The sequence below is a fragment of the Mesorhizobium sp. SARCC-RB16n genome (assembly GCF_008520305.1).
Lineage (GTDB): Bacteria > Pseudomonadota > Alphaproteobacteria > Rhizobiales > Rhizobiaceae > Mesorhizobium.
On the sequence record NZ_ML703255.1, the window covers coordinates 1 to 40,407 of the forward strand.

41 protein-coding genes and 5 pseudogenes are annotated in these 40,407 nt (G+C 61.3%); 22 read left to right on the plus strand and 24 right to left on the minus strand.

The window, feature by feature from the left end; all coding sequences use genetic code 11:
• Nucleotides 1-168: 168 nt before the first annotated feature.
• The 4 genes and pseudogenes from C7I87_RS02925 to C7I87_RS36700 form a co-directional block, all read right to left on the minus strand.
• Nucleotides 169-401: pseudogene (locus C7I87_RS02925) on the minus strand (Tn3 family transposase); the annotation flags it as partial.
• Between the two features lie 58 nt (nt 402-459).
• A complete protein-coding gene (locus tag C7I87_RS36695) occupies nt 460-609 on the minus strand; it encodes a hypothetical protein (RefSeq protein ID WP_373424610.1) in 150 nt (49 codons plus the stop codon).
• 102 nt (nt 610-711) lie between these two features.
• Nucleotides 712-1,224 (minus strand): YciE/YciF ferroxidase family protein, encoded by a 513-nt coding sequence (locus C7I87_RS02930; protein WP_149902796.1) that lies wholly within the window; start codon nt 1,222-1,224, stop codon nt 712-714.
• 99 nt (nt 1,225-1,323) lie between these two features.
• Nucleotides 1,324-1,680, minus strand: a complete 357-nt coding sequence (locus C7I87_RS36700; protein ID WP_149902879.1) for an isochorismatase family protein — start codon at nt 1,678-1,680, stop codon at nt 1,324-1,326.
• A 200-nt stretch (nt 1,681-1,880) separates the two neighbouring features.
• Here C7I87_RS36700 and C7I87_RS02940 point away from each other — a divergent pair, with 200 nt between their 5' ends.
• Nucleotides 1,881-2,096, plus strand: a complete 216-nt coding sequence (locus C7I87_RS02940) for a DUF3072 domain-containing protein (protein ID WP_149902797.1) — start codon at nt 1,881-1,883, stop codon at nt 2,094-2,096.
• A 79-nt stretch (nt 2,097-2,175) separates the two neighbouring features.
• Here C7I87_RS02940 and C7I87_RS02945 read toward each other — a convergent pair whose 3' ends face one another.
• Nucleotides 2,176-2,862, minus strand: coding sequence for a GntR family transcriptional regulator (locus tag C7I87_RS02945; RefSeq protein ID WP_149902798.1), 687 nt, complete (start codon nt 2,860-2,862; stop codon nt 2,176-2,178).
• Between the two features lie 41 nt (nt 2,863-2,903).
• Here C7I87_RS02945 and C7I87_RS02950 point away from each other — a divergent pair, with 41 nt between their 5' ends.
• Nucleotides 2,904-3,260, plus strand: a complete 357-nt coding sequence (locus C7I87_RS02950; protein WP_246696165.1) for a TOBE domain-containing protein — start codon at nt 2,904-2,906, stop codon at nt 3,258-3,260.
• 713 nt (nt 3,261-3,973) lie between these two features.
• Here C7I87_RS02950 and C7I87_RS02955 read toward each other — a convergent pair.
• Together C7I87_RS02955 and C7I87_RS02960 are read right to left on the minus strand one after the other, a co-directional pair.
• Nucleotides 3,974-5,602: pseudogene (locus tag C7I87_RS02955) on the minus strand (HWE histidine kinase domain-containing protein); the annotation flags it as partial.
• Between the two features lie 301 nt (nt 5,603-5,903).
• Nucleotides 5,904-6,937 (minus strand): annotated as a pseudogene (locus tag C7I87_RS02960) (PAS domain-containing protein).
• 234 nt (nt 6,938-7,171) lie between these two features.
• On the opposite strand from C7I87_RS02960, the gene C7I87_RS02965 reads away from it, so the two are divergent.
• Both C7I87_RS02965 and C7I87_RS02970 read left to right on the plus strand, forming a co-directional pair.
• Entirely contained in the window at nt 7,172-7,756 is a 585-nt protein-coding gene (locus C7I87_RS02965; RefSeq protein WP_246696166.1) for an EF-hand domain-containing protein, read from the plus strand.
• A gap of 260 nt (nt 7,757-8,016) precedes the next feature.
• A complete protein-coding gene (locus tag C7I87_RS02970) occupies nt 8,017-8,310 on the plus strand; it encodes a hypothetical protein (protein WP_149902801.1) in 294 nt (97 codons plus the stop codon).
• A 171-nt stretch (nt 8,311-8,481) separates the two neighbouring features.
• Here C7I87_RS02970 and C7I87_RS02975 read toward each other — a convergent pair whose 3' ends face one another.
• A complete protein-coding gene (locus tag C7I87_RS02975) occupies nt 8,482-8,700 on the minus strand; it encodes a hypothetical protein (RefSeq protein ID WP_188393710.1) in 219 nt (72 codons plus the stop codon).
• 39 nt (nt 8,701-8,739) lie between these two features.
• Between C7I87_RS02975 and C7I87_RS35085 the strand changes: the two genes are divergently transcribed.
• Both C7I87_RS35085 and C7I87_RS02980 read left to right on the plus strand, forming a co-directional pair.
• Nucleotides 8,740-8,964, plus strand: coding sequence for a hypothetical protein (locus tag C7I87_RS35085; protein WP_188393711.1), 225 nt, complete (start codon nt 8,740-8,742; stop codon nt 8,962-8,964).
• Nucleotides 8,965-8,973: 9 nt separating this feature from the next.
• Entirely contained in the window at nt 8,974-9,393 is a 420-nt protein-coding gene (locus tag C7I87_RS02980) for a hypothetical protein (RefSeq protein WP_149902802.1), read from the plus strand.
• 22 nt (nt 9,394-9,415) lie between these two features.
• Here C7I87_RS02980 and C7I87_RS02985 read toward each other — a convergent pair whose 3' ends face one another.
• The 3 genes from C7I87_RS02985 to C7I87_RS02995 form a co-directional block, all read right to left on the minus strand.
• A complete protein-coding gene (locus tag C7I87_RS02985) occupies nt 9,416-9,724 on the minus strand; it encodes a hypothetical protein (RefSeq protein WP_149902803.1) in 309 nt (102 codons plus the stop codon).
• Between the two features lie 114 nt (nt 9,725-9,838).
• Nucleotides 9,839-10,102 (minus strand): hypothetical protein, encoded by a 264-nt coding sequence (locus C7I87_RS02990; protein ID WP_149902804.1) that lies wholly within the window; start codon nt 10,100-10,102, stop codon nt 9,839-9,841.
• Complete coding sequence (locus C7I87_RS02995) at nt 10,077-10,325, minus strand: hypothetical protein (protein WP_149902805.1); 249 nt, start codon at nt 10,323-10,325, stop codon at nt 10,077-10,079. The genes C7I87_RS02990 and C7I87_RS02995 overlap by 26 nt, the downstream gene beginning before the upstream one ends.
• A 321-nt stretch (nt 10,326-10,646) precedes the next feature.
• Here C7I87_RS02995 and C7I87_RS03000 point away from each other — a divergent pair.
• Nucleotides 10,647-10,892, plus strand: a pseudogene (locus tag C7I87_RS03000) (alpha/beta fold hydrolase); the annotation flags it as partial.
• Nucleotides 10,893-11,107: 215 nt separating this feature from the next.
• Here C7I87_RS03000 and C7I87_RS03005 read toward each other — a convergent pair.
• A complete protein-coding gene (locus C7I87_RS03005) occupies nt 11,108-11,626 on the minus strand; it encodes a Ros/MucR family transcriptional regulator (protein ID WP_149902806.1) in 519 nt (172 codons plus the stop codon).
• 363 nt (nt 11,627-11,989) lie between these two features.
• Between C7I87_RS03005 and C7I87_RS35090 the strand changes: the two genes are divergently transcribed.
• The 9 genes from C7I87_RS35090 to C7I87_RS03045 all read left to right on the plus strand — a co-directional run bounded on the left by C7I87_RS35090 (nt 11,990) and on the right by C7I87_RS03045 (nt 21,450).
• Nucleotides 11,990-12,154 (plus strand): hypothetical protein, encoded by a 165-nt coding sequence (locus C7I87_RS35090; protein ID WP_188393712.1) that lies wholly within the window; start codon nt 11,990-11,992, stop codon nt 12,152-12,154.
• A 413-nt stretch (nt 12,155-12,567) separates the two neighbouring features.
• Nucleotides 12,568-12,933, plus strand: a complete 366-nt coding sequence (locus tag C7I87_RS03010) for a hypothetical protein (RefSeq protein ID WP_149902807.1) — start codon at nt 12,568-12,570, stop codon at nt 12,931-12,933.
• Nucleotides 12,930-15,017, plus strand: a complete 2,088-nt coding sequence (locus tag C7I87_RS03015) for a pyrroloquinoline quinone-dependent dehydrogenase (protein ID WP_149902808.1) — start codon at nt 12,930-12,932, stop codon at nt 15,015-15,017. Before C7I87_RS03010 ends, C7I87_RS03015 begins: the two co-directional genes overlap by 4 nt.
• 152 nt (nt 15,018-15,169) lie before the next feature.
• Nucleotides 15,170-16,183: a ubiquinol oxidase subunit II gene (gene cyoA, locus C7I87_RS03020; protein ID WP_149902809.1), complete on the plus strand. Its 1,014-nt coding sequence runs from the start codon at nt 15,170-15,172 to the stop codon at nt 16,181-16,183.
• Entirely contained in the window at nt 16,173-18,176 is a 2,004-nt protein-coding gene (gene cyoB / locus C7I87_RS03025) for a cytochrome o ubiquinol oxidase subunit I (RefSeq protein ID WP_149902810.1), read from the plus strand. The genes cyoA and cyoB overlap by 11 nt, the downstream gene beginning before the upstream one ends.
• The gene (locus C7I87_RS03030; protein WP_149902811.1) at nt 18,173-18,880 is read left to right on the plus strand and encodes a cytochrome (ubi)quinol oxidase subunit III; all 708 of its coding nucleotides are present in this window, start codon (nt 18,173-18,175) and stop codon (nt 18,878-18,880) included. Before cyoB ends, C7I87_RS03030 begins: the two co-directional genes overlap by 4 nt.
• Nucleotides 18,877-19,341, plus strand: coding sequence for a cytochrome o ubiquinol oxidase subunit IV (cyoD, locus tag C7I87_RS03035; protein WP_149902812.1), 465 nt, complete (start codon nt 18,877-18,879; stop codon nt 19,339-19,341). The genes C7I87_RS03030 and cyoD overlap by 4 nt, the downstream gene beginning before the upstream one ends.
• Before the next feature lie 97 nt (nt 19,342-19,438).
• On the plus strand, nt 19,439-20,188 hold the full coding sequence (locus C7I87_RS03040) for a DUF4396 domain-containing protein (RefSeq protein ID WP_246696167.1): 750 nt from the start codon (nt 19,439-19,441) through the stop codon (nt 20,186-20,188).
• A 41-nt stretch (nt 20,189-20,229) separates the two neighbouring features.
• The gene (locus C7I87_RS03045; protein ID WP_149902813.1) at nt 20,230-21,450 is read left to right on the plus strand and encodes a cation:proton antiporter; all 1,221 of its coding nucleotides are present in this window, start codon (nt 20,230-20,232) and stop codon (nt 21,448-21,450) included.
• Between the two features lie 498 nt (nt 21,451-21,948).
• Here the strand turns inward: C7I87_RS03045 and C7I87_RS36705 are convergent.
• Nucleotides 21,949-22,194: pseudogene (locus C7I87_RS36705) on the minus strand (integrase core domain-containing protein); the annotation flags it as partial.
• 700 nt (nt 22,195-22,894) lie between these two features.
• Here C7I87_RS36705 and C7I87_RS03055 point away from each other — a divergent pair.
• From C7I87_RS03055 to C7I87_RS03075, 5 genes are read left to right on the plus strand one after another with little or no spacing between them, the layout of a single operon-like run.
• Nucleotides 22,895-23,317, plus strand: a complete 423-nt coding sequence (locus C7I87_RS03055; RefSeq protein WP_149902814.1) for a hypothetical protein — start codon at nt 22,895-22,897, stop codon at nt 23,315-23,317.
• Entirely contained in the window at nt 23,314-24,489 is a 1,176-nt protein-coding gene (locus C7I87_RS03060) for an ABC transporter substrate-binding protein (protein WP_149902815.1), read from the plus strand. The genes C7I87_RS03055 and C7I87_RS03060 overlap by 4 nt, the downstream gene beginning before the upstream one ends.
• Nucleotides 24,477-25,439, plus strand: coding sequence for a PQQ-dependent catabolism-associated beta-propeller protein (locus C7I87_RS03065; RefSeq protein ID WP_149902816.1), 963 nt, complete (start codon nt 24,477-24,479; stop codon nt 25,437-25,439). The genes C7I87_RS03060 and C7I87_RS03065 overlap by 13 nt, the downstream gene beginning before the upstream one ends.
• Nucleotides 25,436-26,161 carry an ABC transporter ATP-binding protein gene (locus C7I87_RS03070; RefSeq protein ID WP_149902817.1) on the plus strand — a complete coding sequence of 242 codons (726 nt, stop codon included), beginning with the start codon at nt 25,436-25,438 and terminating at the stop codon, nt 26,159-26,161. The genes C7I87_RS03065 and C7I87_RS03070 overlap by 4 nt, the downstream gene beginning before the upstream one ends.
• A complete protein-coding gene (locus C7I87_RS03075; protein WP_149902818.1) occupies nt 26,158-26,964 on the plus strand; it encodes an ABC transporter permease in 807 nt (268 codons plus the stop codon). Before C7I87_RS03070 ends, C7I87_RS03075 begins: the two co-directional genes overlap by 4 nt.
• Nucleotide 26,965: 1 nt before the next feature.
• Here C7I87_RS03075 and C7I87_RS03080 read toward each other — a convergent pair whose 3' ends face one another.
• From C7I87_RS03080 to C7I87_RS03135, 11 genes are all read right to left on the minus strand, one after another.
• Complete coding sequence (locus C7I87_RS03080) at nt 26,966-27,547, minus strand: c-type cytochrome (protein ID WP_246696168.1); 582 nt, start codon at nt 27,545-27,547, stop codon at nt 26,966-26,968.
• Nucleotides 27,528-28,406 (minus strand): cytochrome c oxidase assembly protein, encoded by an 879-nt coding sequence (locus tag C7I87_RS03085; RefSeq protein WP_149902819.1) that lies wholly within the window; start codon nt 28,404-28,406, stop codon nt 27,528-27,530. Before C7I87_RS03085 ends, C7I87_RS03080 begins: the two co-directional genes overlap by 20 nt.
• Nucleotides 28,403-28,621, minus strand: a complete 219-nt coding sequence (locus C7I87_RS35795) for a hypothetical protein (protein WP_246696169.1) — start codon at nt 28,619-28,621, stop codon at nt 28,403-28,405. Before C7I87_RS35795 ends, C7I87_RS03085 begins: the two co-directional genes overlap by 4 nt.
• A 122-nt stretch (nt 28,622-28,743) precedes the next feature.
• Nucleotides 28,744-29,349: a cytochrome c oxidase subunit 3 gene (locus C7I87_RS03095; RefSeq protein WP_149902821.1), complete on the minus strand. Its 606-nt coding sequence runs from the start codon at nt 29,347-29,349 to the stop codon at nt 28,744-28,746.
• The gene (ctaD, locus tag C7I87_RS03100; protein ID WP_149902822.1) at nt 29,346-31,322 is read right to left on the minus strand and encodes a cytochrome c oxidase subunit I; all 1,977 of its coding nucleotides are present in this window, start codon (nt 31,320-31,322) and stop codon (nt 29,346-29,348) included. The genes C7I87_RS03095 and ctaD overlap by 4 nt, the downstream gene beginning before the upstream one ends.
• Nucleotides 31,319-32,329 (minus strand): cytochrome c oxidase subunit II, encoded by a 1,011-nt coding sequence (gene coxB, locus C7I87_RS03105; RefSeq protein ID WP_149902823.1) that lies wholly within the window; start codon nt 32,327-32,329, stop codon nt 31,319-31,321. The genes ctaD and coxB overlap by 4 nt, the downstream gene beginning before the upstream one ends.
• Entirely contained in the window at nt 32,326-32,859 is a 534-nt protein-coding gene (locus C7I87_RS03110; protein WP_149902824.1) for a c-type cytochrome, read from the minus strand. Before C7I87_RS03110 ends, coxB begins: the two co-directional genes overlap by 4 nt.
• On the minus strand, nt 32,856-33,695 hold the full coding sequence (locus C7I87_RS03115) for a substrate-binding domain-containing protein (protein WP_149902825.1): 840 nt from the start codon (nt 33,693-33,695) through the stop codon (nt 32,856-32,858). The genes C7I87_RS03110 and C7I87_RS03115 overlap by 4 nt, the downstream gene beginning before the upstream one ends.
• Nucleotides 33,676-35,553 (minus strand): methanol/ethanol family PQQ-dependent dehydrogenase, encoded by a 1,878-nt coding sequence (locus C7I87_RS03120; RefSeq protein WP_149902826.1) that lies wholly within the window; start codon nt 35,551-35,553, stop codon nt 33,676-33,678. The genes C7I87_RS03115 and C7I87_RS03120 overlap by 20 nt, the downstream gene beginning before the upstream one ends.
• On the minus strand, nt 35,550-36,332 hold the full coding sequence (locus C7I87_RS03125; RefSeq protein WP_188393713.1) for a heme-binding protein: 783 nt from the start codon (nt 36,330-36,332) through the stop codon (nt 35,550-35,552). Before C7I87_RS03125 ends, C7I87_RS03120 begins: the two co-directional genes overlap by 4 nt.
• Nucleotides 36,333-38,464: 2,132 nt before the next feature.
• Nucleotides 38,465-39,301 carry a YihY/virulence factor BrkB family protein gene (locus C7I87_RS03135; RefSeq protein WP_149902827.1) on the minus strand — a complete coding sequence of 279 codons (837 nt, stop codon included), beginning with the start codon at nt 39,299-39,301 and terminating at the stop codon, nt 38,465-38,467.
• Nucleotides 39,302-39,703: 402 nt separating this feature from the next.
• Between C7I87_RS03135 and C7I87_RS35800 the strand changes: the two genes are divergently transcribed.
• The coding region (locus C7I87_RS35800) for a TIM barrel protein (protein WP_246696171.1) at nt 39,704-40,407 on the plus strand (704 nt) is incomplete at its 3' end.

A 40,407-nucleotide genomic window follows, 5' to 3' on the forward strand; every position in this document is an offset into this window, starting at 1 on the left:
CCTGTTTAGTGAACGAGTATCTTGTCCAGGACCCGCGTGTCCGCTCATTCTTTGGACGATCAAAGAACTCGTCAGGGACGTTTTGTTCGACGATCTGACCGCACTCCCAGAAATTCACCCTCTCGGCCACCTTTCGGCAAATTCCATTTCATGCGTGTGCCGCCTCGCTTTTGTTAGACCTGCTTGGCAGCGCGGGCGCAATGCCGGACTTGAGCACCATTCGATCATGAAGAGGGACCGCTCGATGCGACCGAGTTCTCGCAGCGCCCTGGCGAGTTGGCTCTCCTTTGGCGATGCCGAGAGCTTCTTCAGGATGGTCGACGGCACGACTGATCGCGTCGTGATCGATACTGCCAGGTGAAGCAGATCGTCCCAGTGGTCGAGAACGAGCGTGCTGCGTTTGAGAAGGGCGACGCATACCCGGCACTGTCGAACCACAGTGGAGCACCGATGAACCGGTTACGCAATCTCAAAGATCGGAAGTTCCACACGCTTGCTGATCAAGGCGAACAATCCGAAGACGTGATCGCTGACGCCGTCGGTGTAGGTGAAGTGCTTGCCGGTGGCATGAGCGACGGCCGCCGCCATGCGATTGAACGCTTGTTCCATGAGATGGGACTCAAGGGGGCGTGACTGCAACGAGCCCCGGCAACCTGCCAGGGCTCGGCGGATCGTGGACCGAGGGAAGATCCAGCCGTCCGCTGACCGCCGCTATGCGGCCTCGGCCGCTATATTGACAGCGGATTCGGCAAGCTCGGTGAGCGCAACGTCCGTTTCCTTTTCCTCGCCCAATGTCTGGTCGAGCAGGTTGACTGCCTCGGTCAAGCCGAGTTCGGAAGCCCACGTCCGGAGCGTGCCATAGCGTGAGATTTCATAATGCTCGACGGCTTGGGCGGCGGCCAGCAGGCCGGCGTCAAGCGAGGGGGAGCCCTTGTACTCCTCCATGATCTCGGCGCCTTCTTCGGTGATGCCCATGATGGCGGCGCAGGTCTTGCCGACGGGCTTCTTGTCGATCACCTCGAACACTTCCTCGAGCCGCGCGACGTGCTCCTCGGTCTGGACGCGATGCTTCTCGAAGGCCGCTTTCAGGTCACCGCTCTGCGCGGCCTTTGCCATCTTGGGCAACGTGACGAGAATCTTCTTCTCGGCGAAATAGATGTCTTTCAGCGTTTCGTAGAAAAGTTCGTTGAGGCCTTTCTTCGAGGCCGCCCTCGTCGTCGCCATGTGCGCATCTCCTGTTGGGGTCGTATCATTCTCAACACGGTCGCCCGCAAGTTGTTCCGAGCAGATTTTTGGCCGGCGAGGGCCGTGAACGATCATTTGTTATTGACGAGGTCCGCTGGCGCTTCGACTAGGCCCAGAATTGCAGAATTTCGTCCACCGGAGCGACTCGACATGGTGGAATATCTTTTGGTGAAGAGCCACGATGCTGTCATAGGCTTGGTCGGAGGTGCTGCAGATCGCATCCTCGGCCAGCACCGTCCGAAAGCCGAAATCGATGGCTCCAAGCAGGGTCTCCAGAACGCACGTGTCGGCCTCGCCTCCACTGACGACAATGGTGTCGACATCCCCCGCGGTGAGCGCGCGTTTTAACCTGCCTCCGAACCAGGGCGAATAGACCGGTTTGTCGAACTTTCGGGCCGGCGGAATGGAATCCTTCAGCTCCGGCGCCAGCTCGATGACGTCCGTCCCCGCTTTATTCGAGTATTATCTCTGCCCAGTGTTCATAATACCCGCGCCACTGGCCATGCCCGTCTCCTGCCCGTAGCGCCGGAATGAAGCGGGTGAAGATGGTTCGCCCCGGCCGCCTCAAAAGCCAAGTTCGATGAGGAACAAAACGGGATCAAAGGGGTTTCCCCCTGCGACGACAGGAGATTGCCATGGAAGACCCACGCGCGAAAACCGATGCCTCGGCCAACGTAGACAAAGACCCTGACGAATGGGTGAGCGGTGACGACCCGATGACTCCGTCCCAAGCATCCTATCTGAAAACGCTGTGTGAGCAGGCGGACGATCAGGAAAACTTTGCAGAGAACCTCAGTAAGGCAGAGGCTTCCAAGCGCATCGACGCGTTAAGGGCAAAGCTGAAACTTTAGGGCACCTGCGCAATGCACTGTCTACCCCGCACTGACCTGCCGTATCGTCGGTCCCGTGTTTCTGACGGGAAGGCCTGACTTACGGTCGGGCGAGCGGAGAAGACGCAATCTGTCCCCGAGCGATGTTCCAGGCGGATTCGACGTGCTGCCTTGCCGCGACTTCCGCTTCGTCAGGCTTGCGCGATCGGATGGCATCCATGATTTTATTCATTTCGGCGATCGCCGGCTCGCGCCTATTTGCGGAGGCGATCGTCATTGACCGCAGTTGATTGATTCGCACATTCAGTCCGCTCACGATCTCCCAGGCGACGCGCTTGTCCGCCGCCTCGAATAGCGCTTCGTAGAATTTCGTTGTCGCCCGCATCACCGCCGGGGGCTTGCCTGACGCCCACGCCTCGAACAGATCGGCCAGGGCATGCTCTAACGTGGCCAGTTGCTCGTCGGTAGCCGACAGAGCGCAGGCGCGCGCGGCGATACCTTCGAGCAGCGCCCGGAGTTCATAGATCTCGTCGGTGCGGCCGAGATCGGGCTTTGCCACTGCCGGCCCATGGCCCGGTATCATCTGCACCAGGCCCTCGGCCTCCAACTGGCGCAAAACTTCGCGCACGACAGAGCGGCTGACGCCGAGCTGATCGCAAAGCGGCCGCTCGACTAGCCTTTCGCCCGGCTGGAAATGGAAATCCATGATCGCCTCTCGCATGCGCTCCAGTGCCAGTGTTCTCAAGGTCTTGGCGCTGCGGTCGATGCGAAGCGTGTCGTCCGACATGTGAGGTCTCCTGCCTCGCCTTCATTGGCAACTCGAATTTCTTGGTCGCCGAGCATCTGGAGACCGTCAATGGCGCTTCCACCGTGCGCCTGGCCGACGGTTCGGTCGTGACCGGCGTGAAGACGACACAGGCCTTCGATCGCGGCCAGAAGACCCGCCTGATGGTGCGCCCCGAAGCCTTCCGGCTTACGCCCGGACCGGCATGCGCCGCGCTCGCCGTCGAGATCATCGATACCGCCTTCTTCGGTGACCGCAAGCGCGTCGTGGCGCGAACCGCCGGCGGCGACGAAATCGATGTCAGGCCAACGTCGGATGCGGCCGAACCGGAAGGCATCAATGCAGCCTCGCGAAGGCAGGTCTTCTTCGATCCCGCCTCTGCTTTCCTGTTTCCGGCCTGAAGGCTCCGACCGGCGATCATGTCCGGCCCGGGCCAAGTCTAAGCAAGTACGGCGGCAAGTCGCTAAGCTCGTGAAAACAATGGTCCCGATCTTTTCCGTTCGTCAGACCATACGGGATCGTACAAAAGTGCCCTCTGCCCAAAACATGTGGGCTCATTATGGCTTGGCGAAGTGGATGTACAAATTCGCTGAAGCTTTTCACCCAAATCGGCTTCAGGGCGGGATTCACTTCGGCGGTTAGCCGAGCTTTCGATCAGCCGGAGCGTCGCCGGCAAGATTTCTACACTCCGCCTCGGAGGCTTTCGTCGTTGTCCAACTCAGGATTGACTCTGGGACGCGGAATTCACTCGCATGGTGCAGACCAGTCCCGATTTCTGGAACTTCAGAGTGACGCGTCCTGACGTGCCGGACGCAAACACGCGCTCGAGGAGCTGCGTGCCGAAGCCTTTTCGCTCGATCGGTTCAACAGGTGGACCTCCGCGTTCGCGCCATTCCAGATTGAGCCAGCGATGCTGTTTTTGACCGAGAAGCTTCCACTGAATCGACACCGTGCCTGTTTCGTTCGACAGTGCTCCGTACTTTAGCGCATTCGTCGTAAGCTCATGAAAGGCCAGAGCGGCTGAAAGAGCGACGTTCGGTGGAAGCCACACAGACTCGCCGCTAATCTTGAAGCGGTCGATCGGTGCGTGTGAGCTAACTGATGTGGCAATCAGATCCTTGACGTCGGCGCCACTCCAGTTCTGCTGGATAAGCAGGTCGTTGGCCTTGGCCAGCGAGACGAGACGGCTGGAGAGGGTGCGTCCAGCTTCGGGCAAACTTGTGGCGTTGCGCAGTGTCTGGGACGCAATGGACTGAACCACGGCAAGGATATTCTTCACGCGATGGTTCAGCTCATTGGTCAACAATGTGAGCTGCTCCTCGCCGCGTTTGCGGTCCGTGATGTCGAGACTGATTTGTACGGCGCCGATAATGCTGCCGGCCGGGTTGCGAATTGGACGTGCGCTGGAAAGTAGAAAGCGCTCGACACCTGACGGCAGCGTGTAGGCGAACTCTTCATGATCCGTCAGCTGCCCGCGCATGGCGCGGCTCAGGGGGCGGTCCTCGCGGCTCACTATGTGGCCGTCCTTGACGGCCACGGTGTCGATGACGAGCTCGGGCCTGCCGAAGGACTTGTGGGCATCCGTCGGCAGGCCCATGAGTTCGGCCGCGAAGCGGTTGCGGATCACCTGAAGAGCTTTCGGATCGTATGTAAACCAGACCGCCGCCGGCGCTGTCTCCAACACCGCCTCCAGCTCGTAGCGCCGTTCGGCGATCGCACGCTCTGCGTCCACCATCGCCTGGGCAATGGCGGAAAACTCCATAACCGAAGTCGACAGGGGTTCGACGCCGCGGCCATGACCGAGCGCCTCGGCCCGTGTCGCCAGATCAGCGGTGGCCTGGGTAAATCTCTTGCCGACGAAATATCCGAGAGCAACGGAAACTAGAAGCGACAGGAGACCTATCCCGCAAATCGCGGCAAGCGAGCGCCAAAGCGGCGCCTGCGCAGCTGAAAGAGGGACGTTTGCGGTGTAGAACCAGTCAGAGTACGGGGATCTGTAGTAGCCTGCCAGCAGCGTCAGCCCTTCGAAGTTGCGGGACGTAAACGAGCCGGAGCGCCCAACTATCTTTTCCACGTACTCCGCCAATCCGCGCTTTCCGGTCCATTCGTCGTGCAACTTGGAACGTGCCACGTAGTTTCCGTCGCGATCCCCGACGCCCACGATCCATCCTTCCGGTACGGCCGGCATCAAAACATCGCGGATCCGGGCAGTCGGTACAGAAAGCGAAAGAAGCAGGTCCTCCCCCTTCGGGGCGGGCACCCGAATGGCGACAGCAACCCGGTATTCGCTTGACCCTTTGCCGGTGAAGACATCGCTGACGAAAACACCGGAACGGTTGAGTTTCTCGCGGTCAACAACAGCCATCGGTTCGACGGACGGCAAAGCGGCGCCGTAGCCGATTTCGGTGTTCACCAGCTGATTGCGGCCAAGATCGCGCAGGACAATGATCCGATCCGTCCCTTGGACAAGATTAAGAGCCTCGCGGTGGAAGGCTTGCAGATCGCCATTGGCGAGCGCGGCAGACTTGGAAAGGCCGTCGAGGATGGTTTGGAGATTTGCAAGCTCGCCTTCTACAACGAGCGACACCTGTCGAGCCGTTTGCACGGCATCCTGTTCAAAACGATATCGTTCATGCAGGGCATATTGGCCCAGCAAATAGCCGGCAAACAGCCAGACCGGGACTACGGCGGCGGCGATCAAACCAAGCAGGTGCGATCGAACTGATCGACGAGGCAAGTCCATATCCCGTGCCGCCTCAGGAATGCTCAACCATAGTCAGCGGGCCAGGAACAGCAAGCGTTAGTTCGAGCGAATATAGTGCCGTTGCACCTTGTTGACCTCGTTGGCGAAGCGGGCGCTGCCGGCTCGTTTGCCCTTTTGCACGGGACCATCGCGGTCCAGCCCGGAACCGGTCCGCCTTTGCTCTTCGTTTCGGAAAGCCCGGATTGCGGTAGTCGAGTTGTCGCTGCCGAACCAGGCCGGAAGGAAGGGCGGTGCCGTTGATCAGGCGCTGACACATTGCCCGGTGTAGGACCCGGGTTCTTCATCGCGAGAGCGCGACGTTGGGCACTTCAGCTACGATCCTTACCCCTTGATCGGACCACTCGCGGCGTAGTGAACCCTGAAGCTGTCGCCGGATCGTAGCTTCGGTCATAGCGTCCCAAATCCTTTGCGCCGAGCCGTCAGTGGGGGTGGTCCCCCGGTCTCCTCCCAAACGAGGACGAAGCCACCGTTTTGCGGGCTGAGCTGCCAACTGATTTGTACCTGACCCGTCTCTTTTGAGAGCGAGCCGTGGGAAGCCGCATTGACTGCCAGTTCGTGAATGAACAGCGCCAATGGCTGAACAGAATGTGCTGCCAGCAGGACTTCGGGACCGGCCAGCAGAGCGCGAGCCGCTCCATATGGCTCAATCTGAGATGAGATTGTTTCCCGCAATGGAATCTCGTGCCAGGCCCGCTTTGACAATAAGCCATGCGCCCGAGCCAGGACCTGTATGCGCCTCTGGACAGAGGCGGCATATAGCGCGGCATCGTCAGAGATCGTCAATCGTACGATGCTGTCGACAAGCGCAAGTACATTGTTGGCCCGATGGTCCACCTCCAGAAGCAGCCTATGCTCTGACGCTTCCAGGCTCTCGATCCTGCGATAATCCGTGCGATCAATCTGCGAGGCGAAATGGTAAACCAGACGGCCATCGTCGTCGTGGATTGGACTGAGGTGCAGCTGATTCCAGAACGCCGATCCGTCCTTTCGGTAGTTTAGCAACTCGACATTGACCGCACGGTCCTCCCGCAATCCTGCTCGGATTTCGGCGATCGCCGCAGGGGCGGTCGCGGCGCCTTGAAGAAACCGGCAGTTCCGTCCGAGAACTTCATTTGCCTCGTAGCCCGTGAGGTTCAGAAAAGCTTGGTTCGCTAGCACGATCGGAAAATCTTTCTGCGTGGCGTCAGTCACCACCATTGGCATTCGGGTTCGTTGGAAGGCTATGGCAGCTAATTCCTTGAGATCAGGCATAGCACGATCGGTGACGGCGGCCGGGGTATCACCGTGGAGACCGGATGTGCCTTCGTTGTCCATCGATGGTTTCCTGAGCTGAGATAAGCCGAGGAACAACGTCGATGAGACTAAAACGTTTCCCTTCGAGATATTCAGTATACGTCCGCCTCCAATCATAGCCAAATACCTCGATGTGGTCCCGTCCGGGAGACACCCCAACCAGCAATAGCAATTCGAATGCACCAATCAAACGGTTGTGAGCAGGCATGGCGACTTCTCCGAAGCCGGCCTTCTGCGCGCAGCGAGGAACTATAAATGGAGCTGCAGGTTTGGCTGAGATGCGGACATCGGTCCGACCATCCGTTAAAGGAGAGCAAGATGAAGAGAGCGATAAAAGCAACGGCAATCGCCGGGCTCCTGGTCATATGCGCATTGCCAGCAGTGGCCCAGTCAAGCGGTACGCCGGTGCCCGCAATCAAGGCACAGGATCATAGCCCCGAACGGCCGTCCGACAGCACAGGACAGTCCCAGGATTCGATGAGGGCAATGATGCGCCAGATGATGAACGAGATGATGCAGGAAAGGTCGCACGCAGATGGGTCCCAAGCCGAACGTGACGGTGGCGACCGCGGGGGCCGGGACTACAGAATGGGCCCGCGTGACCGAGACCGGATGGTCGAAGATCGCAGCCGCATTGGACCCAGAATGATGCATGGCGCAGCGATGCGAATGATGTTTGCTATCGTGGATGCCAATGGCGATGGATCGGTCTCACAGAGCGAAATCGAGGACTTTGTAGATCGCATTTTCAATGCAATAGACGAAAACGGTGACGGCCGCGTCGACATGGAGGAAATCCAAACCTTCTTCCATGGACCCGGCAATCGGGAGGCGGATTAATCTTGGGCGCTGGCCGGTTGCCAGCGGTCAGCCAAGCCTCACGCCGGAACAGGGAGGTGAACAGGGAGGTTGGCCATGCAGGCCGGGCTTGCGGTGCGTAAGTGTAAACAAAAGATAGCCCGCCCTAGTTAGCGCCCTTTTCGATCCGCCCGCAAGGAATCCGCAGGTGAGTGCGGCTCCAATCTCGGCGGTTGCGCGCTAGCACCGGCCGAACGAACATCGCGCCCGCTCCAGCCGTTGAGAGATTTTGGGGAACGAGCATGCAACTGGTCCAGATACTCCTTCCTCGCACCGACAACGCGGGAAAGCCCTTCGCCAGGGAAGATTTCGACCGTGTAAAGGACGAGCTCGCGCTTCGCTTCGACGGAGTCACGGCGTATTTGCGGACGCCCGCGGAAGGAGTCTGGAGGCAGGGCGAGGACGAGATCGTCATCTTTGAGGTTATGACGGAAGAAGTTGATCTGCCCGAGTGGCGAAGACGACGTTCGGAGTTGGAGCGGCGATTCCGTCAGGACCAGGTTGTCATCCGCTATCTACCCATGGCTTTGGTCTAGCTTCGATTCCTCGGTCTGCGGAAAGGGTGCGGATGCCCCGCGATAGACGAGCCGACGACGCTAGGGGCGATTCCTCGGTCAGGTCTGGGGTACATTGCAAGGCAGCTGCACCAGATGACCAGGCCGACGACCGGCTGTTTCAGCGCGCCGCCGGCCCGAAAAGGCAGAGCGTTATCCACGAGCGCGGATCGTAGTCGGTGTCGGCAATGCGCCTTGGTCCGGCCGCCGTCTCTCCGGGAGTTTCCACCCTATAGACCGGCCAAGCCCGTCATAGAAGGAGCGGGTAAAATCCTCGCCCGCCCCATTGGGCAGCGGTGTGTACTTGACCAGCGCCTGTGTCGCCGGATTGCCTTCATTCTCGAAGCGCATCTTGGCATAGGCGCCCGTCACGCTCAGCGAGGCCTGGTAGGGCCGGCAGAAGGGATCTAGGTGAACGTCTTCACGATGCCGTTGACGTCGGTCTTCGGCGCGGGAAGGCCACACTGGATGCCAGAAGCGTTTACAGCCACCGTCTTGCTTTCGATCCGGATTGCAACACACTCGATGATGAAGACCAGCATTGATCATCTGCCGGAGAAGAAGCAGCGAGAGACCATCGGGAATTTGGCGAACCAAGAAGCGTTGGGACAAGAACCGAACCGACGGCAAACATGAATGCCACGCGTGGCTGATATCCTTGGGGAGAAACGTGGCGCGGCAGCGATGAGCTACTGGAAGCAGACCATTGCGACCATTGCCGGGCAGATGCAGCGCGCCGGCATCGACCGAGCATCAGCCAGGAACTGCGATCGTTCCAGGATGCGCCGTGCAGCAGGAACTTTGGCGCCGAGCCGGTCAGGCCCAGCGGCCGCGAGGCAACGCGGCATTACACCGGCCTATCGCTGCGCCGCGACATGCATCGGTCAGGCCTTTGGCTGCCTGTCCGAGGCCGTCGAGCGGATGCCCGACGATCGCTTCTTGGCCGAGCACCAGGCCGCGCATGATGCGCCGCGTCCGGCGATATTGAGCGTGAGTGGTGGAAGCGCTGGCCGGAAGGTCGCGAGGATAATACAGCGTGACCCGGTTCTCGATGGTTGCCCTTGAGAACCGGGCCGCGTGGTTGCGATCAATAGTCGTTATCGCTGTCGCCATTGTCGATGACGACCGCACGGTGGTGGTGGCGGTGGATAGAACTCGTCACCACCACGGCGTCAGAACGGTGGCGGTGGCGCCAGTCACGATGGCCGTTATCGTAAAAAGCGACCTGGCCGTGATGCCGGTGGTGAAGACGCCCACCTTCGTCGTCATACATGACAACGGGACGATGGTGATAATGCCTGTGATGTGCGGAGATCACCACGTTAGCCTCGGCGGCCGAAGCGACGCTCGGAGCCCCCAGCGAAAGCGCCAAGGCGCCCAAGATCAAAGCCTTCATTTTGATGCTCCTATTATTTGCCTGAAACTCGTCCCTTCCCAAAAGAAACGACCAGCGGTTGTCTTTGTTCCTGTCTTGAGGCGGCGATCCATGGCAGCTCGCCTAGAGCCGAAGTCACATTCCGAGCGTTTGACCTGCATCCAGGTGAAGGAAAGCCGCCGAGGAATTGCTGCGAACTGCGTCCTGGAAGGCGTCGACGGCCGAGCCGTGCGTCACATCGACCAAGAGGGCCGCGGCGCGCTCAACCTCGTCGGCGGCGCGTTCAATGCGCTCAAGACGCTTCGCCAGGCTCTCATGCAGCGTCGCAAGCCGGGCGGCTCGGTGGAGATCGGCGCGCTCTTCGTAGTTCGAGTCAAGTGGTTCGAACAGCATCGTCATGGTAGCGGCTCCTCAACGCACGATTGTGGGTGGAGCGATTTTCAGCAGACGCCGATGGGCGGCTTTCGCGCGCCTGCCCGGCTCGTATGCGGCTGCAAAGGGCAAGGCTGATCGCAATCCCGTGATTGTCGTCGAGCATCGTCTTTGCCTGCTTGACGGAGAGCTCGGCTCGCTTGACGCGCTGCCTGGCCGCCGCCATTTCCAGAACTATAAGGTCAACCATTTTTCGGCACCCTTTCGGTTTGCCGTCCCTTCGCAGGATCAACAAGTGCCGGCAGCATTGGTTCCTGCGGCGCTGCCACGGCGGAGCGGTCGAGAGCCACCAGGAGCACTTGCATCCTTGCGGGGTTCCCGCAGAATTAGTTTGGGTAAGGTGCCTATGATCATCGGCCAATCTGGAACTGCGCACTGCGCGATAGACTGGTCGAAGCTGCCAAGGGCGACGACGCTGCGCTCGAGGCAGGTGGTGGCGTTGAGCAACCGGGCAACCTCGTCGGCTCAGCACCAAGGGCAGGATACGCCGTGTCCGGTGAACGCCCAAGGAATGTCGAAGACCATCGTTCTACTGCATGGTTTCGGCGGTTGCCAGCATGTCTGGCGCGAGGTGATTTCCTCCCTTTCGACTTCCGCTCGCACGCTGGCCTATGATCTTCCGGGGCACGGGCTGTCGCTCGATTTCACCGGTGCCGGCCCGGCCAAGGTGGCGGCAAGGGCCGTCCTGGCCGATCTCACCGCGCGATCGGTGAAACGCGTTCATCTGGTCGGCCATTCGATGGGCGGCGCGGTGGCGGCCAAAGAGCACCTTGGCCCGGCTTCCCTCTAAGAATGAAGCAGCCGAAGGAGCCACAAGGGCAACCCTCAACGTCAAGACCCAAGGAGAGTTCTCGCTCATCTGGTCACGCCGCACCGCCGAGTGAAATCAGCACTAAGAAGCCCCGGCGCGCCGCGCCGGGGCTTCACCATGCTCAGTCCGCCGTCCGATCGTAATCAGTCCGATGAGGCATTCTAGGCCTTAACAGCAGCTTTGCGCGTTTTCTTGACCGGCGACTTTGCAGCCGCCGAGGTTACGGTCGCGGCAGCAGCGCGAGGTGCCCCGTTGGCTGCTTCTGGCGCCGCAGCCTTGCGTCCGAGCCCGGATGCTTTTGCCAGAACTGAGCGTGCGGCCGCGTAGTTCGGCGCCACCATCGGATAGTCTGCCGGCAGGCTCCACTTCTGCCGATATTCCTCGGGGCTCAGATTGTAGTGGACTCCGATATGGCGTTTCAGAGATTTGAACTTTTTTCCGTCTTCCAGGCAGATGATGTAATCCGGCGTCACCGACTTCCTGATCGACACCGCCGGCTCCTGCTTGACCACGGATACCGCCACTGGCCTGCCTATCCCTTGCAGAGCGGCATGAATATCGCTGATCAGCTTCGGCAACTCGCCGACCGGCAGTGGATTGTTCGACACATAGGCGGAGACGATATCGGCAGCGATCGATACCATATCCGTTTGGCCGCCTTGTTCGGCTGAAATGGTCATGCAGTTTTCCTTTTTGTCTTTTCGGACGCCTAAAGACGTGTGATTTACCCGTTCCGCCAATTTGGCAAATAGTCCGTTTCCTTTCTACAATCCACTCCTCTCGCCAATATTATACGTCTAGCTTCGCTTTCATCGCTCTGATCGACTGCGGATAACCTTGCCGATCCATTGGGAAGCGAGGAACTTCCCCTCGCTTCCCCGCCATTGCCGCCTGTGCAGAGCAAGGCCGCCGGCTCGCAAAGCGGCCGACCAATCGGCAAACATCGCAATCAATCCCATCCGCTCCGCTCGACCGTGCAGCCTGGCTCCGCGCGCCGGCAATGGCCCCCATCACTCCCGCGCGCTCACGCGCCCCCGGAAGGCATGCCGCAGGAATGCATTCGCGAAGCTGTAATGGTCGAAGGGCGAAATAGCGCGAAAGAAGAACTGCTGGTCGACATCGCACATGAGCTTGCCAAGGCGCGCCCTGACCTGCTCGATCCCAAGCGGCTCGAGGTTCACCGGAGTCGAGGCGCGAACCGCGCTTGAGGAGGATGTGGGCGAAGCCAGATTTCGAAGCGTCGGCCGATTTCCTGCCTCGGCCTTGGTCGCCGGGAGCCGATCGCGCCTGGATAGTCGGCTGGCTACCTTGGGATGAACTGATCGCCGGATTGCTCGCCTATGTGCCCGCCCTGGGTGCGGCGCGAGAACCGCCCAGTGCCGAAGGCTATGCGAAGTATTGGGGTGAAATCACGTGCTTGGAAGTTGAGGCCAGGACAGGCAATCCAGACGGCACGATGGCCAGCAAAACTGCGTTTCCCTAGCCGAGCGCTGCGCGCTTCCGCCGCTCACGGGTTGTTGAAGCCGCGATTGGAACAGAGCGGCTGGGTCAAGGTTAGCGCAGTGCTCCGTCCCGCAGACGCCGCTTGGCGCTCGCTTGAAGAAAAGTTGCAGGAATGATCATGAGGACTCCGAACGTCACCCATCGTGGCCCGCTCGTCGTCATCACGGCAGCGGTGCTGGCGTGCGCAATCGCCTTCTACTACTTCGCGGCCCCGCTGACTGGGGTAACCGGAACCTCCGGAGCCATGCTTGTGCTCATCGCCAGCTTGGCGCTTGCGCTGGATGGACTCCTGTTGCGCTTCAAAGGCAATGGTGCCGTCTTCATCCTGGCCTGGGTCTTGGGCCTTCTGGGAGCACTCGGCACCTTCACCGCCGCCGCCTTTCTCCACGCTTGGTGGCTGGTGGCGGCCGTTGCCGTTGTGCTGGCCGGGCTGCTGATCACGCTGGGTTTCCGACAGACCAAGACTCAGGATACGTCACAATGAGAACTGCTATCTTGCGCCCGGCCCTGGGCTTGATCGTGTTTCTGTCGCTGGCGTTTGGCCTTCATTCCGTATCTGCCCAAAATTACAAGAATTCACCCGAGTCACAGCCGGGCGGCATAGTTAAACAGCCGAACGAGGCGAGCGGGGGCACCAGCCCTTCGACCGGGGACGCAGGCTCGCCGAAGGAAGCGACAACAGCCCCGCTACCTGCACCCAAGCCAATCCCACTGATCCCGCCACAGCCGACCTGGAACAGCTTTCACGGCCAGCTCAATGGCCAGAAGTACTCGCCGCTCACTCAGATAACCGCGGCAAACGTCGGTTCGCTGCGTAAAGCATGGGAGTTGCACACCGGCGATATGTCGGATGGTTCAGGCGAATTGCCCGCATCCGTCTGGTCCGCAACCCCCATTTTCGCCAATGATACGCTTTATATCGGGACCCCCTTCTACGGGGTGCTGGCGCTCGATCCCGGCACAGGGGCGATCAAGTGGAAGTTCGAGTCCAAAACCACCCTGAAAGCCTTGACACAGCCAGCCCTGAAGAACCGTGGCGTCGCTTACTGGGAGAGCAAGAAGCCCGTTGCGGGCGAGGGCTGTCAGAAGATCGTCTATCTCGGCACCATGGACGCGCACCTCTTCGCGCTGGACGCCGACACCGGACAGCTCTGCAAAAAATTCGGCTCGGGTGGGGTGCTCGATGTAAACCAATGGAACGACATCAACGCCAAGTACCCGCTATCGCTTTTGCAGCCTCCCACCGTGGCGGGAAACCATGTCATCATCGGCTGGGCCGGTAAGGATTGGGCCTATGCCGAGGCTCCTCCCGGCACGGTCTTCTCGCTGGATCCGCAGACGGGCGCGCGACAGTGGACGTTTTCGTCGCTGCCGGCGCAGATCGCAAAACGTACCGGCACCGCCAATGTCTGGACGGCAATGTCCGTGGACGAAGGGCTCGGCCTTGTGTACCTGCCCGTCTCCAGCCCATCGCCGAATTACTGGGGCGGCAACCGTGCCAGCCCGATACCGCTGGCGACGTCCACCACCGCACTGGATCTCGAAACTGGCAAGGTCGTCTGGTCGCGACAGTGGGTCCATCACGACATCTGGGATTACGACATCAACTCGGCGCCCACGCTTATGGACATCACGGTGGCAGGCAAACAAGTTCCTGCCCTGATGCAGGCGACGAAGATGGGCTTTCTGTTCGTGGTTGACCGGCGCACCGGAAAAGACGTCTGGCCGATCGATGAACGCCCTGTACCTGGCGGCGACGGCACCGTCCAGGGGGAGGTCTACGCTCCCACGCAACCGTTCCCGACCAAACCCGCACCGCTGCTGGACCAGTCCAAAAAGCCAGCAATCTGGCGAATAGCTGATGTCGTCGGGCTGGGCGAGTGCTCTCGGTTATGGGACAACCTCTCCTACCGTGGCATGTACAGTCCGCCAACGCACAAAGGCGACGGCGTGCTGGCTTACCCGGACTCGGCTGGCGGAGTGCAATGGGGTGGTGTCGGTTTCGATCCAAGCACCCAAACGGCGGTGGTCAACTTCTCGCATGTTGTCCAATCCATCAAGCTCTTTCCGCGCGACGAATACCAGCGGCTCGCCGGCAATTCCGGCAATGAACAGGGCTACTATCCGCAAGAGGGCGCGCCGTACGGCATGTCGCTGCGCAACGCTCTCAACTGGCTCGGCATGCCCTGCTGGGCCCCGCCCTTCGGAGAAATCGCCGCCATCGATATGACCACCGGCGGCATCAAATGGCGCCGGCCGATGGGTGCATCGCAGAAGTGGGGCTTCTATATGCCAGAATCCCTTGGGTCCGTGACGATTGGTGGCCCCGCCGTGACGGCAGGTGGTTTGATATTCATCGGGGGTTCGATGGACGCCAAGGTGCGAGCCTATTCGCTCGCCAACGGACAGGAATTGTGGTCCGACATCGTCCAGGCGCCTGCGGTGGCCAATCCTGCGGTGTACGAGTATCGCGGCCGCGAGTACGTGGTGTTCGTCGCTGGCGGAAACACCATTCTGAAAGACCAGGTCGGCGATCAGGTTGCCGCTTATGCCCTTCCCGGGCCCTAACGACGAAACCCCACGACCGGTGAAGGACTGGTCGTGCGTCCGGTTGCTGCCGCTGTCTTGCTCCGGATTCACCATCGCCACATCCAGGACGCTACGAAGGGCTACTTCGAATGAGAATTGGGGACCGCCAAGGCGCAAACACGGCGTCGTGCATGCTGGGCAAGGGCAAAGTCGAAAGAGGTGCCTTGCAAAGATCCAATTACGCTGCGCCGGTCGTCGCCCGAGCCGCAGCCACCCTGTTCGCCGTTGCCGCCGTTCTGACCGGGTGTTCGGGAGGCGTGTTCGACCCGCAGGGACCAATCGCGGCCGGCAATACAAAGATCCTGCTCAATTCGCTGGCCGTGATGCTGGTCATCGTGATCCCCACATTGGTCGCGTTGCTCCTCATCGCCTGGAAATATCGAGCCACAAACAGTCAAGCCCGCTACGATCCCGAGTTTGTCTATTCCGGTCGCATAGAGCTGATCGTCTGGGGAATCCCGACGCTGACGATCCTCTTCCTCGGCGGGCTCATCTACTACGGATCACAACGCCTAGATCCGCGGATGCCGATAATCTCGGATAAGCCGCAGCTGAATGTGCAAGTCGTGGCGCTCGACTGGAAGTGGCTCTTCATTTATCCCGACCAGCAAGTCGCCACCGTCAACAAGCTCGTCATCCCGGCTGGCGTGCCTGTACATTTCACATTGACTTCGGCCAGCGTCATGAACGCGTTCTTCGTACCGCAGCTCGGCAGCATGATCTACGTCATGAATGGCATGCAGACGGACCTGCACCTGCAGGCTGATCATGCGGGTACCTACTATGGGCAATCGGCCCATTTCAGCGGCGACGGCTTTTCGGACATGCACTTCCAGGTGCACGCCATCCCGGCCCAGGAATTTGGCGCCTTCCTGTCCGGCTTGAAAGCAGGAACCGGCGTCTTGAACGCTGACGCCTACCTCAAGCTGGCGCAACAGGGCAGCGATGTTTCGGCGGCCACGTTTGGTCATGCACAATCAGGCCTGTTTGATGCCATAGTGCATCAGGCGCTGCCTCCCGGCCTCGGTCCAACCAGGAACAAATCCGTCAGTGAGCCGGGCATCAGGCCCAAGGCGAACCCGTCCCCCACCGGCTCGGCGAACCCAGCGCCGCAGCATCGAGAGGAGGCGCACGATGCTCGGTAAGCTCGACTGGTCCGCCATCCCGTTTGACCAGCCGATCCCGCTTGGAGCTGCATTGATCGTGTTTATTGCCGGGCTCGGTGTGCTGGGCTGGATCACGGTAAAGGGGTATTGGCCTTATCTATGGCATGACTGGATAACTTCCGTCGATCACAAGCGCATCGGCGTCATGTACATCGTGCTTGCGATGCTGATGTTACTGCGCGGCTTCGTTGACGCAATCATGATGCGTACCCAGCAGCTGCTTGCGATCCACGGACCGGGTTACCTGCCGCCCGAGCACTTCGATCAGATATTCTCGGCTCACGGGACCATCATGATCTTCTTCGCCTCGATGCCGTTCATGATCGGCCTGATGAACTTCGTTGTGCCGCTGCAGTTGGGGATCCGTGATGTCGCGTTCCCCACGCTCAACTCGGTCAGTTTCTGGCTGACGGCGACCGGCGCCCTGCTGGTCAACATTTCCTTGGTGGTCGGGGAATTCGCGCGCACCGGCTGGCTACCCTATGCACCGCTTTCGGAACTTGCATATTCGCCCGGTGTCGGTGTGGACTACTATTTATGGGCGATCCAGATATCCGGCGTCGGAACGCTTCTGACCGGCGTGAACTTGGTAACCACCATTTTGAAAATGCGTGCCCCTGGAATGGGCTATCTGCGCATGCCCATGTTCTGCTGGACATCGCTGGCCTCGAATCTCCTTATCGTGGCTGCCTTCCCGATCCTTACCGCAACGCTGGCAATGCTGACGCTCGACCGCTACCTTGGCTTTCACTTCTTCACCAATGAAGCCGGTGGGAACCAGATGATGTTCGTCAACCTCATCTGGGCCTGGGGCCATCCAGAAGTCTACATCCTGGTACTTCCGGCCTTTGGAGTATTCTCCGAAATATTCTCCACGTTCTCGTCCAAGCCGCTGTTCGGCTACCGCTCCATGGTAGCAGCGACGATGTTCATCTGTCTCGTGTCTTTCATGGTGTGGCTGCACCATTTCTTCACGATGGGCGCAGGTGCAAATGTAAATACGGCCTTCGGCATAGCCACCTCGGTTATCGCTGTCGGAACAGGGGTGAAGATCTACAACTGGCTCTTCACCATGTATGGCGGCAGAGTTCGCTTCGAAACGCCAATGCTGTGGGCGCTCGGCTTCGTCACCACTTTCACCATTGGGGGAATGACCGGCGTCCTGCTTGCCGTCCCGCCGGCCGACTACGTTCTTCACAATTCGCTGTTCCTGGTAGCGCATTTCCACAACGTGATCATCTCAGGTGTTCTCTTCGGCGCTTTCGCCGGCTTTACGTTCTGGTTCCCAAAGGCATTCGGCTTTCGCCTGTACGAGGGCTGGGGCAAGGCGGCGTTCTGGTTAACGCTCCTCGGCTTCATCCTCGTCTTCGCACCGCTTTACGCGGTTGGTCTGGAGGGCATGACGCGCCGGCTGCAGCACATTGAAGTGGATGCCTGGGTGCCCTGGATCGTCATCGCGGCGAGCGGTATTGCGGTGATGCTGGTGGGTGCGGCGTGCCAGATTGCGCAGCTCTTCCTCTCAATCAGGGACCGTGACCAGCTTCGCGACGACACTGGTGACCCCTGGGACGGGCGCTCGCTGGAGTGGTCGACACCGTCGCCACCGCCTCCGTTCAATTTTGCGCACCAGCCCCATGTCGAAAACGAAGAGCCCTATTGGAGCATGAAACAACGCGTCATCGACGGCCAAGACCCAAGGACGGACAGGCATTACGAGCCGATCGACATGCCCAAGAACACCCCAACGGGATTCGTGACGGCCTTCTTCGCGACGGTCATCGGGTTTGCACTCATCTGGCACATCTGGTGGCTGTCAATTCTCGGGTTCCTCGGCGCCTACGCCACCTTCGTGGTGTTCGCTTGGCGCGACCAGGCCGAAATCGTGATCCCCGCCGAGGAGGTAGAGCGGATCGATTGCGACCGCACGGCCGCGCAAATGGCCTGGCTGCGGCGCGGGGAGCAAGTAAGATGAATGACCACTTCGACACGATGCCCAGCGACATCACCGCTGGAAGTGCCAGACGCGATCCCTACATGCTGGGCCGTTCGAGCGGGCTGCGAGACGGTCGCTCACGACAAGAGGGGGCCACCGGACGCGGCGAGGGCGGTCCCGCGCCGAAATTTGTAACCGTCACCTACGGATTTTGGATCTTTCTCCTGTCCGACATCATTATGTTCTCGGCATTTTTCGCCTCATACGCAGTGCTCGTCAATGCAACCGATAGCGGGCCGACAGGCAAGCAACTGTTCGACCTCACGCGCGTTGCCGTTCAGACCGGGCTTTTGTTGACCTCGACTTTCACCGCAGGCATGGCCTCACTTGCGATCGAAAGACGTTCGATGCCCGGCGCACAGGCGTGGCTGGTCGTCACGGGCGTGCTTGGAGCATTGTTCCTGCTCCTCGAGGGGCAGGAATTTATTACGATGATCGGGGAGAATGCCGGTCCCACACGAAGCGCGTTCCTGTCGGCCTTCTTCGGATTGGTCGGCTGCCATGGCGTCCATGTGGGGCTTGGCGTCCTGTGGCTTGGAACCATGATGGCCCAGCTGTGGGTGAAGGGCTTTCGCGCCGACATCTTGCGCAGACTTCACTGCTTCGGCCTCTTCTGGCATGCCCTAGACATCATTTGGGTCGCGATTTTCAGCCTGGTTTACTTGCTGGGAGCATCGCAGTGACAGATAAGACCGCACCATCCGACGCGTCCACCGACACCCGCGATGCCGCCCCCGGCGAGGAGACGATCGCGCGCAACGAGCCCGCGGCTGGAGTGCCGGGATATCTGCTCGGCTACGGCCTCGCGATCCTGTTGACGGCGGGATCCTTCGTCGCCGCCAGGACGGGGCTGATCTATCAGCCCGCCGTGATTTCCGCGCTGGTCGTGCTGGCCCTCGCACAGATTGGCGTGCACCTGGTTTTCTTTTTGCATCTGACGACCGGACCAGACAACACAAACAACATTCTGGCCCTCGCCTTCGGAGTGCTGATCGTCGCCCTGATCGTGCTCGGTTCCGTTTGGATAATGGATCATCTCGACCAGAACATGCCGCCGATGAAGCCGCAACAGCTTGCCCTGCTGGCCCGTTGTCCCGCCGAACGCCTTCCGGGTGGCGTCGGCGACGGACCGTGCGGGGCCTGATGAGCGCAAGGCAGCGCCGCTGAGGCTGAAACGCTATGGGCATGCGGCGGACCCAAGGACGACAGGACGCCTCGACAGTTCGACCCGAAGAATTGCGATGAAGGAGGAACTGATGATCCCCGAATGGTTGCGTTGGGTGGCCCTGCTGTCGTTGCTAGCCGGCATCCTGTCTTCGATCTGGATTGCATTCGACGAATTCCGAAGTCCGCAGAAGATGTGGATCATGAACCTCGTTTGGCCCGTGTGTGCTCTCTTCGGATACAGCTTCGTTCTTTTCCTTTATCTGCACTCCGGCCGGCCAAGTTCGAAGGGCACGGTCGAGCGGCCAAGCGGAGGCGCAAGGAATTCAGGCTCTCACAAGCCAGTTCTTTCGCCGACCGCGATCGCAAAGGCGGCGTTACATTGCGGAGCCGGCTGCACCGTGGGCGATGTCATTGCCGAGACGCTGGCACTTGCGTTCCCAACTGTTCTTTTGTGGCTGGGCTGGAAAACCCTGTTCGGCGAGAGAACGATTTCGGTCTGGATGCTGGACTACATCTTTGCCTTCGTGCTGGGCATTGCTTTCCAATATTTCACCATCAAGCCGATGCGACAGCTGTCCGCGAAACAAGGGTTGATACAAGCGCTCAAGGCCGATGCTCTGTCGCTGACGGCATGGCAGGTCGGTATGTATGGCCTGATGGGAGTCGGGCAGTTCTTGATTTTCAAACCGGTCTTCGGGACGAAACTGGAAGCCAACACGCCTGAGTTCTGGTTCTTGATGCAACTGGCCATGCTAGCCGGCTTTGCAACCGGTTATCCCGTAAACTGGTGGCTCCTCAGAAAAGGCATAAAGGAACTGATGTAGGCGAGCGCAAGCTGCGCCCCGCACACCAAACTGAGGTGGCCATGAACGATCTCTCGATCGTCACACTGGGGATGATCCTGCTCACCGCTTCTTTGGTGGCGATGATCTCTAGACGGCTGCAACTTCCTTACAGCGTCGGGCTTGTCGCGGCAGGTGTCGCCCTTGGCTTCATGCCTGGCGTTGCCGAACTTCCCCTTAGTCGGGATCTGATTTTCACGGTATTTTTGCCACCGCTGATTTTCCAGGCGGCACTTGCGATCGAATGGCGTCATTTTCGCCTGAACCTGCCGGTCACGATCTTGCTCGCATTTCCCGGGGTCGCGATTGCGGCCGTAGTGGTTGCGGCTGGCATGCATGTGCTGCTCGGATGGACTTGGATGGGAGCCGGGTTGTTCGGCGTGTTGATAGCGGCGACCGATCCGGTGTCGGTTATCGCGGCCTTCAGGGAAATGAAGGTTCAGCCCCGCCTCGCTCTGCTTGTCGAATCGGAAAGTCTGCTCAATGACGGCGCAGCCGCGGTTGGTTTCGGCATCCTGGCCGCAATCGCGGCAGGCGCCGAAGCGACGCCCCTGAGCATTGCGGGGTCACTGTTCTGGACGGTCGCGGGTGGGACTGCTTCCGGTGCGGCCGTGGCAGCTGTGCTCCTTCTGATCGCCGGCCGGACCGAAGACCATCTTGTTGAAATAACCCTCACGACCATCGCGGCCTATGGTTCGTTTCTGCTTGCGGAGGATCTTGGCATGTCGGGCGTGCTGGCTACTCTCACCGCAGGCTTGATTGTCGGCAACGTCGGCTGGAAAGGCGCTATTTCCGCCAATGCCAGAAGTCACGTTCTGGCGTTCTGGGAGTATGCGGCTTTCCTGGCAAATTCGATCGTGTTCATCTTGATCGGCGGCCATGAAGCCCATCAGCCACTTGGGATATTCGCGGGCACCTCGGCGGTCGCTGTCATACTCGTGCTGGTTGGCCGGATATTGGCCATTTATCCTTTCTGTGCCGTGCTTGCGGCGACATCCCTGAAGGTGGATGCCAGCTACCAGCATATCTTGGTCTGGGGCGGGCTGCGCGGCGCGCTTGCTCTGGCCCTGGCGCTCGCCCTTCCTCAAACGGTCGCCGAGCGCAGCCAAATAATCGTCGTCGCATTCGCAGTCGTTGCCTTTTCCATCTTTGTCCAGGGCTTGACCATGCCGTGGCTCATCAGACGGATGGGTCTGACCGCCGAAAGCTCGGGTTCCGCAACACGCGATTCCAGCAGCCTGTAAAGGACGGGGTCTCGGGTTGTCGACTGCTAAGCGCTATCATTTCACCAGGTCTGCAAGACGGCAGCGTGCGGGGGCGCATGCCTGTCCACCATGCCGGCCTGACCAGCTCTCCTGCCGAGCAGCGGCTCGGAGGGAGGTTTTCCAGCCGCACACCCGCGGTCGCGGGACGGCCGGCTTCTAAACACCGATTTAGCGTTGCAGGAGTTCAGGCTGCGCCTTGAACGCGGCCATGTCCGGCAGGTACGAACGAGCTTTTGAACGATGACAGGTGCAAGGCCCAGGTGCCCGCAGAGCGAATGTGGTGTCACCCCTCTTGCCCTGGCGCCTAGACACTCCAGCTTTCAAGCGTTGGCCGTTGGTTAACAATACCCATACGATCACCAGCCTGCGGCTCATTGCCGACGGCCTACCAGAGACGCCCAGGGAGGGGACACCATGTCAAACAGAATGCTTCATCTGGCCGGCGCTTTGCTGGTCGGCGCGGCCTTCGCATTTTCATCAGGCGCGGCATGCTTGCGCTGCAGACGTTTCTCGACCTTGTGGCCGCTGACGCTCCCCGTCTTTGGACCGCCCCGGGCCAGAACTTCCGGGGTGTCTGGCTCCGGTGGCGGAAGCCGCCGATGAGCCTTTCATGAGCGATATCGGCGGCTTGTTGCCGATGGCGCTAGGGGGGCGGACGGTATTGTAGTCCTTACCCCATTCCTCCATTTTCAGGCGGGCGTCGTCAAGCGTCAGGAACCAGTAGGCGTAGAAGCATTAGCCGATCTCGTCCCTCGACGCGCGTGTGGTCGCAGCGCCTAGAATGCCCGAAAACTGCTTAGCGTCAGGTCGCCTGTTCTTGAACAGGGTCCGTACGTGGGGCCATCTTGTGGCGTTTCTGTCGATTGCCACCGTCGTGGTGGTGAATACGTGATGGCCCGCTATAACCAGGTGGAGGAAAAACTTGGCCATTCGTCCTCCGCCGGGGACCGGCCAACAGAGGGCGTGCCGAAACTGGCCGAACAGATGTGTCTCGGGCTTACGAAGGGCCCCACGAGGACCGAGGTCGTCAGCAGTCATATGCATGATTGACTGGTTTTGGCCAAAAGAGGCATTCCTTGCCCGGATGGAAAGCTGCCCGTTGATCTCGCCTGAGAGGACTGAGCTCGCCCCATTTGTGGAGGGACGAAAGTCGTCAAGCGACTGGCGGCCTAGGCGTAACCGATAGGCCCACGATTGAGGAACATTCCTGGCGGCATAACGTTAGGAGAACTCTGCCACCCGGTGCACTCGTGCTAATGTCGAACTTGCAACGTGAATGGCTCTACCGGGCCGATTGGCGCCATGTATCGCGGCGCGCGGTTCTTGCAGCTATTTCCTCCTTGGTCGCGGGTAGTGCGGCCGCAGCCGCCCCCTGGCAATCGCCCACTGTACGGTCTGGCGTGCTGGGATTTGGCGCAGCCGCGTGGAACTCGACATGATCCAGCGACATGGGCTGAACATTTCACACGGCGTGTTTCGCGAGAAGCGGCATCTTGCCGGCAAGCAGGCGGGCAAGACCGCACTGCTGGCGGGCAGCGTCGAAGGCATTATATCGGAATGGCTCTGCGGGACGCGCCCGCCCGGGGAAGGCGCCGGCCTCGTTTTTGTTGGGTATTCGAGGGCGGTTGGTGCACTTGAGGCTCCCGCCGCTCTCCCCGTCCGACGGCTGGCGGATTTCAATGGCAAACGGCTCGCCAATTTGGGCCAGGTCTCACTGCTGGTGGACCGCATCGTCGATCTGGAGGGCTCGTCAGCAGATCTTGTGCGCGATGCCCGCATTGCCCGGGATGACGGATCGGCTTCACTGGGTGGACCGGCTGGAGCGCAGGCAGGCGGAGCGGGATGAAGCTGGCGCTGTCGATCGTGCTGCTCCTGTTGGTCGCTGCCCCCGGCTCCGCGGCACCCCAGACGATAGTGGTCGGCTATATCGGCCAGACGCGCACGCCACCCTTGCCTTTGGGACCGCTCGATCAGCCCGTCAGCGATGACGGACTGCAGGGCGCGCGGCTGGGCATCGCCGACGACGGCGGGACGGGGCGCTTCCTGGGCCAGCATTTCGAGCTCGATCAACGCGTGCTGAAGCCAGGCGAAGCGCCCACGGTCGCAATCGCCAGCCTTGCTGCCAGAGGCGTCGCTTTCGTCGTGGCGGATCTCGATGCGGCCACGCTGAGCCAGGCAGTTGCAGCCCCCGCAGCGGACAAGATGCTGTTCTTCAACAGCCGCGCGCGCGACGATGCGCTCCGCCAGCAGGACTGTCGCAAGAACCTCCTGCATACCGTTCCAAGCCGTTCCATGCTCGCGGACGGCCTGGCGCAATATCTCGTCTGGAAGCGCTGGCAGCGCTGGTTCCTGCTCGTCGGCCCGCATCCTGCGGACCAGGCGATGGCGGCAGCCTTACGCCGTGCGGCGACACGCTTCGGCGCCGAGATCATCGTTGACAAACCGTGGACGTTCCGCCCGGCCAGTGGCCGTGCCGACACCGGACATGTCACACTGCAGACCGAGATACCGGCCGCCACGCAGGTCGGTGATTATGACGTGCTGGTCGTCGCCGACGAGGCGGACGAGTTTGGCGCCTATCTCGAAGGCCGAACCGCATTGCCGCGGCCGGTTGCCGGGACGCAGGGGCTCGTGGCGGACGGCTGGAGCGCGGTCAACGAGGAATGGGGCGCAACCCAACTTCAAGACCGGTTTCGCAAGCAAGCCGGGCGCTGGATGACAGCTTACGACTACGCAGCCTGGCTTGCCGTGCGCAGCATCGGTGAAGCGGCAACACGCCTGCGCAGCCTCGATCCTGCTGCGATCACGGCCTATTTGCGCAGCGACGACTTCCTTCTCGCCGGCTTCAAGGGACAGGGGCTGAGCTTCCGGCCGTGGGACGGCCAGATGCGACAGCCGATCCTGATAGCGGGACCGCGGCTGCTTGTCTCCAGCTCGCCGCAGCCAGGCTTCCTGCACCAGCGCACGCCCCTCGACACGCTGGGCATCGACCTGGAGGAAAGCGCATGCAGGTTGTGATCGCTTTCCTGCTGTCTCTATTCATCCTGTCCCGCCCTGCCACCGCGGAGACGATCTACGTATCGAACGAGCAGGACAACACGGTTGCGGTGGTGGATGGCGCCAGCATGAGCCTGTCCACGACCATCGATGTCGGAAGGCGCCCGCGCGGAATGGCGCTTTCGGTAGACAAGAAACGGCTCTTCGTCGCTGTTGGCGACGACAACCGGATCGACGTTGTCGATCTCGGCAACCGGCAGGTGACCGGGCAGCTCCCCTCGGGAACCGACCCCGAGTTTTTTGTCGTGCATCCCGACGGCAAACGGTTGTTCGTCGCCAATGAGAACGACAATCTGGTCTCTGTGGTCGATATCGAGTCCGCCAAAGTTATCGGAACGATCGACGTCGGCGTCGAACCCGAGGGCATGGCGGTCAGTGCCGACGGCCGCTACGTTGCCTGCACCTCGGAGACCACCAGCATGGTGCATCTCATAGATGCCGGAACGTTTGAACTTGTCGACAACCTCCTGGTCGACACCCGTCCGCGCGCCGCGGCGTTCTCCCCCGATGGAAAGCAGCTTTGGGTGTCTTCCGAAATACGCGGAACGGTGACCGTCTTCGACACTACGTCTCGTGCCGAGACTGGTAAGATCCAGTTCGAGGTTCCCGGCATCCGCCGCGAGGGCGTCCAGGCGGTCGGCATGGAAATGGCACGCGACGGCGCCACTGCCTATGTGGCGCTGGGTCCGGCCAACCGGGTGGCCGAAGTGGATACCAAGACGCTGGCGGTGCGTCGCCTCTATCTCGTCGGCCAGCGGCCGTGGCACGTGGTGCTGTCCGATGACCAGAAGCGCCTGGTCAGCGCCAATGGCAATTCCGGCGACATCTCGTTCATCGATCTGGAAAATGAGGAGGTGGTGAAGTCGGTGCCGGTGGGACGCGGCCCATGGGGAGTGGTGATCGGTCCATGAAGGCGTTGTCACTCGAAGGCCTCGGACACAGCTTCGGAGAGCGGCGGGTTCTTAATTCCGTGTCGTTCTCGGTCGCGGAAGGCGGGATGTGCATCCTGCTCGGACGCAACGGCGCCGGCAAGACGACGTTGTTCTCGCTGGTCACTGGCCTGTATCATGCCCGATCCGGCCAGATTGATGTGTTCGGCCACTCCATGCGGACCGATCCGGCCGCTGCACTTGCCCAGATGGGTGTTGTCTTCCAGCAGCAGACGCTCGACCTCGATCTCACCGCCGCCGAAAATCTGCGCTATCACGCCTCCCTGCATGGGTTGGCGGCCGGCACCAGCGAAACGAGATTGCATGAGGAACTCGAGCGGCTGGAGGTCCTCGACCGGTGCGATGAGCCGGTACGTTCGCTATCGGGCGGTCAGCGGCGACGTGTCGAGATCGCTCGAGCCCTGATGCACCGGCCGCGCATTCTGTTGCTCGACGAGCCGACGACCGGGCTCGACGTGCCTGGGCGCCGGGCGATCGAGCAGCACGTACGCGCGCTCTGCCGGGAACGAGGTATTGCTGTTGTCTGGGCGACGCATTTCCTGGAAGAGGTGTCGGCCGACGACGATCTGGTGGTGCTGCACAAGGGCAGGCTGCGCTGGGCCGGTGGTGCCGGCCGGGTGGCAACGGACCTTGCGGTCGCCAGCGTGGCCGATGCGTTCGATGTGCTGACGGATGCGGTATGAGAAAACGTCACGCGATGCGGGCACTTACAGGCATCCTGCACCGGGAGATGTTGCGAACGCTTCGGCAGCGCGGCCGGCTGCTCTCGGCGATCGTACGGCCTTTGGTCTGGCTCGCCATCTTCGCCGCCGGCTTCCGCTCGGTGCTTGGCCTGTCGATCACGCCGCCCTATCAGACCTACGTGCTCTATGAGGTCTATGTCGTCCCGGGGTTGGCCGCCATGATGCTGCTATTCCATGCCATGGCGAGCTCGCTGGCGATGGTCTACGACCGTGAGATGGGCAGCATGCGGCTGTTGCTGACGGCACCACTACCACGCTGGTACCTGCTGGCCGCGCGGCTGCTGGCGAGCGTCATAGTCGGTCTGCCGCTGGTCTATCTGTTTCTGCTGATCGCACGTCATTGGGACGTGCGGCCGCCGGTTCTAGGTTATCTCGCAGTGTTTCCGGCGCTTGTCTTGTCAGGCCTGATGCTCGGCGCGTTCGGGTTGCTGGTATCGTCCATTTCGACGCAGATGGAGAACTTCGCCGGCGTGATGAACTTTGTCATCTTCCCCACCTTCTTCGCCTCGACGGCGCTTTATCCGATATGGCGGCTCGCCGAGGCGGGGCCGGTGCTGGCAATGATTGCCGCATGGAACCCGTTCAGTTCGGCGGTCGAACTGATACGCTTCACGCTATACCTGAACTTCGATCCCGTTTCCGCTCTTGTCGTTCTCGCCTGTTTCGTCGTGTTTTTCCTCGCCGCGGTGGTCGGCTACGACCCCGGGCGTGGCCTATGGTCCCGGCGCGGCGGCGACGGCTAAATCATCTCAGAGCATAAAGGTAAGCGGCAATGTCGCGCGCCTGCTGCTCTGTGATCCTCGTCGACGGCATGGCCGTGTGCGGATTGATCTCCCTGGCCTCCCGTATCCAGCGGATCAGGTTCTCCGGATTGTTCGCCAGCACGCCGCCGATAAAGACCCGGTCGGCAAGGCTGGCGTCGAGGCGCGGACCAACCTGGCCTTGTGCCCCCGGCACGCCTGGGATTGTATGGCATCCGGAGCAGCCATTCGCCGTCATGATCGGAATGGCGCGCGCGCCCACGCCGCCGGTCGCCATCTCGGACTCGTGGAGAACACGATCGCGTCGGTCGGACCACAAGGTCGCCGCGGCGACTGCCGCGGTCAGCAGCAGGATCGCGGCGAGCGCGCCGCCGATCTTTCTGACCAGGCTGGAGCGCGCGCGTTTCCCCCCTGGGTGGCGCGCGTCCACGCCGGTAGCCACGTCCGAGTCGTGGCAAACACGATCGCGCCGGTCGGACCACAAGGTTGCTGCGGCGACTGCCGCGGTCAGCAGCAGGATCGCGGCGAGCGCGCCGCCCACCATCCTAGCCAGGCCGGAGCGCATGGCTTGCCTCCCTGATTCCGCTCTTGCTTATCCAAAGGCCGGCAAGCAGCAAGGCGGCCCCGCCATAGATCAGGCCGGCGGGAATCCACATCACCAGGCCGGCGAGCTGCTGGTCCTCGATCGGAGTCAGACCCCAGAGTGCCGCGCCAGCGGCATTCTGGGGGTACCAGAGTTTGGGCGAGAACAGCAGCAGCACACCAAGGAGACCGGTGTGCAGCGACGTTAAGAAGAGATGCATGACCGCGCTGCCATAAGCCCGCTGGCGGCCGGCACGCGGCAGAATCACCCACCAGAATAGCAAGGCCGTGCCGAGGAAGCTCGCATGCTGGGCATAGTGCAGCACGCCCTGCTGAAGTGCTGCCTCGAAGAGGACGGGGACGTGCCAGATCCAGATCGCGATACCGTGGATGACGGTTGCGTTGAGGGGGCGGCTGACAACGGACCAGACCATCCGGAAAATGTTGCCGTGCGTGAGCCTTCCCGTCCCTTGGCGGAGCGCGGCCGGCAATGCCCATATCAAGGCTGCGCCGGGGCAGGCGGCGACAAGGAGCGGCGCAGCGACCGCCATCAGCAGTTCATGCTCGATCATGTGAGCGGCAAACACCCGTTCGCCAAGCGCATGGACTGGGCTGACCAGCGCTCCGGTCAGCACGCCCCAGCCGGCGGCGAACAACAGCGCCTGTCGCGTCCGCTCGGGGCGGCCCCTGCTGCTGCGGCGCCACAGCCGGCGTGCTCCGACCGCATAGGTGAGCGCGATTGCCGCCAAAGGGACCGTGATGGGAAACGCAAGCGTCCATCCCGCTTCGGGCGCGCCGGCGCCATAGCAGACCGAAGTTGAGAAGAAGGCCTCGAAGCTCATCGCAGGCACTCGTCGAGAATGAGCGCGGCGCTGCCTTGCATGACGATGACGAGGGCAAAAAGCAAAGCCGCAAGAATGCCGAGATCGGCGACGAATTGCTCCGTGGTGCGCGCGCGCTCCGCCTTGAAAGCCGCGCCCCCCTGCCGCCTTGCCCGCCAAGAAAGCATACCGCCGAGAAGCGAAAGCAAGGCCAGCAGCAATGTGATCGGAAGCACGACTGGAACCTGGCGATTGCACTGCCAAGGAACAAGCGCGTAATTCAGCTGCGTGGAGATCGCCCAAGCCAAAGGCCCCGATAGAAGGCCACCCCAGGACGTTCCCAATCGGAGCGCGCGCATCAGCCCAGCCTCGGTACCCAGTAGATGAGCAGGTAGATCGGGATCCAGGTGAGCACCACGAAATCCCAGTAGAAGACGTTATCGCCCACGTCGCCGAAACGCCGGCCGCTATATCCATGGCGTGTGAACATCAGCACAGTCAGCACGATCGTGTCGCCCACATCGGTGATCAGATGGGTGGTGTGCAGCCCAAGCAGCACCCAAAGCAGCGAGCCGTATGCGTTTGTGTCCCAATAGATATGCAACGCCGGGAACTCGAACCAGCGCACCACGAGCGGAGCGAGGCCGAACAACGACATCACAATCATGCCGATCCGCACCGGTACGATTGCGCAATGCTCGGCGTAGCGATTGAGGATGTGGTTTGGCACAAGGCTGGCGACCAGCAACAAGGTGACGACCGTTCCTGGCCAATGGTTTGGTTCCGGGGCGCTCAGACGCCAGTTGGGCCATGACATCGCAAGGTAGAGATAGGCGCCGGCGGCCAGCGCAAAGCCCGTCCCTTCTAACGCCATGAAGCCGAGCGTACCCCACCAGGTCGGGCTGCGAGGACCACGGCCAAACGTAGGGAGGGCGGAAAGGTCGGTGACGGGCCGCTGGTTCATTCCTCGTCCTCCGGATCGCCCTTGGGCCAGAACCAGCCGACCAGCGTGAGCGCGATCGGCACGGCGCCCCACACGATCGCCCACGGCGTGAAGATCGAGTAGAGGAAAGTGGCGCCCACGGCGATCGCCGCCAACAGTGGCCAGATCGATGGCGTCGCCGATTTCTCGCGGATGTCGGGATGGGCCTCGGCCACGGTCGAGATGAGCAACTCGCGGACATCGACGCGTAGGCCGGTAGCGACCGGAAGCGTCTCTCGTTCGGCCCACAGCGGCTCGACGTTCGTCACGATTGGAATGCGCGTGAAATTATAGCTCGGAGGCGGCGAGGACGTGGCCCATTCCAGGGTGCCCGCGTCCCAGGGATTGTCCCCGGCCGGTGCCCCTTTCAATGCGCCATGGATAAGGTTGAAGGTGAACAGCACGAAGCTCAGGAAGAACAGCATCGCGCCAGCGCTGATGAACAGGTTGATGTTGCCCCAGCCAAGCTCCGCCGAATAGGTGTAGACCCTGCGCGGCATGCCCCACAGACCGACAAGATGCATCGGGAAGAAGGCCGCGTTGAAGCCGATGAAGGCCAGCCCGAAATGCCAGCGTCCTAGACGTTCGCTCATCATGCGTCCGGTTATCTTGGGGAACCAGAAATAGGCCGCGCCCAGCAGCGGGAATACCGATCCGCCGATCAGCACGTAGTGGAAGTGGGCGACGACGAAATAGGTGTCGTGCACCTGGAGGTCGAGCGGCACAGAGGCGAGCATGACGCCGGTAAGCCCGCCGATGACGAAGATGAAGAAGAAGCCGAAGACGAACAGCAGCGGCGTGCGGATCACCGGTCTGCCATCCCACAAGGTCGCCAGCCAGCAGAAGATCTGCACGCCATTGGGGATGGCGATCAGCATGCTGGACGCCGTGAAGAAGCTCGCCCCGAGCTTCGGCAATCCCGTCGCAAACATATGGTGCACCCAGAGGCCGAACGACAGGAAACCCACCGAGATCAGCGACAGGACCAGCCCGAGGTGGCCAAACGTTGGTCGCCGGGCAAAAGCAGGAATGATCGAAGAGACCATGCCTGTCGCCGGCAGGAAGATGATGTAGACCTCGGGATGGCCAAAGAACCAGAACAGATGCTGGAACAGCAGGGCGTCGCCGCCCTCGGCTGGATTGAAAATGTGGGTTCCGACAAGCCGGTCGAGGATGAGGAAGGTCGAGGTAATCATAACGGCCGGCATGGCGAAGACGACGACGAAGGAAGTGACCAGCAGTGCCCATACATAAAGCGGTATCTTGTCCAGCGACATGCCGGGCGCACGTTGCTTGAACACGGTGACGATGGTGGCGACGGCCACCGCAAGCGACGATACTTCAGTATAGGTGATCATTTGCGCCCAGACATCGGCGCGCTTGCCGGGGGAAAATTCCGGTCCGGATAGGGGCACATAGGCGAACCAGCCGACATCCGGCGCCATGTTGAGGAGGAATGAGATCCAGGCAAAGGCCCCGCCCGAGACGTAGATCCAGTAGCCGAATGCATTGAGTCGCGGGAATGCGATGTTGCGGGTGCCGACCATCAGCGGCACCAAATAGATTCCCGTTGCCTGCACGATGGGCACAGCGAACAGGAACATCATGGTGACGCCATGCATCGTGAACAGCTGGTTGTAGAGGTCCGGTCCGATCAGCCCGCGCTGCGGCCCCGAGAGTTGGACACGCATCGCGACAGCGTTCAGCCCACCAAGGCACAGAAAGATGAAGGCCGTGATCAGATAGCGCCTTGCGATGACCTTATGGTCGACGCTCGACAGGGCGCCGATGATGCCGGGCGGCGTGCGCCATGCCCGGGTGAGCCAGCGGTGGAGGCTGGCATCGTCCATGCCGGTATCGCGCGGTCCGTCAGGCTCGGGAGCCAGATCGCCTTTGCTGGCGGTCTCGCGTTTCGGCGGCAGGTCGCGTTCGCTGGTCAGATCCGCGCTGCTCATTTCAGACCCTCGAGATAGGCGACGATGGCGTTGAGTTCGTCGCCGTTGAGCTCCACCACAGGCATATGGGAACCGGGCTTCACGCCTTGCGGATCCGCTATCCAGGCGGCGAGATTGCCTCGGCTCATCGTCAAGGTGCCGGCGGCGAGCGTTCGCCGGCTGGCAATATGCGTCAGATCCGGCGCGACGGTTCCTCCCGCTGGAGTGCCCCCGATCCTGTGGCACATCACGCAGGGGCGACTGAGGAACAGGTCCTCGCCAGCCTTGGCCTCGTCGCTCGCTGGAGGGCCAGCCGGCTGCAACTGGTCGTTCCACCAGGCGTCGAACTTTGCCCTCGGTTCGGCGATGATGAAGGTGCCCATGTTCGCATGCTGCGCACCGCAGAACTCGGCGCACTGGCCCCGATATACGCCGGGCTTGTCGGCTTTGATGTCCAGCACATTAATATGGCCTGGGATGAGGTCGAGCTTGCCGGAAAGGCTCGGGACCCAGAAGGAATGGATCACGTCCGTCGAGGTCAGCAGAAGCCGTACCGGCTCCCCGGCGGGAATGTGGATCTCGTTCGCCGTGGTCAGGATGCGGCTTGGCGTGGCGTCTTCGTAGCGCACCTCCCACCACCATTGGTGGCCGGTGACGCGAATGGTGAGCGCAGCGTCGGAGCCGATCGCCGCAAGCGTCCTGTTGGCGAAGAAGCTTAGCAAGGTCAGCCCGACCACGATCGCGGCGGTCAGCCCAACGGCGATCACAACAACGCGCAACTTTCGACGATCGGCACCAGAGTCGAGCGCGAGCGGCTCGGAACGTGCGAGAGGCCGCATCAACAGCGGCGTCGCCAGGGCGATCATAACCAGGACCCAGATCACCGCGCAAAGCGCGGTGAAAAACCAGATGAGCCATGCCAGTTCGCTGGCAGCGGGGCCTTTCGGGTCGAGCGCCGACTGCCATCCCGAGCATCCCTGCAAAAATACGCAGGCCGTGCCGAACCCGGTCCACGCAAGGCGCTTCACGGTGACTTCCCCAAGGTGGCTGCATCCGGCATGCGGTTTTCCGAGGGATGCGGCATCATGTCGTCATTGCGTTGGGGCGCGGCGGATGAGGGTGCGTTGCCACTCAGCGAGCGGACGAAGGCGGCAAGCTCCCAAATCTGGTCATCGGGGATTTTGTCACGGAAGCTCGGCATCCCTTTTGGCCGCCCGTCCCGGATCGTAGCGTGGATGTTCTCAATCGAACTGCCGTAAAGCCATTTCTGGTCCATCAAGGCCGGCCCCATGCCGCCGCCGCCATTGGCATGACAGCCCGAACAGTTGAACCAGCTGAAGAGGCGCTTGCCCTCGCTGAGGTGGAAAGCATTGGCCTCGAAGCTGGCTGCCTTGTTGTCGCTGGCGGAAGGCCGCTGTCCACCGGGTTCCAATGTCGTCACAGGCATCGGCTGCTCGCCCGATCCGAGCGAGGACTGCGGGCGTGTGTCCCGCTCCTCGCGCTGGCATGCCGCAAGAGTCAGCAGCGTAAACAGGAACATAGCGGCGCCGTGCCTCATCGCACTGGGCTCCCGGGGCCATCGAGGCGCGGCACGCCATATTGTGACAGCAATGCGTCGATGTCTGCCTTGTGCCTGGCCAGCGCGCCGTTCACTTCGCCGCGCAGCGCATCGTCCTCGCGCCGAACGCCCATCGAGATGTCGTAGATCATGGGCAATTGCGGTCCGTCGATGCGAGGCGTGACCGGCGTGATGCGGAGCGGCACTTTCTGCTTGGCGGCGAAATAGCCGGCGAGCGGACCCCAGACAACGGCAAGATCGATGTCGCCGGCGGCCACCGCTTCAACGATGCGCGCCGGAGGGTTGGGTGCGGAGTAGTCGCCATAGACGGGATAGCCGACGAGATGCCCGACGATGCCGCGGCGGCCGAGCGCCTGGACGGGAGGCGAATTGACACCGTCGTCGCCGATGAGTTGCACGCCGATCCGCATATCGCGCAGCCGCGGATCGTTGAAGGACGCCACATCCGGGCCGTCCTGGCGGGTGACGAAAACATAGGAGGACCGATAATAGGGTGTGGTGGTGCGCAGCATTTCGAGATTGGCCGGCGTGCCGGGCACGAGATCGCAAAGGCCGGCCTTCAGCGTGTTGCGCACGAAGCCGCGGCGCTGTGCCCACCAGGTGTAGGTCAGCTTGGCGCCGAGATCGGCGGCAACGATCTCGGCGATCTTGTTCTCGAAGCCTTGGCCAGCGGCGTTGGAAAATGGCATGTTGTTCGGGTCGGCGCAGACCCTCAGTTCACGGGCATCGGCTCGCGCCGGCAAGAGCAGCAAGGCGAGCGCGGCCATGCCGAGCGCCAGGCGCGCGGCCCAGTGTTCAGGGCAGCCGGAACACATAAAGCGTGCCTCCCGCCGTTGTGGCGTCCTTTAAATCCTTCATCGCGTTGACGAAACCGAGGGCGGCGGTGGCGTCGCGCGGATCGAGATCGCCGGATACGATGGCGCCGGCCCAGCCGCCGACACCCGACAGGATCGCCACATATTGATGTCCGTCGGGACCTCGATATGTGATGGGCTGGCCGATGATGCCGGACCCCGTCTTGAACTGCCAAAGCAGATCCCCAGTCTTCGCGCTGACCGCCTTGAACCAACCTTCCATTGTCCCGTAGAAGACGACGTCCCCGGCGGTCACGACCGTGCCGCTCCACACCGGGAAGTTCTCCTTGAGACTCCAGGCGGGTTTCTCCGCCGCGATGTCCCAGGCGGTGAAGGCGCCCCGGTTCCCCCCGGGCCCGGGGATCATGCGCACGTTCATGCCGACATAAGGCGTGCCGGCGATGTAGTTCACCTCGACGCCTTCTTCGTCCATGCACAAATTATTATGCGGGATGTAGAGCAGCCTGGTCTTCGGCGAGAACGCAGAAGGCTGCCAATCCTTGAGTCCCGACGCGGTCGGGCAGATGTCGCGGACGACCTTGCCTGTCCCGGTCTTCTTGTCCGGGTTTTCGATCAGACGACCGCTCTTGAGATCGACACCCTTGCTGGAATTGACGGACCCGAAAGGCTTCGCCGACAAAACTTCGCCGGTGGTCCGGTCGAGGATGTAGAGATAGCCGTTGCGCTCGGGCCGGACCAGCACCTTGCGCGGCTTGCCCTGCCAGTTCATGTCGAGCAGGATCTGCTCGTTTATCCCGTCATAGTCGTGGAGGTCGTGCGGGCTCCATTGGTAGAACCATTTCGCCGCTCCGGTATCGGGATCGCGCGCGAAGATGCCTGACGTCCATTTGTTGTCGCCCGGCCGCAGATCGGGGTTCCACGGTCCAGGATTGCCGGTGCCGTGGAAGATCAGGTTGAGATCCGGATCGTAGGAAATCCAGCCCCACATGTTGCCGCCACCGATCCTCCAGGCCTCCGGGGGCCATGTCGTGACGCCAAGATCCTTGCCCTTGTCCATGTCGTAATGCGGCCTGAAGTCCGGGCCGATAAGCACGTCCTTGTCAGGCCCGGTGCCGTAGGCCGTCCAGACGACGTGACCGTCTGCGGCGTCGAGCGCCTTGACCCAGCCACGAACACCCATCTCGCCGCCTGAATTGCCGACCAGCACTTTGCCTTTCACCACCAAGGGCGCCATGGTGATGGTCTCGCCGATGTTGATGTTGCCGATATGGGCGTTCCAGATCGGCTGGCCGGTGTTCGCGTCGAGCGCGATGGTGTGCCCGTCCAGTGTGTTGAAGAAGATGCGTCCGCCTGCGAAAGCCGCGCCGCGATTGACGACATCGCAACAGGCAACCCCTTGCGCCGCAGGCTCAGGGTTGGGTTCGAACTTCCATTTCATCGGCGCACCCGGCTTGGTGAGATCGAGCGCGTAGACGATGTTGGGGAAGGGGGTCACGATGTACATCATGCCGCCGACGACCAGCGGTGCCGCTTCCTGGCCCTTATTTATCCCGGTTGAGAAGGTGAAGGCCACCTGCAGGTTCTTGACGTTGCCTTCGTTAATTTCCGTGAGCTCACTGTAACGGGTCGATGCGTAGTTCTTGGCCGGCATCGTCCATTGCCCGTCGTCGCGCGGAGCGGCGGAAGCAGGCGGCGAAATCGCCGACTCTGGCGGAGCTTCCGAAGCAGCCGTCAGCAAGGGAGTGCAAACCAACAGCAACGCCGCAGAGAAGCTCTCAAGACGTTTTCGCAAGGCCGCCGAGCGGTTGGTGCGTACCGCGTCGACGCAAGGTACTACGGACTGCGCTGTTTGCTTCATTTTGGCGTCGAACCTCCGACGCCGGAACCGAGTTCGGCCGCGACGTCGGCCTCGGTGCCCGCGCATAGCGGGTGCCCCCAGCCAGAGGCGCTTTTCCCACCGGGATCGAGATCATAGATGATGGCATCCTTGCGGTTGGGATTGACGCCCGCCGGGACCTTGTCCAGGCCGAGGGCCGCGCGAACACGCCAGGCGACATTGTGGTCGGCACAGGAGGAATCGCCACTGACGCCAAGCGCGCCGACGATCGTCTTGCCGTCGTAAAGAGCCAGGCCCCCGCCAAACACGACGACGCCGCCGATCGGCTTTCCGATCAGCGGATCGTCGGCGCTGCCGAAAGCCTTGGCATCCCCGGCATAGGCTGTCGCCTGATTAACGGGGTTGGTGGCCTGCAGCCCGAACAGCGGCCCACCAGGTTGCACGCCGGCGTAAAGGTTCGCCGTTGAGAGAGCCATGCTCGCCAGGCTGAGCCCATTAGCCGTATTCGCCTTCTCGGCCGCGATGAGCCGGCTGCCGGGCCATTGTGCATCGACGGTGGGCCCACTGAAGGCGACGGCGCAGACCGTCCCGTCGCGGGCGACGACGGCCGCCCATTCATTGGTCTCGAGGCCACCATTGGCCGGGCCACCGCTGGCCTTGACATTGGCCTTCAAGGCGGCGAGCAGCTTGTCGTGATCGGCAGGGCACGGTGCCTGGGCTTGCGCAGCATTTTGTGCCAGCCCAACAACGGTCAGGATCAATAGGCACAGCGCTGGTAACGTAAACTGGCGACGGTCCATGGCTCCTCGAAACACCCTATCCACGCAAGCGATCCGCTCTGTCGCACCGAACAAACGAAGCGCTGCTTTGTTCCTGAAGCAAGAACGAGGGAAGAATTGCAGGGCGGCAGGTGCATGAGGCCGAAGGGGCACAAGGGGTTGCACGTGCGAGCGACCTGCGAATTCAAAATCAAACCTCGTGAGCCCAATTCCCCGGGGGCTGCCGCTCTACCTCGGAGCGTAAGACCTGGATGCCGCCAGGCGCTCCGAGATCGCAACCTGGGAACAAGCTGAACTGCCCTGCGTTGGACAGCCAAATGGAACAGCTTCGATCAGATTTGGCGGCGATGGCGCAACCTGGCTACTGGTTGGCTATGGTGCTTTTGTTTATTCCTTACGGAGTGGGCGTGTTCTTGCTGGTCAGGACGTGCAACTGCCTTTGACTTGATCCGCGGGCCGTGAGGTGCCGAGCGCGGCGGCATGGCCGAATTCGGCGCAGATCATGTTCGGTATCAGCCACGTCGCATGAACGATCTCGGGTCTTCTTGAGGAGCTACCCGCAGCGCATCCAAGGAGCCCAGCTCCGGTCTGTTTGCCCTCGGCTGACGGGAAAGGCAGACGCTGGCAATCGGGCTGAACCGTTCGAGCCTGACACACCCACGGGGGGTACTTCAGTTGGCGGGAACAGGCTAAAACAACGGTATCTGCCAGAACGCCTCTGCTCGACACCGCTTTCATCAATGCCCTCGTGCTCAGGAACGCGCCTGGCCGCGGCGAAGAGGACTCGCTGCGAGATTTCAGAGAGATGACTTTAAACGACCTCACCGCGGGCGCGGCTCTGCGGTCAGACTGCTACCGCGACCTAGCTGGCAATGGAACCTTGGTTGCTAGTGTTGAACGGTGACTGGTTGCCCAAGTGGCATGTAGCTGCCGCGAAAAGACAATCTGACGAGTTGGAAAAGACGCGCTGCTCAGGGCAGCATGTCGGACGACGTCCGCGGCGCCCGGGCGATTACCGCGCGAGCTTGTGAGTTCCTGAATCGCGGGCGGTCAATCTTGATCAGCGGCGTTGCACTTCCTAACCGGCTTGTAGCCTCACAGGGGGCGGGTGCTCGGCCTCACCGAGCCGAGAGAGACTTACGATCTCACGCAACCAAGTCAGTTTGCCGGCATTGATATCTGGAAGCGCCGGAGGAGGCCTATGCTACACTACAGCGTGCCCCGGGAATTTCGATCGGTGACGAGGTCGCTTTGACGGGTACCGTCACCTCGATACTGCCCAGCGGACGGGCCCAAGTAAGCATTCCGTCGTATGGCCACCCTATTCGGTTGACCCGCCACCCAAAACCCGCACTGGAGATGACATCGTTCTCGTCGGGGATATCATCCGCATCGATCGCAAAGCCGACAAGTTGACGGTGCGGATTGACTGCGGGGGCATAATCACTGTCGGACCCTCTGCGATTACCAGGTTGAGAAGGCACCGTCGGCCCTCGTCGCGCTGACGCTCACGCGGCTTGCAGAGTGCCCGCACGATGAGTTGCCGGGTGGATCTGTTGGAGCGCCATGCCGCAGTAATTTGTCGTCCAGCAGTGGCCTGCGGCGGCTCGCAGATGGCCGCAGTTTGCAAGCACTAACTTTGTTGTTCGTGGGGCTCACCGGTTTGTGCGGTACCCCCCTCCGAAAAGGAGCGGCGTCGCGGTTGGCCTGCTGGTGAAAGACGGCCCTGCTCACGGCCTATTTGCTTGCCGAATTTGTAGGCCAGACAGAGGGCAGCGAATTGAACGAGTATGCGTATCATGAGGTCTCCTTTCCCACCATCAACCAGCCCTGCGCGTTTATGTTCCAGTTCGGTTTTGCCGGAGGCTGAGTGCTGAGGCGCACGGCAACGAGTCCGATCGGGTCATACCGGGAGGAAGTCGACGGCGGCGGGTGCGCCATGCTTGGTCGTCTCGGGTCCGTGTCAGTATTACCAGCGGGATACGCCCGGCGCTGGCGGCGGGCCCGAAACGACGGTTGGTTTCCAGGGCGCGTGGTGACGTCGATCGATCTGTGCTTGCTCCAGGAACGTCAGTCCCGCACTTAATCGCGTCTTCTCCTCGCAGGCGGCCCCTCTGCGGCCTTCGCTCAACCCGGTGAAGCTTCACTAAGGGTCACCGGCTTCCGTGTTGCAAAGAGTAGGCGTGAGTGAATTCTGCACCGAGAAGAAAAATCAGCGAAGAGTAGTAGATCCAGAGCAGCACAATGATCAACGCGCTGGCGGCTCCGAATGAAGATCCCATGGCGCTGCTACCCAGGTACAACCCGATCAGGCTTTTGCCAACCGTGAAAAGCGCGGCTGTGACAAACGCTCCGAACCACACGTCGCGCCATTCCAGATGTCGGTCCGGCAGGACCTTATATATGGTGGCGAAGAGCACTGCTATCAGCAGGTAGGAAATCAAGACATTCAGCCCTTCAATCAAGATCGATCCAAACGGCAAAAGGCGATTGATCGTGTCGCCTAGCGCGGTAATGGCGGCGCTCACAGCAAGCGAAACGATCAGCAGGAAGCCGAGGGCGATCACCAGTCCCAAGCTGGCCGTTCGCGCACGGATCAAGCGAGAGACCGAGCCTCCTTGGGGTTTTGCTTTCCAGATTTCATTCAAGGCCGTCTGCATCTCACCGAATACGCCCGAGGCTGTCAGCAACAGCGTGACTAGGCCTACAATCGTTGCGATGGCACCAGACGATCGGTTGGATGCGCTTCGAAGTGCGCTTTGTATTACGTCCGCGCTTTGACCGCCCATCAGGCCTGTCAGTTGACCCGCGACGGCATTGCGCGCCGCGGCCTGTCCAAACACCAGGCCTGCGACGGCCACGACCAACAAGAGAATGGGTCCCAGAGAGGTCACGGCGAAGAACGCCATTGCGGCGCCATGACTGAAAGCGCTGTCGCCGATGAAGCCGGCCACGCTCGATTTCGTAATTCGCCAGGCCTTGTCCAGCATCTGTTTTTCCCGCTAGCCGCGGCCGCGCAAGGCTCGATGTCAGCCGCCATCGTCGCTAAACAAGACGGTCAGTTAATTGTTCCCGTCGAGTTAGCCTCAGTGCGGGTTCAACGGCGCTGGTGAACCTCGTGTAGGCCGATCCCGCGGCGCGGCTGCGCGTCCTGGGGTTGCCGCATATCGAGCCCCGGGGAAATCGGTATCGGTATGTATGTCAGTCCATAGTAAAAATCGCAGATCAAGTCCGCCAGCTTGACGGCTTCGAACTTCTCGCTGGCCACCGTTTCCATGTTGTCCTAGTCGGCGGCCAGAAGGTCCAAATCCTGGCGAACTGAACTTGAGCTCCCGGTCGCCGTCGAATTCATCGAGCGTGATGCAAAACGTTCAGGTTTGCATCGATCGTGTTTGGATGGGATCGGAAGCGGCGCCTATCTGACCAACTCGCTGGTGGTGACGTTCTTCTCGGTTGCGATCGCCGTGGTGGCCGGCGCGTTGGGCGCCTATGTGATCGCGCGCTTTCGTCTGCCTTTCGCGATGGAGCGCAAGGTCGGATTGTTCCTGCTGACGCTGCGCATCGTGCCGCCGGTCGTCATCCTTATTCCGGTCTACCTGCTGATGCTCAAGCTCGGCCTGCTCGACAGCTGGCTGGGTTTGATCGCCACCTACACCGCGTTCAACATCACCTTCTGCGTCTGGATGATGGAGAGCTTCTTTCGGGAGATCCCCGTGGATCTGGAGGTCGTGTACCAGACTTTGTTCAAGCTGCGTAACGCTGTCGGAGAGACGGTCGGCGCCAACTATGATCCCAGTCACCCGCTGTGGATGGGGGCGGATCCGATTGCCGGCGTTCGCACGCTCGGCTCGGCAATCTACTATGTCCATGCCAAGGATACCCGGATCGAGCCCACCGCCGCGGCCATCGACGGCACGCTGGATCCACGTCCACCAAACCTATATGCCGAACGAGCCTGGAATTACATCACACTCGGTTACGGTCACGGTGAGACCTGGTGGCGGCAGTTCTGTACCGCGCTCAAGCAGGTCGGCTACGACGACGTCTTGTCAATCGAGCACGAGGACATGATGCTGACCCCGATGGAAGGAATGCG

Excerpts from the sequence above, each read along its gene's own strand:
- C7I87_RS36695 (WP_373424610.1), bottom strand. The coding sequence starts at position 609 with ATGGAACAAGCGTTCAATCGCATGGCGGCGGCCGTCGCTCATGCCACC.
- C7I87_RS02930 (WP_149902796.1), bottom strand. The coding sequence starts at position 1,224 with ATGGCGACGACGAGGGCGGCCTCGAAGAAAGGCCTCAACGAACTTTTC.
- C7I87_RS02940 (WP_149902797.1), top strand. The coding sequence starts at position 1,881 with ATGGAAGACCCACGCGCGAAAACCGATGCCTCGGCCAACGTAGACAAA.
- C7I87_RS02945 (WP_149902798.1), bottom strand. The coding sequence starts at position 2,862 with ATGTCGGACGACACGCTTCGCATCGACCGCAGCGCCAAGACCTTGAGA.
- C7I87_RS02965 (WP_246696166.1), top strand. The coding sequence starts at position 7,172 with ATGGAGCTGCAGGTTTGGCTGAGATGCGGACATCGGTCCGACCATCCG.
- C7I87_RS02970 (WP_149902801.1), top strand. The coding sequence starts at position 8,017 with ATGCAACTGGTCCAGATACTCCTTCCTCGCACCGACAACGCGGGAAAG.
- C7I87_RS02985 (WP_149902803.1), bottom strand. The coding sequence starts at position 9,724 with ATGAAGGCTTTGATCTTGGGCGCCTTGGCGCTTTCGCTGGGGGCTCCG.
- C7I87_RS02990 (WP_149902804.1), bottom strand. The coding sequence starts at position 10,102 with ATGACGATGCTGTTCGAACCACTTGACTCGAACTACGAAGAGCGCGCC.
- C7I87_RS02995 (WP_149902805.1), bottom strand. The coding sequence starts at position 10,325 with ATGGTTGACCTTATAGTTCTGGAAATGGCGGCGGCCAGGCAGCGCGTC.
- C7I87_RS03005 (WP_149902806.1), bottom strand. The coding sequence starts at position 11,626 with ATGACCATTTCAGCCGAACAAGGCGGCCAAACGGATATGGTATCGATC.
- C7I87_RS35090 (WP_188393712.1), top strand. The coding sequence starts at position 11,990 with ATGCCGCAGGAATGCATTCGCGAAGCTGTAATGGTCGAAGGGCGAAAT.
- C7I87_RS03010 (WP_149902807.1), top strand. The coding sequence starts at position 12,568 with ATGAGGACTCCGAACGTCACCCATCGTGGCCCGCTCGTCGTCATCACG.
- C7I87_RS03015 (WP_149902808.1), top strand. The coding sequence starts at position 12,930 with ATGAGAACTGCTATCTTGCGCCCGGCCCTGGGCTTGATCGTGTTTCTG.
- cyoA (WP_149902809.1), top strand. The coding sequence starts at position 15,170 with ATGCTGGGCAAGGGCAAAGTCGAAAGAGGTGCCTTGCAAAGATCCAAT.
- cyoB (WP_149902810.1), top strand. The coding sequence starts at position 16,173 with ATGCTCGGTAAGCTCGACTGGTCCGCCATCCCGTTTGACCAGCCGATC.
- C7I87_RS03030 (WP_149902811.1), top strand. The coding sequence starts at position 18,173 with ATGAATGACCACTTCGACACGATGCCCAGCGACATCACCGCTGGAAGT.
- C7I87_RS03040 (WP_246696167.1), top strand. The coding sequence starts at position 19,439 with ATGAAGGAGGAACTGATGATCCCCGAATGGTTGCGTTGGGTGGCCCTG.
- C7I87_RS03045 (WP_149902813.1), top strand. The coding sequence starts at position 20,230 with ATGAACGATCTCTCGATCGTCACACTGGGGATGATCCTGCTCACCGCT.
- C7I87_RS03060 (WP_149902815.1), top strand. The coding sequence starts at position 23,314 with ATGAAGCTGGCGCTGTCGATCGTGCTGCTCCTGTTGGTCGCTGCCCCC.
- C7I87_RS03065 (WP_149902816.1), top strand. The coding sequence starts at position 24,477 with ATGCAGGTTGTGATCGCTTTCCTGCTGTCTCTATTCATCCTGTCCCGC.
- C7I87_RS03070 (WP_149902817.1), top strand. The coding sequence starts at position 25,436 with ATGAAGGCGTTGTCACTCGAAGGCCTCGGACACAGCTTCGGAGAGCGG.
- C7I87_RS03075 (WP_149902818.1), top strand. The coding sequence starts at position 26,158 with ATGAGAAAACGTCACGCGATGCGGGCACTTACAGGCATCCTGCACCGG.
- C7I87_RS03080 (WP_246696168.1), bottom strand. The coding sequence starts at position 27,547 with ATGCGCTCCGGCCTGGCTAGGATGGTGGGCGGCGCGCTCGCCGCGATC.
- C7I87_RS03085 (WP_149902819.1), bottom strand. The coding sequence starts at position 28,406 with ATGAGCTTCGAGGCCTTCTTCTCAACTTCGGTCTGCTATGGCGCCGGC.
- C7I87_RS03095 (WP_149902821.1), bottom strand. The coding sequence starts at position 29,349 with ATGAACCAGCGGCCCGTCACCGACCTTTCCGCCCTCCCTACGTTTGGC.
- ctaD (WP_149902822.1), bottom strand. The coding sequence starts at position 31,322 with ATGAGCAGCGCGGATCTGACCAGCGAACGCGACCTGCCGCCGAAACGC.
- C7I87_RS03110 (WP_149902824.1), bottom strand. The coding sequence starts at position 32,859 with ATGAGGCACGGCGCCGCTATGTTCCTGTTTACGCTGCTGACTCTTGCG.
- C7I87_RS03115 (WP_149902825.1), bottom strand. The coding sequence starts at position 33,695 with ATGTGTTCCGGCTGCCCTGAACACTGGGCCGCGCGCCTGGCGCTCGGC.
- C7I87_RS03120 (WP_149902826.1), bottom strand. The coding sequence starts at position 35,553 with ATGAAGCAAACAGCGCAGTCCGTAGTACCTTGCGTCGACGCGGTACGC.
- C7I87_RS03125 (WP_188393713.1), bottom strand. The coding sequence starts at position 36,332 with ATGGACCGTCGCCAGTTTACGTTACCAGCGCTGTGCCTATTGATCCTG.
- C7I87_RS03135 (WP_149902827.1), bottom strand. The coding sequence starts at position 39,301 with ATGCTGGACAAGGCCTGGCGAATTACGAAATCGAGCGTGGCCGGCTTC.